The organism is Candidatus Nitrospira nitrificans (assembly GCF_001458775.1).
Classification (GTDB): Bacteria; Nitrospirota; Nitrospiria; order Nitrospirales; family Nitrospiraceae; genus Nitrospira_D; species Nitrospira_D nitrificans.
In genome coordinates this window covers 1-57,671 of sequence record NZ_CZPZ01000014.1, presented here as the reverse complement: position 1 = coordinate 57,671, position 57,671 = coordinate 1, and the positions used below count along the sequence as shown (strand labels likewise).

Sequence of the window (57,671 nt, the reverse complement as noted above, 5' to 3'; positions counted from 1 at the left end):
AAGTGCCCAGCAGCACCAGATCATTCGGTGAGATGTTCCCCCCGCGAACCGCATCATCGAGCGCGATCGGAAGAGAAGCTGAGGACGTATTGCCGTAGCGCTCGATCACCGAGGCTAAGCGGCTCTGCTCGATACCCAAGCGTTCGGCGACCTGAGACAAGATTCGACCGTTGGCTTGATGGAGCACGATCTGTTTGAGATCGCCTGGACTGGCGCCGAATTCTTTCAAAATCTCCAGCACGGCCTGTTCAATCCGTCGAACGGCTATCCGAAAGAGCGACGCTCCGCGCATACGAAGCGAGTGCTCCCCCTTGCGCAGCGTGTCGGAGGACAAGGGCAGCCGGGATCCGCCGCCGGGGAGTCGAATGAGTCCATGATGCGCCCCATCGGCATACAGCCTGATCCCCAGAATCCCCCGCCACTCGGGAGTGCTCTCCTCTTCACCCCGCAGGATGACGGCACCGGCCCCGTCGCCGAACAGCAGCGCCGTCGTCTCATCTTGAGGATCGAGCGAACGAGACTTGACTTCTGAAGCCACGACCAGACAGGTCCTGACCTGTCCGCTCTGAATCATGGCCTGCGCCATCGAGAGCCCATATAAGAATCCCGAGCAGGAGGCAGACACGTCGAACGCCCCCACTTGTTTGCAGCCTAATCCTCGTTGGACCAAGCAAGCCGTTGAAGGAAACGTCATGTCCGGAGAGGTTGTGGAAAGGATGATGGCTTCGATTGAAGAAGGCGAACAATCAGCGGCATCAAGTGCGAGACGGCTCGCTTCAATCGCCATATCGGAGGACGCTTCGCGTTCGCCGGCCCAATGACGTGTCCGGATACCGGTGAGTCGCTGGATGCGTGCCGGAGACAAGTTCAACGTCGGAGCGATCGCGTCATTGGGCACGACCCGGACAGGAAGATAGCTACCGGTTCCGATGACCCTCGATCGAATCATGACTCTAAACCCGATCTATTTGAGCGAAATTATTCAGACTTCCGACGTGGAGCGGGATTATAGGGGGGCATGAGGAAGCAGGTCAACCGAACCGTTCTTGTCATTGCTTTTTCCCCATATCCTTGCTATGTGTTTACGGGTATGTTGCCCCTCGAAATCGCAGCTTCTCCGCTCTCACGACTATCACGACTGAGCCTGGCGGCTTTTCTCGGCGTCGGTTCGCTGTTCATCACCTCCTGCGCCGGCGATATCGGCCCGGGCGACGTTCGAAGCGGGATCAAGAAGGTCTTCAGCAGCACCGACGAGCAAATTTTTCTCGGAGATACCGTTGAGAACCACTACCACCCCAATGTCATCATGAAACGGGGGGAAGCCTATTTCGAGAAAGAGGAGTATGCGGAGGCCTTAGTCGAGTACAAACACTTTCTGGAACTCCATCGCAATCACGTCCTGGCTCCCTATGCAGGATTCAGGATCGGGGAAATTCATTTCAAGATGGCGAAGACCATCGATCGTGACCCTGAGCCGATGCAAAAGGCCATCACCGCGTTCGAGCAGATGAGAAAAGAGTTCCCCGGCAGTCGCTATGACACCCAGGCGCTGCAAAAGCTCGAGGAATGCCATGATTGGATCGCTCAGATGCATCTCTTCGTGGGACAATTCTATTACCGGCGGGGCTCCTACCTCGCCGCCACGCACCGGTTTCAGCAAATCCTCCAGGCTTACCCGAATAAGCCCATCGCCGCTGAAGCCCTGTACTCCCTTGCGAAGTCGTACCATGAAATGGGTGCGGACGATTGGGCAAGGGAGAATCTCGTCGTCTTGGTAGACAAGTATCCGAACAGTACCGCCTCAGGGGCCGGGAAGAGCTTGCTTGAGAAAATCGGGGGGGCCCAACCGAGTACGCTCCTCGCTCAGAAATCGGAATCGGTCCCCCTTTCCGACGCCGGCCCAGGGATGGTCCGCAGCAATCGGCCGGCCGTCAGCCCATCTCCACCTCCGGCAATCGGAATACTCGGCGTTCCTCCGGCGCTCGACTCGCTTGGGGCGGCCGCCGCCACGACACTGGGGCAGGGCTTTACAGCCTGTCGTCTCGGCGCCTGGTGCTGATCGGGTAATAACGAGTGCCGAGAATCAATCTGCCGGCCGATGGACGCCCTTCATAAAAAGGCGTTCAAAAAGATCATCCAACGAGCGACCGAGAACGACGTTGGGGAGCTTTTTCAACCCCCGTTACTGGCCCAGATACCAACCGATCCCGTATCGCTCCAAGAAACTGGTCACCATGGTCAGCGAATTGGCGTAGATCATCACGCCGACAAGGATCAGCAAGACTCCGCTCACGGTCGAAACGCCCCACAGATACGCCCGCACTTCCTTGAAATAGGCCAGAAATCGATCGACGCCCAGTGCCGTGAGGAACAGCGGCAAGCCCAACCCCAACGAGTAAAAGGCCAGCAACACGACTCCGCTAAAAAGAGAGTCGGTCGTACTGGCATATAGAAGAATGGATCCCAGCACTGGACCGACACAGGGGGTCCAACCGGCCGCGAAAGCAACCCCGATCAGGAATGACCCCAGGTATCCGGCGGGTCTATTACGGAATTGATACCGCTGTTCCATCTTGAGGAACTTCAAGTTCAGAATCCCGAGCAGATAGAGCCCAAACACGATAATCAACGCGCCGCCGATACGGCGGATGAGATCTTGATGGGTGATCAGGATCTGGCCGAGAAAACTCGCCGAAGCCCCGAATGCGATAAAGACTGATGAAAACCCCCCGATGAACAACAAGGAGTTCACGACGATGGCCTTCCTAAACTTGACCCGCTCGGACGCATCGGTCAACTGTTCGACGGACAGGCCTGTAATGTAGGAAATATAGCTCGGCACCAACGGCAACACGCATGGGGATACAAACGAAAGGAGTCCCGCCGAGAAAGCGGCAATGAGCGAAATCTGTGGCATGGATTGTGTCATGGTTACGACTTCATCAGTTCATGGATTAAGTCACGGGCCTCCGGAGAGTCCCAATCACGAGCGCCGAAAATCTTTTGTCGCACGATGCCTCGGCGATCGACCATAAAGGTGAGCGGAATCGAACGGGCCCCGTACGTCAGGCCCACGCGGTATTCCGAGTCATGGAGAATGGGAAACGTGAATCCCATTTCTCGCTGGAACGGGCGGGTGACCGCCGCGCCCTGTGAATCCGTCGACACCGCCAAGATCTCGAACTCCCTTCGCGATAACGTTCGATACAGCTGTTCCATCGCCGGCATCTCGACACGGCAGGGCCCGCACCAGGTCGCCCAAAAATTCAGCAGGACGACCTTCCCTCTCAGTTGAGATAGACTCATGACATTGCCCGAAAGATCACGCAATGTGAAATTGGGGGCTTCGTCACCGATTTGGACAACGCCACGCTCGAAGCCTGGCCGTTTCTTCGGTTGGGGAGACTCTGCCTCGGAGGATGGCGCCATGCACAGCGCGCCGATCGCCATGACGGTGAACACCAAAGCCGTTCGATGAAATGTCATGTTAATACGCGAACAAACACACGCTTACTCTTCCGTCACGGTAGCCATAGCCGCTAGGATCACGCGCCCGTCACTCAGCGGTCAGCCGATCGTCTTGTCACGACGGTATGTTACAAGTCCGCAAAAACCCGAGTCAAGCAAGCGGCGCGTGACAAATTTTTCCCCCTACGATCGAAATGATGGACAAAGCCGACCGATCTCTCTAGAATTGCCGAGATTTGCGCGTGGTCTGACGCTCGGTACCACTCGTCACAGTCACAATCAGCAAACACAGCGGCGCTGGCTTTCCATAAACCTGAACCCACGAGGGGCACATGCGAGACAATTTCCTGTTTACTTCAGAATCGGTCACTGAAGGACACCCGGATAAGATCGCCGATCAGATTTCCGACGGCATCTTGGACGCCATCATCGCGCAAGATAAATATTCCCGCGTCGCTTGCGAAACCATCCTGACTACCGGCATCGCCCTCGTAGCCGGCGAGATCTCGACCAAGGCGTACGTTGAAATCCCGGATATTATCCGTGACGTCATCAAGGATGTCGGCTATTGCGATGCGTCGTGGGGGTTCGACTATCATACCTGCTCGGTTCTCACCGCCATTCATCAGCAATCCGGCGATATCGCGATGGGGGTCGACTCCGGAGGGGCCGGCGACCAGGGCTTGATGTTCGGCTACGCCACCAATGAAACGGCTGAGCTTATGCCCATGCCCATCGTCCTGGCTCACCGGCTGACCAAGCGGCTGGCAGAGGTGCGCAAAAAGAACCTTCTCAAGTGGGTGCGGCCCGACGGCAAATCCCAAGTGACGGTCGAGTATAAAAACGGCAAGCCCGTTCGGATCGATACGATCGTCGTCTCCACGCAACACAGCCCCGAGGTCACCAGCAAACAGATCGAGCGCGACATCATGGAAAAAGTCATTAAACCCGTGATGCCGAAAGGTCTCTACGTTCCAACCGGCGTGAAACATCACATCAACCCCACCGGCCGTTTCGTCGTCGGCGGTCCGATGGGCGACACCGGCCTCACAGGCCGGAAAATCATCGTCGATACCTACGGCGGACACGGCAGTCATGGCGGCGGCGCGTTTTCAGGCAAGGATCCCACAAAGGTGGACCGATCCGCCTCATATATGGCCCGCTATATCGCCAAGAATCTCGTCGCCGCCGGCTTGGCCGACAAGTGCGAAGTGCAGCTGGCCTACGCGATCGGCGTTGCCGATCCGGTATCTGTCCTCGTCGACACCAAGGGCACTGAAAAGGTGTCGGTCGATATTCTCGATAAGCTCGTGCGCAAACATTTCCCCATGACTCCCCAAGGCATCATCGATCATCTGAAACTCCGGCGCCCGATTTTCCGAAAAACCGCGGCATACGGCCATTTCGGTCGCACGGAGCCTGAGTTTACGTGGGAGAAAACCGATAAGACAAAGGCCTTGCGCAAGGACGCCGGGCTCTAAGCGTCCGAAGCGTAGCATGTCGGCAAAGGGGGACGGGTTCTCCACCCGTCCCCCTTTGCATGATGACGCATGATAACCATTAACCGTTGACGAATGTCGATGAGCGTTTCCGAGAAGGAGGGTGTCGTGGATTACGATGTCAAAGATATCAAGCTGGCGGATCAGGGGCGGTTAAAAGTTGAATGGGCCGAAGCCACGATGCCCGTATTGCGACTCATTCGCAAACGATTCAAGCGAGAGCAGCCGTTGAAAGGGGTGCGGGTCACGGCCTGTCTGCACGTCACGACGGAAACCGCGAATCTGGCCATCACACTGAAAGCCGGCGGGGCCGATGTCCGTCTCTGCGCCTCAAATCCTCTCAGCACACAGGATGACGTGGCTGCGGCATTGGTGCAACATGAAGGCATTCCAACCTTTGCCATCAAGGGTGAAGACAATGCCACCTACTATCGCCATATCGAATCCGCCATCGCGCACCGCCCCCATGTCACCATGGATGACGGGGCCGACGTGGTGTCGCACCTCCACTCCAAACGGAAGGAACTGCTGAAGAACGTCATCGGCGGCACGGAAGAAACCACCACCGGCGTGATCCGTTTGCGCAGCATGGCTGAAAAGAAGGTCCTCAAGTTTCCCGTCATCTCCGTCAACGACGCCGACACGAAACATATGTTTGATAACCGCTACGGCACCGGGCAATCCACCATGGACGGCATCGTGCGCGCCACCAACCGGCTGGTCTGCGGGTCCGTCGTCGTCGTCGTCGGGTATGGCTGGTGTGGGCGTGGCATCGCGATGCGGGCCAAGGGCATGGGCGCAGACGTGGTCGTGACCGAGATAGACCCGTTGAAAGGTCTTGAAGCGTTGATGGACGGCTTCCGCGTCATGCCGATGGAACAGGCTGCGCCGATCGGAGACTTCTTCGTGACCGTCACCGGGAATATCCATGTGATCCGTGGCGAGCATTTCGCGGCCATGAAAGACGGGGCCATCGTCTGCAACAGCGGGCACTTCAACGTGGAACTCGATATCCCGGCTCTCGAAAAACTGGCCACCAAGCGCCGGGTTGTTCGCGCCGGCGTCGAACAATTTACGCTGAAGAAAACCGGCCATCGGGTCAGTTTGCTCGGTGAAGGCCGGCTCGTGAACCTCGCCACCGCGGAAGGGCACCCCTCCAGCGTGATGGACATGAGTTTTGCCAACCAGGCGCTCGGCGCAGAATATCTCGTGAAGAACTACAAGATGCTGGAGAAGAAGGTCTACCCGGTGCCGGCGGTGATCGACAAGGAAATCGCGAAGCTCAAGTTAGCCGGCATGGGCGTGGCAATCGACACCTTGACGTCGGAGCAGAAGAAGTATCTTGCCTCCTGGGAAATGGGCACCTAGCAGGATGCTGAAAATGTCTCTCGGCGTTGTTCTCGGTCGCTCGTCTCCCTGCAACGTACCGCGAGGGTATGCTTCGGTCGCCGAGCTCCCTGCGGCCTAGCCTGTGGAACGGTGCGCCTCGGCGCACCGGGGTGGGCGGGTGAGAACTGATGCCATTTTGAGCATCCTGATTCAGGCGACACTCGCCAAGGTTAAGAGCGAGTCTCGGCGCGCTCGGGTGAGTGTGAATAGCGCGCGGTGAGAGCACCCGCGCCACACCTGCTCAAAGAGAAGAAACAGAAAGGCCACCTCGAAGAGGTGGCCTTTCTGTTTCTGGTGTCCACCTTTGGCCTCCTACCTACCGAAGCTCTTTGCGGTTTTGTTTTGAGACCGATTGCAATCTCTTGCAGGAGTGGTAGAGTGAGGCCGAGGAGGCCTCTGTGAACTCCCGCGCGTCCCAACCGCTGTCGCTTACAGATTTTGAGATTTCCCCTGAACGGGGTTTCCTCCCCTCCGATCCTTGTGAAATGCTGCCTGACGCTTCCACGCTAAACCATCTCGGCGGCGAGATGCCGAAGCTATTGAGTGCGAGGCGGATTCGGCAGTTTATCGACGAACAACCGTCGTTGCTTCCTTCTATTCCACCCGGTTGGCATGATATCGAATACCGAGCCGCGATGAGGATCCTGTCCTTCGCCGGTCATGCCTATGTGTGGGAAACGCCGGGACAACCGGCCATCATGCTCCCCTCCCAGCTCGCCCGGCCATGGCATGACATGGCCCAAAGGCTCGGCCGTCCGCCGATTCTTTCCTATGCCTCCTACGCGCTGGACAACTGGCGCCGGCTGGATAGGTCGAAGCCGATCCAACTCGACAACATCGTGCTGCTGCAGAATTTTCTCGGTGGACTGGACGAAGAATGGTTCGTCGTTGTCCACATTCAAATCGAGCGGCAGGCGGGGCCTGGCTTGGAGGGCCTGGCGCGGGCGATCAATGCGGCTGCAAGGGGAAAGGATGAAGAAGTGCTGTTGGGCCTACAAGCTCTGGCGTCCGCGCAAACCGCCATGCGAGACACATTGCTCCGCATGAAAGAACGCTGCGATCCCTATGTGTATTACATTCGCGTGAGGCCCTACATTCACGGCTGGAAGAACAACCCGTCGCTGCCCGACGGCCTCATCTACGATAACGTCGAAGCTTACGGTCGACAGCCACAACTGTTTCGTGGTGAGACCGGCGCGCAGAGTTCGATCGTGCCCTGTCTCGATGCCGGACTGGGCATCCATCACGCGCCCGATCTCTTGACGGTCTACCTGCAAGAAATGCGGGAGTACATGCCGCCTCGGCATCGCGCCTTTCTTCATGCGCTAGAGAGCCAGACTGATGGCCAGGGGCGGGCACTCCTTTCCGGCTATGTCCATGATCACAGACAGAACCATCCTGAACTGTGGTCAGCCTACTGTGCTTGCGTCAACCTGTTGGCGCAGTTCAGAGAAATCCACATCGGCTATGCAGACAGCTACATCCATCGCCAGCATCAAACCAGCACGACCAACCCCACGGCCGTAGGCACCGGCGGCACCCCCTTCATGACCTACCTGCAAAAGCATCTTGACGAAACGAAACAGGCCATCGAGACCTAATTTCTATTAACGCTCGCTTCGACCGTATTTTTGCATTATTTGATCAAAAAGGTCCCATCCAAGTTTCTTACCACGCGTGGACTTCCATTTCTTACGCCAAACTACAGCACCTTTCGATACCAAAAGTTTGCCAATAACACGACTATCTTTTCGAACACAAAACTCAATATCGGCGCGACCAATCTCACGTTGGGGAATTGAAGAATTGACTCTATGTGCCATGACACCTCTCCTCAACATGGGAAACAAGGCTTGCTTTGGATACGCCTATACGTAAAGCAATCCCATACATATCTTGCCAGATCATTAGACGGATGCATTTATCTGCAAGGTCTGGCTTGAACACCGAACAGGATTGATCGGGCGCCTGTTACTCCCTGACTGTGAGTTTCGCATCTGTTCCCGCTTGAACCTTTATGTTTGGAACCACAGCGATCGCTTCACGTTTGGAATCTCTATTCTGTCTCTTCGTGTTCCACGTATAAACTGCACACAGATGATATGTGCCAACCAAAACATCATTAATGGTAAAACTTCCATCAGTATCGCTGTCTCCAAATCGTGGGAAACCATCGGGCAGATAGTCTCTTGGAACTAAGCAGCCCTGTTTTTTGACAGCTACTGGGTTGGAGAACCAAGTAGTTAGCTCTTTGGTAGCCGGATATAGCATTACGAATATTTCCGAAAACTCAGCCCCGCTAGAAGGTACTTCTGGATATACCACTCGCCCAACAATGCGGCCTTTGGGGTAATCGCTTAACAGTGGAATTGAGCTTTGCGGAGCTGATGTGGCCGCTGTTTGTTGCACCGAGGCCTGCGAGATTAAGATCTCCCAGTTCTTCATCATTCGTAGGGACTCGTGACTACAACGTTGTGCACGCGCCATAGGTAAAGTCCCATTTTTGACGACCCAGGCATAACGATCGGGATGCTGCCCATAGACCCAACATAAAATGTTGTAAAACCGTTGCTCGTTGAGTGCATTTTCATCAGCGAAATTGTGTGCTGGCGTACCAGCAACAGAGTTTAACCAATATGAAAATGGATCCTTATTCTTGGCAGAACTCAACCAAAAGTAATACGCACCACTGAGGGCTGCATCAGTTCCATCTTCCCCTACCTTGGTCAGTAAGACCGTTGAAAACCGATCGACTGCATCTTCTTCCCTCCCCGTGATAGGGATGTGTAGTTGATCAACTAGTGCATGGCCTAGCTCATGGAAAAATACAAACAGCCAGGAACCCATCACCACACGGCCCCGCTCACCTCCCGGCACATCAGCAAACGCCCGCTCGAAACTATCAAACAACTCATAGCACATGACAATCTTTGGTGGACCAGGAGCATAGTACGCATTAGGCTGCTGACACTCCTCGAGTCTAATGTATAGAGGGGAAGGAAGCTTTATGGACTGACTGAGACCCTCAGCGAATAGCTCAACATACCGCTCCTCCATGAACGCTCTGCGATAGGCAGCGTGACGTTGATTTACAACATCGGGGTATTCAGCAACAAATGAGCGAGAAGTTGGCTGGGATTCCGGACCGGCAATTGAAGCACTCCAAGAGAGTCCTAAAAGTAGACTAACGGTAAGAGCAATCGTAGTGACCTTGCACATATAATAGGACTCCTGATGGATTTGAATTATCGATAATTCATGATTCGAGCGTATCTACACATAGATCTCATTGTAGATGGCCAACGATACTGATTAGTTCACTAAATAGTGCGTAGTATAGTATCCTGCACTATGCATAGACAGGACGATGCCAGGACCTTGGTTCCAGCGGCGCAAGCGCACCTCCGGCGACTCGCCGTGAGAGCGGTGCGCCGCGGGTGTACGCAGACTGAGGCGGCCAAGCTTTACAGCGTTAGCCTGCGTGCGGTGAATAAGTGGGTGGCGATCGACAAGGTTGGAGGGTTGCGCGCCTTGAAACCGAAGCCCCGGGGGCGTCGGCGTGGCCAGGGCGGCCGGTTGTCCGTTACGCAGGCGCAGCACATCCGTCGTCTGATCGTGGGCAAGCTGCCCGATCAGCTGAAGCTGCCGTTCTATCTCTGGACGCGGGCTGCGGTGGCGAGTCTGATTGCGCGGGAATATGGGATCGGGGTCTCGCTGGTCACCGTGGGGCGCTACCTCCGGGCGTGGGGGGTGAGCCCGCAGAAGCCGGTGCGACGCGCCTATGAGAGGAACGAGGTGGCCATCGCGCGGTGGCTGAAACAGGAATACCCGATGATTGCCCGACAGGCCAAGCGGGAGCACGCCGCCATTTATTGGGGCGACGAAATGGGGCTGCGCAGTGACCACGTGACCGGGACAAGCTATGCGCCGGTGGGACACACTCCCGTCATACGAGCCACAGGGCAGCGCTTCGGGTGCAACATGATCTCGGCCATCACGAACAAGGGTGCGCTCGCCTTTATGGTGTTTCAGGGTACATTCAAGGCTCCCGTCTTTGCGGAATTCATGAAGCGGCTGCTCAAGCAGATGGACGGCAGGATCTATCTGATTGTGGACGGGCATCCGGTGCATAGATCCGGAGCCGCCACGCGCTTTGCCGCCAGACACGTCTCGCGACTGCGGCTCATTCGGATGCCGGGCTACTGTCCGGAACTAAATCCCGATGAGTTGCTGAACCAGGACGTCAAGACAAACGGGCTCGGCAAAAGCCGGCCCACCACGCGAACCGACCTCATGGCCACCGTGCGCAGCCATTTGTATCGACGTCAGAAACAACCGCAGATCATCATGAACCTGTTTCGCGAACAACATGTTCGCTATGCCGCGTGATGTACTACGCACTATTTGGTGGTCGGCTCAGTAATAATCCCAAGGATTTCATATTTCCGAGCAGAGAAATAGGGACCGGCTGAATTTCCTGCGGTCGGAAATCAGTGGGGAAATCAGGCCAAACGTGACCGCTGGCGAAAGAGTAAACCGACGCCCGGCAGAGGCCATGCGGGGACCGACAGAAATTCACAACAAGATTTTAGAATGCATTGACTCAAGCGGAGGATTCGAGCAGGGTTCGCATTTCTTGGGCAAGTCCTAATGCATCGGCCTGGTCGATGAGGCGCCCCCGATCTATCTCGTTGGGTTTTCGCACCGCCACAATGCTTCGGGCGTCCTGTAGATCGACTGGCCCTCCGGCGTAGAGCTTCAAGAGCACGAGCGCTTGCCAGTTTACGACCGGCACCAAACGACCAAATACGTTTAGGGTTTCAACTCCATTAAACGTAATGGCTGCCAATTTTGACGGCAGAACGATCAGCTGAACCGGCACTTCTTGCCCTTCATATTTCAGACTGAGCCTGAAGACTCCTCGTAGTGGATCATCTATGCCGCCCGGTTCGTACATGGCTCCAAGGTGAGTAGCCAGCGCCTGAGGATCCGATGTCCCGAGTGCTACGGCAAGATCAATGTCTTGTGTGGCTCGCGCAACACCCCATGCCGACACCGCAAATCCACCGATCAACGCGTACGAATGAAGCAGGCGCTCCTTCTGCGCTTGGTGTAGATGTCCAACAATCTGGCTTAGGGCTTCGGAGAACACCGGTTCAATTCGTAGCAGATATCGGAGAGGTTCAATGCAATCGTCAGCCGTTCTTCTGGAGTCTGACGTCTAGCCCGTTCAATCTTCTCGTCACCGAGCTGCTGACTCAGCTTGCTCGGTCGCCGTCGTGAGTCCTGCGAGATGGTCGGTTGCCGAGGTTTCATGAATCCAAGTATACATGGCTACGCTGGAACCGAAAAGGGCGAAGAAGGAAGCCGCTACAATCTGCAGCAGAGAAAGTTCGATGACTAAGAACGCGGCACTACCGCAATAATCCGCAGTGGCCCACCGGTCCCTCCGGTAATTTTCATGGGAAGCGCGATAATGTCAAAGCCGCGATCCGGTAGGTCATTCAGATTGGCAAGATTCTCGAACACCGGCACGTTCTCGGAAAGCAGTGCGACATGCGTCTCGAACTTCGTCGATTGGCCGTAGTCGATCGACGCCGTATCGATCCCCACAGCCTTCACGTGCCGTTCTCGCACCAGCCAGGCGGCTGCCTCCGGATGCAGCCCAGGGAAATGCAGCGCCCGCACCCCTTCTTGCTCTCTCAATTCTGTTCCCAGATAGTCCTTCCGATTCGGCCAGAACCGGGCATAGCCTGTATTCAATAGGACGATGGCCTGGTTTGGAATTCGCCCATGCCCTGCTTCCCATCGTTCGAAATCCGCGATCATCACGCGGTAATCTCGATCGCGACCACATTGCCCTGTGATATCGATTCGGACGCCGGCTCCGACCAGACGGTCGATTGGAATCTGGTCCAGCGTCTGCTTCCCTCTTGAAAAGTGAACCGGCGCGTCGATATGCGTGCCGCCATGTTCCGGCAGCTCCATGCGATTGGACGCATAGTAATGCCCACCCGCGGTATCCTCTGCATGCTGAACGACGAGCTTGAAACGCTGTTCCGTCGGCCAGACGATCGTATCTGATCCGAATGAATGGGTCAGATCGACAATCCGCGAGTGCTCCCAGACAATATGATTGCCTTGATGGTCCGCAACACATCCTGCATTTACGACCAAGCCCAGCACGGCCATCAACGTACTCGCTGTAAGAAGAATGGGGCTCTTTCCCATGAGATTTCTCCAACCATCTCTTCTTTTTCCTCTTCCAAGTCTCGGGTGGAACGGATACGCACACCTCCCCCCTGAGCAGGGCGTTCCTGCTGGTCTCACTGCGCCCGTCGAGCGAGCACCGCCCTTAATTGTAGATTATTATTGCTCCCGTGTGCGCGCTCGGGGAGCAAGAGACTAGCAGGGATGCCCTGCTTACTTCCCGAAGGCTTTTTTCAGCAGCGGTTCGATCTCGCCCTTGGCGGCCATCGGGTCGAGGACGTCGGTATCTCCATAGAACGTGCCGTCGATAAACACCTTGGGGAGCGTCGGCCAATTGGTGATCTTCGTCAGCGCTTCTCGTTTTGCCGGTTGCGACAGGACGTCGATCAGCTCGTACGGGTACCCATACTTATCGAAAAATTGCATGGTTTCCCTCGTGAACCCGCACATCGGCATCGTCTTGGTTCCCTTGCCGTAGATCAAAATCTTATGAGCCTTCACTTCGTTTTGAATTTCTTCTTCGATTTGGTCGGCCATGGTTTCCTCCTAAGCCTCATCTCTGGTGCGCGCGGTTAATTCGAGCGCATGGATTCGTCCGTCTTTCATCGGCGCGTCTAACGCTTGATAGATCATTCGATGCCGGTCTAAGAGGTTTTTCCCATGAAACCCCTCTGAGACGATCACGACCTTGAGGTGATTCATTGTTCCCGTACGGTCGGTCACCGTCACCACGGCATCCGGCAGGGACTTGCGAATATAATCGGTCAGCACATCTGGCGTAATCACCGGCCTCCACTCCTCTCGCTTTTCAATACCCTAGCTGAAATTGGTTCTGAAACGCAATGTGCATCCTCGGTGGTGGTTTCCCACATGCTGGTGGTGCATTTAAGCCGGCGCCCACCGGCAACGATCTACTCTGATCGAGCAAGCCGTTGAATTGTTTCATGCTCACCTTCGTCATGTTCCGGCATCAGCCTTGCGCATGCACATCGTATGAACGCCAACATATCACCCCGCTATTTACCGAGGAGGTCGTCATGAGCGAATTCAAGTCCGGGTTTTTTGTGGGAGGGGAGAGCTGCAACGGGCGCGTCCTCGTTGTGGATGATGAGCCCGATATCCGCAAGGTCGTCCGCATGACGTTGCACAAAGCCGGCTACGATGTTTTGGAAGCGGAGAACGGCGAGAAGGCCATCGAAACCATCAACTACGGTGAAAATCGACTGCTCCTTGACGTCATTATCTGCGACATTCGAATGCCGAAAGTAAACGGGATCGAAGCGATCGCCTACTTCCGTCAAAATTATCCTCGCGTGCCCTTGATTGTGCTGACCGGATTCCCCGACACTGACATGGCCACGGCCTTACTACGACAAGGCGTGGTGGATTATCTTGTGAAACCGGTAGAGGGCGAGAAACTGAAAGCGTCCGTCGCGCGTGCCATGGAGCAGCGTGAATTGGCCCATCTCTGAGGGAACGGGCCACAGCCTGAGGATTCAGCATGACAATCATCTCGCCGACCATGTCCCATCCGCAAGCCGAGAATCAGGGAAGCGATCCAGCTTCCCCCTCGCCTCTGATGAGAGTGGCCATCATCGGGGCGGGGCGTGGGGGCATGGCCCTGCTCGATGTGCTCCACCAGATCCGCACGATTCAGATCGTCGGCATCACCGATCGGAATCCCTCGGCTCCCGGGCTCACGCGCGCGCAAGAGCTCCACGTGCCGGTCTATGACGGGGTCACCGATTTGGTCAAGCGCCAAGAACTCAACCTCGTGATGGACGTGACCGGTGATCCGGCGATGGAGTCGGCGCTTCGGGAAGAGGTCCCGGCGGGGACCGATGTGGTCAATGGCCAGACCGCGCGGCTTCTCTGGCTGTTGGTGCAACATGAATCGACCTTACAGACCGAGTTGCTCCATGCGGAGAAACTCGCCGGGATCGGCTCGTTCGCCGCCGGCATCGCGCATGACATGAATAATCCGCTCCAGCTGATTCTGGGTCTGGCGGAAAATCTCACGGACGAAACGGACCTGGAAGCCGTGCACCTGCAGGCCCGCGATATCATTGAAGCCGTGAAGCGCACGACGGCCATTTGCCGAGACCTGACGTCCTATTCCCGCCGCGCATCCTTGCGGCAAGACTGCCTGATCGGCGTCAACAGTAAGTTGGATGAGGCGCTCAAGATCGCCCGCTATGCGGTGGCGCTCCAAGACATCGAAATTCGCAAGCTGTATCAGCCGGACGTCGTCATCAAGGGAAATCCCGATGAACTCCTCCATGTGTTCGTCAATCTCATTACCAACGCCGTGCAGGCCATGGAACACCACGGAACCTTGACGCTCGAAACCACAGCGCTGGCCGCCGCGACGCGGGTTCGTGTCTCCGATACCGGCAGCGGGATCGCCCCGGAGCTCCTGAATCGAATCTTCGAACCCTTCTTCACGACAAAACCGCCAGGGAAGGGAACCGGATTGGGTTTGTACAATATCAAGAATGTGATCCATCACATGAACGGCACCATCGGGGTTGAAAGCCAGGTCGGACGAGGTTCCACCTTTACCCTCACATTTCCCGGTGAGTCCGCCGGCGGTGAGAGGAGCGCTCAATCGTGACGGAGACGCCGACATCCTTGCCGTCCGGCACCAGGTGGGGGCTCAAGGCGAAAGTCATTCTCTCCATGCTGCTCGTCGGTGTCATCCCGCTGATCGTCGGCTTGGGGATGGCATTCTGGCAGGGGTCTCAAGAAATCCGGGAAGTCAGCGGGGAAAGTTTTAAAGCGCTCGCGACTGAAGCCGCCCGCAAACTCGATCTCCTCCTGGCCGAAGAAATCGCGCACAGCGCGCGCATCGCGAATGACCCGACGATCATTCGCGCGTTGGAGCAACGGCGTGACGCGCGGGGAGACTCCAAGAGTTCGACCGCGACACTCACGGATTTCGAACAGCGGTGGAAAGCAAAGGACGCGGCCGCCGTCAAATCCATCATGAACAACCCTCTCAGCACGTTGCTCCATGAATACTTTACCGGCGTCCATAGCGCGCCGGGCCAATCGCTTCCACACGTGGTTCGGTCCTCGACAAAGATGCTCTTCCTGACCGATGCGCAGGGCACACTCGCCGGGACCATGACCGACCATCCGGCGTTCCGCCACCAGAAAACTCACTGGTGGCAAGGGGCCTTCAACAAAGCGGTGGGGAAACTCTATATCGAAGATATCCGTTTCGACGACCAGGTGAACGCCTATGTGTTCACCATTTCGCTCCCCGTCATGGATAGCCTTCGGTATGAAGTCGTCGGAGTGCTGCACCGCGTGATCGACGCCAAAGAATTCTTCTCTCCCTCGACTCAGGTCACCCGATTTGGAAAGACCGGCCACGTCATGCTGATTGATACCAACGGCATCGTCGTCAGCTGCCCGATCCTTCCCACCGGCGTCCCGTTGTCCGATCCGAACTTAATCCCGCTCGTCACGCCGCAACACCCCGGTTGGGTGCAAGCCGCGAGCGACGGTCACGGAGGGCAGGACACCTCCGTGATCGGCTTTGCCCCTCTTCCGGGAACAAGCCGGGCGACCAACGGCTCTATCGGCTCTGTCGACAATGGGTCGTGGCACACGTTCGTCTGGCAATCGTCCGATGAGCTCTTCGCGCCGATTCAGCATCTGTTCACCTGGGTCACGGTATTCGGTGCCGTCGCCGTTGTGCTGCTGGCCTCGCTGGGCTACGTCGCCGCCGGCCGCATCGTGACCCCCGTGCGGCAACTGCAACAGGCCGCGCAGTCGATCGGACGCGGTGAATTACGGACACCGATTCGGATCCACACGGGCGACGAATTGGAGGATTTAGCCGATGAATTCAATCGGATGAACAATCAACTCAAAGCCGCATTCGCCGGACTGACCGACCAGGTCAAGTTGAAAACCCAGGAAGTCCAGGTCCTCCAGCAGTCGACGGATCAGATCTTGGACGCCGTTCCCACCCCGATTCTCCTCATCGATGCCCACGAAGTCGTGCGCTACATCAATCAGGCGGCCCGCGAATCTTTCAACGTCCAGGAACCGATGTCGGGAGCTTCCCTGTTCACGATTCTTCCCCTTGACCCGGCCGTTCAGAAACGGCTTCAAGCGGAGTTCCAAACGAACGGCGTGATCCCGTTCGCCGCGACCGATACCGATCGCGAGACAGTACCGAGAGACCCGCTGATGCCTAGCGCGGATCACGAATCGGCCGGCCAACGCGCTGAACTCCACATCGGGTCCCGCATCTATCAGTACCAATGGTTCCGATTGCCCGCGAGGCCAGGGGAAGAAGACAGCATCGGACTGGTGCTTCGGGACACCACGGATGAGAGCCGCCTACAAGACCAGCTGGTTCAGGCCGAGAAGACAGGAAGTCTCGGCGTCCTCACCGCCGGAATCGGCCACGAACTCAACAATCCCTTGTTCGGAATCATCGGGTTGGGGGAAGCGATTCAGGACGAGCAGGACTTGGAACAAATCAAGACCTGCGCCCGGGACATCGTGGCCCATGGCCGTCGCATGGCGACGATCGTTCGTGATTTTACCGGCGTCACGAACCGCGAGGCCTTCGACAAGCACGTGCCGGTGTATGTGGAGCAGATCTTGGACCAAGTGCTGGCCACGGCACAGACCACCGTCGACATGAAAGATGTCGCGGTCCACAAAACCTATGCGGGCCATACACCCGTGTTGGTTTTTCCGGACCAACTTCGGCAAGCGTTGGTGAGTCTGGTGACCAATGCTGCCCAAGCCATGAAGGGCGCCGGCACACTCAGGTTGACGACTGCCGCGTCGGACCACACGGTGACGGTGACGATCGCGGATTCCGGACCCGGCATCTCCAAACAGCACCTGTCAAAGATCTTCGATCCGTTTTTTACGACCAAGGGACAGGGAGAAGGTTCCGGCCTCGGGCTCACGGTGGCCAGGCGGATCATCCGAAAGTTCGGGGGCGATCTCCGCATCGAAAGCGTCGAAGGCCAAGGGACCACCTGCATTGTCACGCTCCCGATCAGCTCTCCCCTGTCTTCCGAAGGAGGCCCATGGACATCGTCCGAGCCACGTTCCGAGCCGCAACCATCGCATTCCTCGTAGGGGGATCCTGGGGCGCGGCTTCTCTTCACGCAGCCAAGGAGACCCCGCCCATCGGCAGCATCTCTCCGGAAAAAGTCACCGATTACGTGCATGCCGTCCTGGAGGCCGACCGGACGATCTACACGACGCACATCGTCAACCGCATGCAGGAGAAAGGCATCGTCGCCGCAACCGAACATTGGGAACAGGACAGCACGCTCCCGCTGCCGGCTCAGTTCCTTCAACATTCAGGCCGGTTGGTCGCCGAAAGCGGACGGGGCATCCGCTATAGGCTCATCGGGTTCTCTCCGATCTATCAACGCAACGCGCCTGCGACCGAATTCGAGCGAAAAGCGCTGGAGGTGCTCAGACGACAGCCTGACCGACCGATTACCGGGGTTGTGTCAAGCGGCAAGAAGCAGTACTTCCAGGCGATCTATCCGGACCGCGCGGTCTCTTCCGCCTGCGTCACGTGCCACAACAGTCACCCGTTAAGCCCGAAGCAAGATTTCAAGCTCAACGATGTGATGGGTGGGATCGCTATTACGATTCCGCTGGAGTAACCAGAGCGGTCATTGGTCATACGTGATTGGCAGGAGGGCGGATAGTCCTTGCATCAGCCCGCGATCATTGATGAAGGACTACCGACTACTGACCATTGACTTGTGGGTCGCGCGATAGAAAGAAATCAGTGAGCAGCCGGAGACTTTTCGGGCAGACCTGCGGGGAGGCCCGGCGGCTTGAGGTGATACTCCTCTCGATAGATCTGTACCGCCGTCATCAGGAGGCTGATAAGGATCGGGCCGACGAAAAGCCCAAGCAACCCATAGAGCGCCAACCCGCCCAACACGCTCAGCACGAGGAGCAACACGGGAATCTGCACATCTTGGCCGATCAACCAGGGGCGAAGGAACTGGTCGACCATCGACACCACGCCGACTCCCCACACCAGCATGATCAGGGCATTCCCGGTCTCACCTATCCAGAATAGGTAGAGCGTCACGGGGCCCCATATCAGTCCCGTTCCGCCGAACGGGATCGGCGCCAACACAGTCGTCAGCGCGGTCAGTCCCATCGGAAACGGCACATCGAGCGCCCAGTAGGCCATCCCCGCCAGAAGCCCCTGAACGATCGCCGTGACGAGCATCCCTTTCACCACCGCCCGAATCGTTTGATCCAACCGCGCCAGGATTTTGGACTTGTGCGACTCTTCCATCGGGATCAAATCGTATAACACGGCGAGCCACTGCTGACCGTCTTTGAAGAGAAAATACAACACGAGCAGCATAATGAAGAAATTCGTCACCAGGGCGAAGGTGTTTTTCAGCAAGCCCCCCATTCCTCCGACCAAGAACTGACCCAACTCCTTGACCCCGCCGACGAGCGACTGCTCCAATGAAAAGGTGGGACTGCCGGTCCCGGAGACCGCCGCCTTCAACCAACCTCCGACCAAAGGGATGCCGGCCACTTGATCCGGCAATCGCTGAAGCCCGCCGGCTGAGATCCATGCTCGGATCTCCTGCTCCGCCGCCCCGGCTTCCCGTATCAACATCACCCCCATTCCAACCAACGGCACAACGACGATCCCCAACGCGCCGACGGTCAGCATCGCGGCGGAGAACGCGTCCTTCCCGCCGAACCATTTGGCCAGCCGGAGATGCATCGGGAAGGCCCAATGCGCCAACAGACCGGCCCATAGAGCCGAGAACACAAACGGTTTGAACATCAGCCCGATTTGGTAGAGGAGCAAGATCAGGAGGAAAAAGAACACGATGGAAAAGATCTGTTGTCGAGTCATGGCGAACGTCGCAGTCTCTCTGAAGCAGTATCGAGTAAATAACAGATCTGTCGGCGTCTGTCACGAGAGGAAAGAACGGGATGGAAGGAGCGAGACCACCGGACGTGAGGACGATACAACGAGCGAGAGGCGGGAGCGCGCTTACAAGTCGGCTTCCCTTCCGATCAGCGCAATCGCTTTCCCACGATGCGCATTCATGTCGCGAACATTATTAGGCGGTCGAGAGGCTTCTTCGGGCCAGCCTGTGACCCCCATATCGCTGACCCCCTGAAATTTCGACCCTTCTTCCATCAGCATCGTGGGACAATGGACTTCGCCGATCAGAATCGCGGTTTTGAGAAGCTGGATCTTGCCGGTTGCCGTGACCGTGGCTTTGATTCGCCCACTGCTGATCAGTGAATCGGCGTGGATGGTTCCCTTCACGACTCCATCTTCCCCGACGATGACTTGCCCCTTCGTGTGAACATCGCCATCGAGCCGCCCATCGATCCGCACGGTGCCGTCGACCTTGATTTCCCCTTTGAGCTCAACGCCTTTTGCCAACAGCGTAATATTGCCGTCGTCCACATACCCTGTCTTTTTCATGGGGATTCCTCCATACAGGCCAATCCTCCCCAAGGGTACCTGAGGACCAGGGATACGCCTAACAGTTTGTGGAATCCGACACTCGGGTAGGCTCTTCATCTATTGCGATAAACCGAACGTCTGCTTCATCCGTTCCCAGATCCCGCCTCCATGCACTTCGCAATAGACCGTCGGCTCCGTTCCGGCGATGAAGAACTCAACCCGCTTCTCCGGACATTGCGACGTGGCGAGTTGTCCGCTTTTGGGATCAATCTTCCGCTGAACCACACCAGCAGGCGCCGCAAAGTCCGGAGAATCACGCGGAATAAGCCGGAGCGCCAGCTCGCTCCAAATCGGAAGGGCGGCCTGGGCGCCGGTCAACGTGAGGGGGCGTTCATCGTCAAAACCGACCCACACACCGATCGCCATCTCCGGTGTATAGCCGATGAACCAGGCATCCCGATACCCATCGGTGGTCCCGGTTTTGCCTGCCACCGGGCCATGCACTCCCAACGCTCTCGCTTTGGCTCCGGTACCTCGGTCCACCACCCCTTTCAACAACGACGTCATGAGAAATGCTCCTTGCGGGGTTGCCGCCTGGCGTCGATCGAGCGGGGGACTCCAAATGGTCTCTCCCCCCTCACGAACCATGTTGGACAGCGCGACCGGATGGATGACCACGCCTCCATTGCCGAGCCCGGCATAGGCGGATGTGATCTGCAGCAACGAGACTGACGAACTCCCCAACGCCAGGGACAAATCGTCCGCCAACGGTGTGGTAATTCCAAAGGCGTGTAGCACACTCGTGAGCGCCGTCATGCCGGTTCGATGCGCGGTCCGAACGGCGGGAATGTTCAACGACTGCTCGAGCGCCGTTCGGACCGTCACCGGCCCTCGATACTGCCGATCGTAATTCTGAGGCGACCAGGACCCGGTGCCGGATTCCAACGTCACCGGTTCATCCACCAACAATGTCGCCGGAGTCAGTCCGGTCGCACCTTGATCGCGTGCAGCCTCAAATCCGGCTAAATACACAAACGGCTTGAAGAGAGACCCAGCTGATCGGTGCGCCTGCACCGCGCGATTGAATTGGCTCAGCTGATAGTTACGCCCGCCGACCATCGCCAGCACGTGACCGGTCTTGACATCCAGCACGACCGCCGCCCCCTGAAGCGGAGGCTCGACTCCGGCCAGGGCCGGATAGCTTTTTTCAAGTTTTGCCAATCCTTCATGCAACACCCGCGCAACGATTCGTTGAGCCCTTGGATCAAGGGTCGAATGGATTCTCGCCCCATCCGGTATGTCCATGCCGATCCCCTGCTCGATTTCTCTGAGCAGGTGATCGACGAAGTACGGCGCATCGGTGAGGACATCCTGATTCAGCATGACCTTTACAGGCTGATTCATGGCCTGCGCCACGGCCTCCTCCGGCAAGATCCCCTCTTCCTTCAGTCGGCGAAGCACCACATTGCGACGCGTCGTGGCGGATTCGACGCTTTTGACGGGAGAATAGGCATTGGGTCCCTTGATCAATCCGATGATCAGCGCGATTTCATCGATCGACAGGTCGTCAAGATCCTTGCTGAAATAACGATGGGCGGCTTCTCGCACGCCGTAGATCGAAACCGGTCCGGCTTGGCCGAGATAGATCTCGTTCACATAGCTCTCTAAAATCTCCTCTTTCCGGTACTTGAACTCGAGCGCCATCGCGGCCATCACTTCCCGGAGTTTCCGCCCAATGGTTCGCTTGGGAGAATAGTAGAGGTTCTTGGCCAATTGCTGAGTAAGCGTGCTGCCTCCTTGCACGAGGACGCCGCGAGTCAGGTTGATCCAAAACGCGCGGCCGATCGCGATGGGATCAACCCCGAAATGAGAAAAAAACCGACGATCCTCGATGACCAGCAGCGCCTTGATCAGGGTGGGAGGGACACGACCCAGCGGAATCCATTCCCGAACCTGCCGGGAGCCGGAACGCATCCCGCTGATCAAAACCGGCTCGAGCGAGACCAATGAAAGCGGGCGCCCATCGGCCACGGACAACACCTCGGTAACGATCCCGTCGGTCAATCTCAAGCGGACCGATCGCGCGGGAAGTCGGTGCTCTTCCTGAGCATGGAGAAAAATCTCAATGGAATCCTTGGTGGTGAAATACTCACCGGCGACCCGCGGCGCCGCGGTGGCCGGCTTGTACTCCAACCGTTGCAGGTGGTCAAGCAATCCTGAATCGACAGCATGGATCCCCGGCGTCAGAAAAAACGGGGCACCATAGATCAACAGCGGCGGATGCTCATCGCTTTTGGGGAGAGCCAAACTGGTTGAAAGAAACACGACATACCCGCCCACGAGTGTGACCGCCACTCCACAGACGATCAGGAACGGTAGGAAGAGCCGCCTCGCCAACGAGGCGGATCGAGATAGCGTGTGAGTCGACATGGTCTCAGCTTACCCTGTATCGTCAGACAAGAACACTGGGACACAGATTACCAAAATTCGGGACGTCTACGAGGAGGAACTTGTGCCGGATCGTATTTGGAGGAACGTGATGGGCGGCGAGAAGCGAGGGCACAGACTGATCAACGAGGAAGAGCCGGTCCAGACCGTTCTGGCCGGCTGGTTAGGGCTTGGGGTCAGGCGGAGAGTCGAGCACATGTTTCAGCCCCTTGAATTCGGTGGCTTCTGCTTGCCGATCTCGCTCGGCTTCTTTGCGCCGGCGTTCCCGCTCGCTGCCGCTTCCTCCTAACACAGGGAGAGGGTCGAAGTGCCGCCAGACCGGCATGGTCGCCAGACAGCTCGCCAACAGAGTCCCGCTACGAAGCGTCCATACGATGAACCCGGACGACAAGGTGGTCCCCGTCAACGCGGCGATCCGCACTATAATCGCATGTTGTTCTTGGGACAGGTCCATCGCCTGCTCCAGCGAGGCCGTCATGTCATCGAGCTTGGAGAACAGGAGATCGCTCACCGACTGAGATGGCTCGACTGGTTCAAATTCCGGCGTCGGAGTCGCTTCCACGGGAGTACCGGTCAAGAGCAGCCTACCGGTTTCGTCGATCCAGTAGAAGGGGACCGAATCCTTCGCCAAATCGATCGTTTTCCTCGGTTCCTCGGACCTGATCGGATTCAGACGTTCCGTTTCCGACGGCATCGCACCAGTCGGAGTGAATTCTGGTGGACTCGCGCTAGGGCTTGACCCCACTGGGAATGTGGTTGGGACCTCGGTTGTCTGTACAGGTGACTCCGCTGGGCTCGGCGATATAGGTCCCGGACCAGTTGAGCCTGTCGGAGTCGTGGGCAGAAGGACCGGCGGCGGAAGCGGTGCGGGCGGAGCTCCTTCTGCCACATTCATCACCGTCACCTGAATAGTCTGTATGGTGCTGGCCCCTTGGCTGTCAGTTACTTGAATCTGGACGACATAGATGTTGTCGCCATTGACATCAGTAGCCACTTCAAAATCAGGCGGTGAGGTGAAACTCAGCGCACCCGTCACGGCATTGATCGTAAAACGCGCCTGATCCGCACCTCCGCTGAGGCCGTAGGTCAACGTCTGCGCCGGCAGATCCACATCCGCGCCGGTCACAATCGTGACGGCACTGACATTCTCCGCCACATTGACCGCCGCAGTTGATGCACCACCGCCACTCGTAACGGTGGGAGTATCATTCACGGGGGTGATCGTCAGGGTCATGGTCGTGGCGCCCAGTGTTCCCCCTACCCCATCACTTACAGTAAACGTGAAACTGTCGCTGGTGGTTTCAGATCCGTCGTGCACATAGACCAGACGATTCGCGGCAATATCGGCTTGGGTGAAGGTGAGGGCAGAAACACCAGGAGCGGTTGTGAGCTCCAGCCGTCCATACGCCGGACCCGTTCCGATGGAATAGGTCAACTGCGCGGCGGTCTGCTCAATGTCCGTCACTACTAAATCGCTGCTGTCAATCGTATCGGTCCCGCCTTCAGTCACTGTGCTGCTGGTGTTGACACTCAAGATTGGCGCATCATCGACCGGTGTCACGGTCACGCTGATCACTTGGGTGATGCTGGTGCCCGCATCATCAGTAATCGTCACGGTGAAGTTGTCCGTCCCGTGAAAGTCCGCGGTCGGGGTGTAGCTCCACAGGCCCGTCGCCGGATCGATGCTCGCCGTCCCGTTCGTCGCGCTCGTGGTCACGGTAAACACCGTGCCGTCGCTCAAGCCCTCAACATCGGTCGCCGTCAGGGTCCCCGTCAGAGTCGTGTCTTCGTCGCCCATCCCGCTCGTGCCCCCCGTCACCACGGTCGGATCGTTCACCGCCGTGACGGTGATCGCGACGGTATCCACGTCGCTGCCGCTGTTGGCATCGGTGCTCGTGACGGTCAGCGTGTCACTGCCGTTAAAGTTGGGCGTACCTTGATAGACCAAGGTGGCCAAGGTCGTGTTGATGTCCGCTTGGTTACCGCTCAACGTCAGGCTGTTCGTGCCGTTGTTCCCCGCGCTGATCGTCGCCCCGCCCGAGAGAGTCACAGCCAGCGTGCCGTTGCCTACCGCTAGTTGCACAGTGCTCAGATTGCCATCGACGTCATTGACGCTCACGCCGCTGATCGCGAGGGCGGTATCTTCATTGACCGTCTGCGCCCCGGGGACGGTGTTGATCGGCGCATCATTCACCGCCGTGACGTCGAAGGTGAGGGTATTGGGGACCGCATCGTAGGCGTTGCTGGCATCGCGTACCGAGAAGGTCAGGTTCGCATAGCCGGTGCCGGTCGCATCCGCCACTGGCGTGAAGACCAAGTTCCCCGCCGTGATATCCGCCACAGAGACGACCTGGCCCGCCGTCACGACCACACCCGAGAGAGTCAAGCTCCCGGCGCCCGGCAGCGTATCGATCCGCACGGCGCTCAAACTGTCCCCCGCATCCACGTCGCTAAAGCCAAAGTTCGCGGTGGTCAGGGTATGGGAGCTATCTTCGATAATGGTAATCGCAGCGTCCGCGCCGGTCGGGGCTTCATTCACGTTCGTGAGATTGATCGTAAAGGTCTCATCATAGGTCAGCCCGCCGCTGTCGGTGACGCGAACCGTGATGCCATGGCTCGTCGCCGTTTCGTAGTTCAGCAGGCTGCCATCGGCCACGGTAATCTGGCCCGTGCTGCTATTGATCGCAAAGCGCCCGCCGGCATTGTCCGTGAACGAGTAGGTCTTGGTGTCGCCGGTGTCCACATCGGTGCCGCTCACCGTCCCGACCACGGTGCCGTTCGCTGAGTTTTCGGCTACGGTATTGGCCGACAGGCTCAGATCGGTCGGGGCATCATTGACCGCCGTGACCGTCACGGTGGTGTCGTAGTTGGCACTGGTGCCGCCATCTCCATCGGTGAGGACATACCGGACAGTCCGGGCGCCCGTCGTTGGCGCTGCCGTGTCGGTATTCTCGTATGTGATGTTTTTGACCAACGCCGTCACCGCCGTCGGCGTGGCGCTGCTGTTGAGCGTGATGATGAGATTGCTCCCCCCAGTGCCACCGGTGAACGTCCCGATGGCCACACCGCCATAGGTCACAGTGCTGCCGCTCACCCCAATCTGGCCCGCCCCGGTGCCTTGGTTGCGGATGCTCAGCACATCTTCTGCACTGTCGCCCCCGGCCGGAATAGAGACCGTCAACGTGCCGGTGTCCAGATTGGTCGAATCCACATCGGCGACCAGCGCATTGCCGCCTTGTTCGATGACCACCGCGCCCGCGCCTTCGCTATAGCTCAAACCATCGCCGCTCAAGTTGGTGATTGTCGGCGCATCGTTGACCGCCGTCAGGGTGATCTGGATAAACTGGCTGATCGTATTGGCCCCGCCGTTGGCCGTCCCGCCCGAGTCATAAACATTAAACTGAAACGCCGTGACCCCGCTGGCGTTCGCCGCCGGCTTGAACTGCATGCCTTGAATATCCGCCAACGTATAGGACCCAACGGTCACCCGCGTGGTGCCATCTGCCAAGAAAACATCGCCGACACCGGCCGAGGGAACTACTGTGACGGCATACGTCAATATCTGCGCGCTCTCATCGGCACCTCCACCCGGACTGTAGGCCACCCCTCCCAAGCCTAAAGATGCCAGACCGGCGTCCTCCGACACCGTGAGATTACTGACAGTGCCGGCTGTGCGAGTCGGCGCATCGTTGACCGCCGTGACGTTGAACGTGAGCGTATTGGGAGCCGCATCGTAGGCGTTGTTGGCATCGCGCACCGAGAAGGTCAGATTCGCATAGCCGGCGCCGGTCGCGTTGGCGGAGGGCGTGAACACCAGGTTGCCCGCCGTGAGGTCCACCACGCTCACCACCTGCCCCGCCGTCACCGCCACCCCCGACAGGGTCAAGGAGCCGGCGGTTGGAATCGTATCCATGCGTACGGCACTCAAACTGTCGCCTGCATCCACATCGCTGAAGCCGAAGTTCCCGGTGGTCAGGGTATAGGAGCTATCTTCGGCGATGGTAATCGCGGCGTCGGTGCCCGTCGGCGCTTCATTCATGTCGGCCAAATTAATCGTGAACGTCTCGTCGTAGGTCAGCCCACCGCTGTCGGTCACCCGCACGGTCACGCTATGGCTGGCCGCATTCTCGTAATTGAGCAAGCTACCGTTGGCCACCGTGATCTGGCCGGTGGAACTGTTGATCGCAAACCGCCCGCCGGCTGTGTCGGTCAACGAATAGGTCTTCGTATCACCCGTGTCGACATCCGTCCCACTGACCGTCCCCACCACCGTCCCGTTGGCTGCGTTCTCGGCCACGGTGTTCGCGGAGAGACTCAGATCCGTCGGGGCATCATTCGCCGAATCTACCTGAATATAGGCGGTAGCAATATTGGAGAAATTAGCTCCGTCACTGACGCGATAGGTAAAGGAATCGGTTCCGGAGAAGTCCGCGGCCGGCGTATATGAGAAGCTGCCGTCAGAATTCAGCGTGAACGAGCCGGCATGCGAGGGTCCGGTGACAATGACAGCCGATAACGCGTCGCCGTCCACATCGTGGTCGTTCCCCAAAACTCCTGGCCCTGCGATCGAAAGGGTATTGTCCTCGCTGACACGATACGTCGACCACTGAGGGGTTTGGCCGGTGGTTCCGCCGCCCAGCGTGCCGTCTGAGTTCCCCGCCAGATTATCGGCATTGGTCCCGGAATTCTCATTGAACTTCCAATAGCCTAGTAATCCGGTTTCTGTACCGGAGAGATTGCCGTTACGGTCACCGGCAATCTCTCCGGCGGTTCGCGCCACATTCCACACCTGCGCTTCGCTGATCTGGCCGGAAAAATACTGGTCTGCCGGATTGTTCTCGCGACCACCAATCCGAAGCGTATCTTTGGTCGGATGAGCATCGCCGATCGTGCCTGATCCGGCGAAGATCTCCACCGCAACCCCGTCCACATAACTCGTGATAGTTCCATGATCATAGGTCACCGCGATATGGGTCCAGGTATGCACCGGGATCACCACACCCGTGTCATGCCAGGCCCAGCCTGGGTTTGTATTCGCAAATGCCCATTTCAGACTCCCATCCACATCCAAACCAATCTCGTACTCCCCTTCCTTATTCATGATTATTTGCGTGGCTTGTGACGAAGGTTCCCGGTTGATCCAGGCCTCCATCGTAACGGTATCCGTGACCTCGTAGGTCGCTCCGCTGCCCATATCCACAAAATCATCCACACCGTCAAATCGGAGACCTGCACGGTCGTCGGCAGCGACAGGCGCTTCATTGACATTGGTGACAGCGATCGTAAAGGTCTCGTCGTAGGTCAGGCCACCGGCGTCGGTCACACGCACCGTGACGCCATGGCTCGTCGCCGCTTCGTAGTTGAGCAGACTGCCATCGGCCACGGTAATCTGGCCCGTTGAACTGTTGATCGCGAACCGCCCGCCGGCATTGTCCGTGAAAGAGTAGGTCTTGGTATCGCCGGTATCGGCATCCGTCCCGCTCACCGTGCCGACGACGGTGCCATTGGCTGAGTTTTCGGCTACGGTATTGGCCGACAGGCTCAGATCGGTCGGCGCATCGTTGACGGCCGTGACCGTCACCGTCGTGTCGTAGTTGGTACTGGTGCCGCCATCCCCATCGGTAAGCACATAGCGTATGGTTCGCGCGCCCGTCGTCGGCGATGCCGTATCCGTATTTTCGTATGTGATGTTTTTCACCAGCGCCGTCACCGCGGTCGGCGTGGCGCTGCTGTTGAGCGTGATGATGAGATTGCTCCCCCCAGTGCCACCGGTGAACGTCCCGATGGCCACACCGCCATAGGTCACAGTGCTGCCGCTCACCCCGATCTGCCCCGCCCCGGTCCCTTGGTTGCGGATGCTCAGCACGTCTTCGGCACTGTCCCCCCCGGACGGGATGGAGACGGTCAACGTGCCGGTGTCGAGGTTCGTCGAATCCACATCGGCCACCAGCGCATTGCCACCTTGCTCGATGACCACCGCCCCCGCGCCTTCGCTATACGCCAGACTGTCGCCGCTCAAGCTCGTGATGGTCGGCGCATCGTTGACCGCCGTGATCGTGGTCACCGCGCGGTCGCTCGCGATGCTGAATGCCGTCGTTCCGCCGGTCACCGAGACATCCACCTTCGTCCCGGCTGTTCCAGCCGTTTGGTCCCAGCCTCGGTAATCGACCTGCAGCGTCCCGCCGTTGTCGGTATCGGGAGTCATGCGAAGATAGTCCGTGGCCCTGAGCAACAAGGCACTGCCTGTCGATACGCTTCCGACACTCGACCACGTCACGCCGTCGAGACTGTACTCGAGCGTTCCACCGGCACCTCCGAGGCCGAACAGGGCGATCCCCTCCACGGCACCGCTATCGACATCCGTCATACTGGACAGCAACAAGTCGCTCACTCTTCCCGAAACAGTGGGAGCGCCTTCGGTCGTCGTGGTCGTGGGACCAAAAGGAGTGAGTACCGGCGCGTCGTTGACCGCCGTGACCGTAATCGAGGCGGTATCTGCGGCGGAGCTGAACGCGCCGGTAGCAGAGACGGACGTAGAGGTCACCTGCACATTATCCGCATAGAACCGAGCGTTCCCACCGACGCCGGTGACAATAAACTGAATGCGCGTGTTCGGAGAGGCGTAGGCCGAAATATCGAAACTGGCGGACCCGCTTCCGGTCTGGAGCGATCCGGAGAATGTGCCGTTGGTCAGCGTCGTGTAATTGGCCCCTCCATTACTTGAGATTCGCACTTCGACCCGGTCTGCTCCGCTCAGGGTGTTATTATAAGAAAATGACAGGGTCGAGCCGGTCGTGCCGCTGAGATTGACCTCTCGCGCAATGTTGTCGCCCACGCGATCGGCATCAAAACGCAACTGATTGGAGCTAATTTGAATGCTGCCGGACGCCACTCCCGCCCCGCCCGCATCGGTTTCGATCCAGGCGCCTGTCCAGTTCTGCGTTCCGTTATTGTTGCCGAACGAGGCACTGTTGAATTGGTCCGTCACGGTCGTCGTCGTTCCTGTGGCGACCTTGCTCCCGGCCGTGCCGGACGTTCGATCCCAGGCGCGGAAACTGATGCTCCCGCTGTCAGCCCGTTCGCCGTTGGGGACGAACCGTATCGAATCGGTCGCGCGCAGCAAGAGAGCCGACGATTCGGACACGGTCCCGATGTTCGTCCAGCCGGAACCGGTGTTGTACTGCCAGGTTCCGCTGCCGCTAGTGAGGGACGTAATGGCGATTCCTTCCGAAGCCCCGGCGTCGGCATCTGTAATGCGATCGCCTCCCGCACTGGCGATAATCGAAGCGACTGTTTGCCCGTTATTATTGGTGGCATCCTCCGTGATGCTCGTCAAGGTCATGACGCCACTATTGTCTAACACCGGAGCGTCGTTAACCGCCGTGACGGTTAGACTTGCCGTGTCACTCGCGCTGCTGTAAGCGGTCGCACCGCCGCCCACGCCGGTCGACTCGACTTGGATATTGTCAACATGCACCCGACCCATCGAGTCTCTTCCGGTGACGATAAATCGAATTTGCGTGTTTGCATTGGCGTAGGCGCTGATGTCGACTTTGTAACTCTGCGCCGCGCTGTCGGTCGCATTGATGCGAAGGGTATCGAGGGTGGTCCATGTCTTTCCATTATAGACCTCAACCGAAACCACTCCATTGGTTCCGCCACCATGTTGACGGATATAGTCGAATGACAGAGTCGCCGACGATGCCGTGCTCAGATCGATCGACCGGCCGGCGCCCCGCGATAGGAAGTCCGTTTCTATCTGCAACGAGTTCCCCGATAGACCGGCATAACTGTTCACCATGACCATCCCAGCGCCGGTCCCGTCGCTTTCACCGATCTCCTGCCAAGGGCCACTCCAATTGACCGTTCCGTTATTGTTGGAATAAGAGACCGTGTTGAACTGATCAATCGCCGTGGAGGTCGTAGATAGATTGGCGGTGCCGCCGTTCGTTCCGCTCGTTCGATCCCAAGCCCGAAGGGTAATGGCATCGCTCATGGTGCCGGTGTAATTCGCATTGGCTTGGAAATAGAGACGGGTGTTGCCGTCGGCGGCCAGGAGGCGAGCGCCGGCATCACTGACAGATCCAAGGGCATTCCAGGTCGACCCATTGTTCGTGCTGTACCACCATGTCCCGTTGCTGGTATTGGCGCCCGTAATTGCAATACCGAGCTGCGCACCGCTGTCCGCATCGGTGACATTGTCCACTTGACCCGATGGACTCGCGAAATCGACGAGAGAAGACACTTGCGTTCCCACCGCTCCCGACGGCGCGCCGGCGTCTTCGCCGATGGAACTCAACGTGGGACTTTTTGAGGCATCCAACACCGGCGCAGCCAACAGCCCAACCCAGTTCGCCTGCGTCTGTACATCGATCGCAATTCGTGCCTCGATCGCGCCGGTCCGAACCTCAAAATCCCAGTCACCGCCGAGAGACATGTGCCCTGTGAAATCGTTGCTGGCTTGCACATCGGCGCCGGTGAGCGCCGCGAGTCGGTTGACGGCGGCCTGTCCTACTTCTCCCTCCGCGAAGTCGCAGCCATAAATGAGGATGTCGGCCTGCTCTGAAAGCGCTTGTTGGATCGTCGCGAGTTCGTCGGCGTATTCCCCGGACATCGACTCCGTGGTCAATGTGCCCGTGCCGAGCTGCAACGTGCCGGCGGCACCATGTGAGATCACATGAATGGCATCGATGCCGGTCCTTCCGGACAAGGCCGCCGTCATCTGTTCGACCCCGTCTTGCCCGCCGTCGAGCATGATCACTTCCATATCGGGATTCATCCCGCTCAGGAGTTCTCGATAGTTGGGCACGGTCGGATCGACGAAGACCACCTCTATCGTGGTCTCGCCTGGGTTGTAGGAGGCGATGGCTTGAAGCACCTCTTGCGACTCATCCTCTGCCGCGGTTGGCTCGCGGCCGCCTTCCGCGGACACCGCCGACTCGGCCTGCTCCTGCGCGACTTGTTCTTGATTGACCTCGGCCGCTGTGGCCGAGGCCGCTGCATCGAACATGAGACGAGATTCGAGCGAAAGGAACGACAGTTTCGGGCGAGGCGCCTCTGACCCGTTGGAAGCCGTCTTGGGCTTCTTCTTTTGCTGTGACATGGCGTGTTTGTTTCGCCCGAACATACGTAGGCCGTCTCTACTCAAGTACCGCTTCGGGTCTTCATCGGCTCATTTCGTTCAGTGCTGAATATCCTCTTGAACCATGCAGATTTTGTCCGGCACAGTGGATTAGGTAGGGGAACAATGTGCTCTGACCGCCGCTAACTAGCTGAAAGAAGCTGGGCCTCCTTTCACCCCCTGGCTATAAAAGCTAACTCCAGGGGCAGCAGACAGGAGGTGGTCATCACACCGCCTCCAATTTCGAACCGGTCCCGGCACGCCGACCATCCGGGAGAGTCGGCCTATTGATTCAATGAAGGCTACTTCATGACAGAGCGAGTGGAGTGGAACGCGCTCATTTCACGCTGCCGCTTGCGCTTGGCTTCTTCACGCCGGCGTTCATGCTCACTTCGGCTGATCGTACCGACCTGCTGCGGGCCAGCGTGCCGCCGGGTGACAGGGTCGCCTTGAATCCAGCCAGTAAGGCCCCATTGCGGATGGCCCAGGAGATAAACCCGACGGACAATGTCGTGCCCGTTAACGCCACAATCCGAGTGATCAACCCATGCCGCTCTTCGGACACCCCAACGGTGTGATCCAACGAGACGGCCAGCTCGTCGAGCTTGGCCAGTAAGAGCTCGCTCACGGACGGCTGTCCTTCTGGCGGTTCAGGCACGAGTACCGGAGCCGGCTCAACCGGCAGCACCGTAAAGAGGGGCTGGTCCTTGGCCGGATTCATCGGCTTTCTTAGGTCGTCGGAGAGGCGGGAATCACTGCGGTCGGCCTGTGAATCGGTCGCGAGCAGGACCGGGCTCGGCGGACGAAAGTCCGCTGTCCTCACGCGTGAGCCGGGCAATATCGGAGACGGAGAAAATGCGTCTGTCGATGGTTCGGCTGGACTCGGACTCAATGGACTTGAAGCAACCAGCCCTGGACCAGTCTGACTCGGCGGTGTTGTCGGCAGCAGCACTGGTGGGATAAGCGAAGTCGTTGGGGTCCTCTCTGCCACGTCCGTCACCGTCACCTGAATGGTCTGTGTCGTGCTGGCCCCTTGGCTATCGATCACTTGTACCTGCACAACATACACATTATCGCCGTTCGCATCGGTGGCCACCTCGAAATTGGGAGACGCGGTAAAACTCAGCGCACCGGTGACGGCATCGATCGTGAACAACGCCTGATCCGGCCCACCACTGATGTCGTACGTGAGGGCCTGCGCCGGCAGATCCACGTCAGCGCCGGTCACAATCGTGACGGCACTGACATTCTCCGCCACATTGACTGCCGCAGTTGATGCACCACCGCCACTCGTAATGGTGGGAGTATCATTCACGGGGGTGATCGTCAGAGTCATAGTCGTCGCGCCCAGTGTTCCCCCTGCCCCATCACTTACAGTAAACGTGAAACTGTCGCTGGTGGTTTCAGATCCGTCGTGCACATAGACCAGACGATTCGCGGCAATATCGGCTTGGGTGAACGTACTCGTCGAAACTCCAGGAGCGGTTGTGAGCTCCAGCCGTCCATACGCCGGACCCGTTCCGATGGAATAGGTCAACTGCGCCGCCGCATGCTCGACGTCCGTCACGGTTAACTCGCCACTGCCGATCGTATCGGTCCCGCCTTCTGCAACCGTGCTTCCGGAGTTCACCGCCACCATGGGCGCATCGTTGACCGGCGTGACATCGATGGTCAGGGTATTGGGCGTGGCATCGTAGGCATTGTTGCTGTCCCGCACAGAGAAGGTGAAGGTGGCATAGCCCGTCCCATTAGCATCGGCCGATGGTGTAAAGGCCAAGTTGCCCGCTGTAAGATCGGCCACCGTGATGATCTGTCCTGCCGTCACGGAAGTCCCCGAGAGCGTGAGCATGCCGGCCCCCGGCAGCGTGTCGATCCGCACCGCGCTCAGACTGTCCCCGGCGTCCACGTCGCTGAACCCAAAGTTGCCGCTGGTGAACGTATGCGCTGCATCCTCCGTGACGGTCACGGTCGCATCGGCCCCCGTCGGCGCTTCGTTCACGTTTATCAGGTTAATCGTGAAGGCTTCGTCATAGGTCAAGCCCCCGCTATCCGTCACCCGCACCGTCACGCTATGACTCATGGCTGTTTCGTAGTTCAACAAACTGCCATCGGCCACCGTGATCTCACCCGTCGCACTGTTGATCGCAAAGCGGCCGCCGGCCGTATCCGTCAAGCTATACGTCTTAGCGTCCCCGCTGTCCGGGTCCGTCCCGCTGACGATTCCCACCACGGTACCATTACTGGCATTCTCCGCCACCGTGTCGCCCGACAATGAAAGATCTGTCGGCGCATCGTTGACGGCCGTGACCGTCACCGTCGTGTCATAGGTCGGACTGGCGCCGCCATCGCCATCGGTCAGCGCAAACCGCACGGTGCGCGCCCCCGTGGTCGGCGCAGCCGTGTCGGTGTTCTGATAGGTGATGTTCCTCACCAGCGCCGTGACCGCCGTCGGCGTGGCGCTGGCGTTGAACGTGATGACGAGATTGCTGCCGCCGCTGCCCCCCGTAACTGTCCCGATGGTCACGCCCCCGTAGGTCACGGTGCTGCCGCTCACCCCGATCTGCCCCACCCCGGTCCCTTGATGCCGAATGCTCAGCACGTCCTCGGCCGGGTCGCCCCCGGCCGGAATCGAGACGCTGAGGGTCCCGGTGTCGAAGTTCGTGCTATCCACATCCGCCACCACCGCGTTGCCGCTCTCAATGACCACCGCCCCCGCCCCTTCGCTGTATGCCCGGGTGTCACCACTCAAGTTCGTGATGGTCGGAGGCGTTTCACCGGCAAGCAGGCCGACCCAATCAACCTGAGTATGGTAGTCGATGGCCACCTCTGTTTCGACGGTCCCTGTTTGAATCTCCAGGTCCCAATCGCCGCCCAATCCGGCATACCCCGTGTCGTCAGTGCTGGCCGCGACATCGGCCCCCGTTAACAACGCAAGCTGGTTGACGGCAGCCTGCCCCACGTCCCCTTCCGCAAAGTCGCAGCCGTAGACGAGGATGTCGGCCTGCCCTGACAGCGCCTGTCGGATGGTGGCGAGTTCGTCGACGTACTGTCCCGACATACTGTCGATGTTGAGCGTGCCGGTGCCGAGCTGCAGCGCGCCGACGTCACCATGTGATATCACGTGAATGGCGTCGATACCGGTGCGTCCGGCCAGCGCGCTTGCCATCTGCTCGACCCCGTCTTGCCCACCGTCGAACATGATCACTTCAATGTTGGGGTTCATCCCGTTCAGGAGTTCTCGGTAATTGGGCACGGTCGGATCGACGAAGACCACTTCTGTCGTGGACTCGCCGGAGTTATAGGTCATAATGGCTTGAAGCAGTGCTTGTGACTCACTCACTCCCATGTTTGGCTCGCCACTGCCTTCCGCGGACACAGCCGACTCGGCTTGCTCCTGCGCGACTTGTTCTTGATTCACCTCGGCCGCCGTGGTTGCCGCGGCTGCATCGAACATGAGTCGCGGTTCGAGTGAAAGCAGGGATTGTTTTGTTCTCGGAGTCTCGGGCGTCTCTCGAGCCGGCTGGGGCTTGATATCCGCTGAGGTCGGTTTTGGCTTCTTACGAAAAAGCATGACGGCGTACCTGGGAATTGAGATGGCCTGTCAGGTCTTCATCGGCTCAAGACGGTCGATGCTGGAGACCCTCTTGAAACCGAGCAAATTTCTGTCCGGTGCGAGAAGGTATCGACGAAACGAATGTGCCTTAACCTCCACTAACTAGCTGACTGGCGCGATCACGTCTGTATTCTAGAACCCGCTTTCCCTGATCAAGACCGAGACCGTCTGATCCCAAACCCTCCGCGCCACGCTGGATGGCTGGCCCTGGATCTGGACATGGCCGACAGTGGCTTGCTCGACAGGCGAGGCTGCCTGATCGACCTGCAACCGCACACGATAGACCGAGATCTCGGGACGCAGCCGGTCCTTGTCATCCTTGCGCACCGGCACATCGCCGCCATAGATCGACGCCAGGTACGGCAGGGTAAACTCACGTTCATCCACTTCGGCAATCTCTGTGACACGCGCCTCGATGGATGGCCTGGTCAAATCCAAGGGGATGAATCGTGCCGGTTGCCCGACTTCGACATAGGCCAATTCATCAACCGGCACGAGGCCTTCAATCTCGACATGGGTGCCGTCGATCAGATAGGCCACAGGCAGTTTCCGGTCGATCCACCGGCCTACAGTCAGTGAATCGGCCCGATCTCGGACGATCCCCGTGATCGGAGCCTTCAAGATCAAGTTGTCACGTTTCGCTTCCAACCCTGTCAGTTCTGCAAGCACGGCTCGCAGTGACTCCCCAATGACCTGTCGTTGATCACGATCTTGACCGTAGCCCGCCATGCGTCCGAGCCGATACTCCCATTTCTCGACTTTGGTTTCGGCCAGGTGGACTTCCTTCTCCAATGATGGATTCTCCAGGATCACGAGAGCGTCTCCTGCTTTGACCACCTGCCCGTCGTGCACCAATACTTGTCGGAGACGCCCCGGCGTCGGCGCAAAGATGGTGGCATAGGACGAGGCGTGAAGGACGGCCGGAATAGAAATGCTCGTCCGCAGTGGCACGAGTGTGAGCACGAGCACCACACTCGCGCAAGCGACTGTTCCCCAGGTGCGGGCCGATGCGGCATAGAGGGTACGGTTTTTCCACCACTCCGTCATTTCGCGCGCGATCGGCATGGCGATGAACCACACAATCTCGACGAGAAAGAGAATGATGCCGAGCGCTTTAAAAAAGTAGTGGTACACCATGACGGCAATGCCGGTAAACAGAATGAGACGGTACAGCCAGATCGCCCACGCGTAGGCCACCATGGTCTGCCGCATGCGAGCCGATACCGACTCCGGCGGTGCGCTCTGGTGGTCAAAGAGCAGGGTACGCAGCTTCCATTGTCCAAACACAAAGGCTCTGTCTTGCAGGTTGGGAATCCCTAACCCATCCGCCAGGACATAGTAGCCGTCGAAACGCATAAGCGGGTTGAGATTGACCGCGAGGCTCATCACCAGGCTGGTCGTGGCGACGATGAACGCGATGCTTCGTGCGGTGCCTTCAGGCAGAAATCCCCAGGCGAAGAATGCGACGGCAGCCAGCCCCAACTCGGCAATGACACCCCCTGCCGCAATCAACAGGCGTTTCCGTTTTGAAGTGAGGCGATAGGAGTCCGACACGTCGGAGTAGAGGACCGGCATCATGACCATGAAGGCTACGCCCATGGTGGGAACGCGGCACCCAAATCGCGTGGCCGTATAGGCATGGCCCAGCTCGTGAACCACCTTGATCACGCCAAGCGAGAGACCATAGAGAATCGCGCCGTGCCAGTTGAAGAAATAGAGAAACGTCGAGACAAACGCATCCCATTGGCGGCCGACGAGGATCAGCCCAATCAGCCCGATAGCGCCGAACGTCCAGCCGGCCGTCGCCGTGTACAGCGGTGCCACGATCGGCAAGGTAGCGCTGAGGAAATTGTGCGGATGGACCAGGGGGATCTTGATGAACAGATAGTGGTGAACCAACCACATCAGCCAATTATGCTGGCCGGCTTGGGCCTGGGTTTGGTAGTCGGTATGCTTGCCGCTGGCGGATTGTTCGGTCAAATTGTTCGTATACAGGAACTTCACTAAGTCTTCCACGTCCTCGGCGGTCGTCCGACAGGTCGTCTCACGTGCCATCGCGGCATGGAGCTTCTCGATCGTGCCGGCATTCCATCGCTGAATCATCTGATAAACCGGCCACTCGATCTGGAAATACCGGTTGCGAATGGGATCCACGATCGTCCAAGTCGGCACGCCGTCGGGGGTCGGGGTTCCGCGATTGAATTGGAGGTTCGAGCGAAGCGGGGGAAGCTTGTGTTCCTGCGATTTGGCGTCAGGTGATCCCGGGTTCATCATGGCCTACCAGCCTATCCATTGTCGAAGCGCCATCAGCGGCCTGCGCAGGAGCAAGTAGGCGAGCGGTCCTTGTTCGCCATATACCTTGGCTGTGCCTTGCCAGCCGATACGGATGCGCGGATCCGGCTGTGCGAGTTGCGCAGTGACGCGGTAGGCGAGGATGTCGCCCGGCAACACTTCCGCATGGTAGCCGGCATGGACGATCGTTGCCGGAAACGATTCCAACGCGAGCGCGTTGAGAAATATCAAGGCATCGGCTCCGTCCTTGAGCACGATGGCATCGGCCACCGGCAGATCAATCCGCAATTCGATCTGCTTCGGATCGGCGATTTCCATGATCCGCTCACCGACGGTGACAGGCCGGCCGGTCCAATCGGATTTCTCGGAATAGAGAAGCAGGCCCGCCTTCGGCGCGCTCACTTCAACTTGATCGAGCATTTCTTTCGCATACGTCAGCTCCGTTTGCCGGAGATCCATCTCCGCTTCTCTCAGCGGCACCTCGGCCTTGCGCTGCGGATCGCCGAACCCCCCTTGGATGGCTTGGCTCCGTTCTGCTCGAGCGACGGTCAATTGTTTCTCTGCGACCAGAAATTGATTTCGCAGGTTGGTGTCTTCGTATCGAAACAACGTGGTCCCTGCTTGCACCATTTGGTTCGGATGCACAGGCACGTCGGCAATGACGCCGTCGATCGGCGCGCTTACGACCACCGGGTCTTTCGCCATGACTTTCACCGGCGCCACGGCGGAAATCCGGATCGGGAGACAGAGGGCCGCAATCAGCGCCACGGGAAGCAGCCACCAGGTGGGACGCTTGATCTTCTTCGACCAACTTCGTTCCTTCCTCGACAGGGCCTTCCAGGCATACGCATAGCTCCCAGCCAACCGATGGACGATCGCCACATCGTTCTCTTGCCATGAAAAGTCCCGCTCAAACCACCATGCTCCCAGGAGCGTTTCGTCCGGATGTTGTAAGGGACACCAAAAGACCTGCCCCTTCACAAATTCCCGCCAGCCACCGCGAAGCGATTCAGGCAGCAGCTCTTCCGTGACGACCATCGGCTGCTCGCTCGGAGCGCCGGCACGACGAAGCGCCTGCACCGCCTGTTCGAGCCACACGATCATTGGGGCATCGCGATCCACGACGGCGACGCTCGACGCATTCAACACACGATACGCCTCGTCCCCCCGACTCAGGTTACTGAGGAGAAAGGCCTGCTCATACGGAATCAACCGTCTGGTTTCGTTGACGGAGAGAAACTGCAGCTCTTGGATCGTTTTGGCCGCGCGGATCTGCCCCTCCAGGTGCGTGAGGGCCGCCAGGTGAATCAGCGTTGGAAGCTGTTGTGTGGTGGGTTCTACTGTCGTGGCCATCGTTTACGGTTGCTCTACGAATTGCGCCGTGCCGCTCATCCCGGCCAAGACCTCCGGCAGTAATTTCTCGAAGGCCCCTATCACCTTGATTGTCTGACTGGCGGCATCCACCGACGCCCCGATTTCTTTGATCCTGGCCGGATACTTCCGGCGAGTCTCATCTACGACAAAGGTAAACGGCGATTTCCGCTTGAGCCAGGACAGTGATGAGGACGGCAGCACCAGCTCGATCTCCAGGCTGCTGTCATCCAACAAACTGATCAACTTGTCGTTGGGAAACACATTCTCATGTTCATTGACCATCACACTGACGACACGGCCGCCGAATGGAGCCGCAATCTGGCACCCTTTCACATTGACCGCCGCGACACGAATCGAAGCCGATGCCTTTTTGGCTTCCGCCTCCGACGTTTCCAGGTCGAGGTTACTGACGGCATTGAGTTTCCCGAGTTCGACGTTGTTCTTGTACACTTTGTCTTTGACCTCGTGTTCGGCGATGGCGACCGCCAGCTCAGCCTGGTACTTGTCACAGTCGATTTGGACGAGCATGTGCCCTTTTTCGAACCGTTGCCCTTCCTTGTATGGAAGCATGCTGACGCGTCCCTGGACTTGAGCATAGAGCACCGCCTGTGCCGCCGCCTTGACGATTCCGCGCGCGACACCATGATCCACCCGTGTGATGTGAGCCGTTTGGTCCCCTTTCGACCATCCGGTCGAAGGGACACCCACGACGGCGGCAAGGAACACCGGCACCATCACGCTATTGCGCCACTGGTATCGCATGACCGGCCGAGCTCCTTTCCTCCTCCGACATCGTAAACCCACTGGGTTCCCAATATTGTCTGATCGAATCGGCGAGTTGAGCCAGGCTTTGTTCGCCTGGCGCCGCTGGAACGGCCTCCTCTCCGAGCGACGCCATCAAAGTGGCGTACGCTGTTTCCAATCCCGATCGCGCGGCGTCCAATCGCACATCGGCGGCCACATCATTGACTTGCTCTCGGATCAACGTGAGATCGTTTGTCCTTTGCGTGATCCACATATTCTTTGTGTGCTCGACGATCGCCGCCTGTGTTCGCTGATAATTCCGCGCATCCTGATATTCCTCTTTGGCGTGGACGAACTGCGCCGCGCCGACGTGCACCTCCGTCAGAATGGACAAGCTCAACGCCATACTTTGGGCATCCAACATGTGTCCGTGGGCTTCGATCGCCTTGAGCTTAGCCGGCGTTCGAAACACAGACAGTAAATTCCAGCTGACCTGCGCCGCATAGGTCAACCAATTTTGATAGAAAAGGAAACTGTTGCTGTTGTAATACCCACCGAATGAAACTTTGAGACTGGGGAACAGCTCCAAGAAGACGGCCTTGACCTCCTTGGCATTGATACGCTTCTTGTAATCAATGGCGCGCAGCTCAGGCCTGAGCATGAGCGCCTGTTCTTCCATCTTTTCGCTGTCCAAGTTGATCACCGGCACCACGGTTTCCCGCGGAGGTATGACCAGGTCAAACGGCGTTCCCGGCGGCAACCCCATCATAGAGGCCAATTGTGTTTTGGCCGTACTGAATTCACGAAACAGTCGTCGCACCTCCCGCTGAGTATTCAGCAGATCCCGTTGATAGTTGAGCGGAGTCAGCGGAGCCTGCAGCTTTTGATCGACGATGCGTTGGGCGCTCGTCAACGCCTTGGTGACCGATTCATTCAAGAACTGGATCCGCGGCAGCACCCGTTCCGCGCTCACGGCTCGCCAGTAGGCGCTGCGAACTTCCTGTACGAGGCGGACGGCGATCCGCCGTTTTTCCTCCTCGGCGATCATCACGTTGTCGGCGGCCTGTTGCGCACGTACGAACGACAACCCAAAATCCAGCACGTCCCAACTCAAAGCAAGATTCCCGGAGACGATGTTCTTCTCGGCGGAGGTGAACGGTTCAACCGCTTGGCGGCCGGTGACGATCGATTGTCCGACACCACCGGCGAAGTTATTACGCCCATCAAACCCGGCATTGGCCGAGAGCTGGGGGAGCAAGGAATAGTGCGCAATATTGAGCTGTTGATGCGCCAGCTGCACTTGGATGGTTTTGACTTTCGCGTCCAAGTTGTACTTCAACGCGCGCGCGACGGCCTCATAGAGGCTGATCGGCCCCACGACCGGCTCTTCAACCGATGAAATCGCCTGGAAATCTTTCACCATTCGAGCCTTCACGTCTTCCTTGTTCAACGCATGGGGTTTGATGAGGCACCCGCTCAGTGAGAACAGAGCCACCAACGCCATGGCGGCCCATCTCACGGTACGACCCGCCCCAATCCGCACATGTGGAAACATAGTGATCTCTGCCACCGAGGACCTCGATCTCTAGTGACTATGGTTATCCAATGGTGATATCGGCTGAGTAGCGGGGGAACTTGATTAAACCGAAGAGAATGGAGCTGAACTGCGTTTATCTATTGAGGAACCAGCTACAAGTGGCTCAGACGGCCAGCTAGGCAAGGCCTTTCACCTGGCTTGGTGAGCATCATGGCTTAAATCATTGATAAGTAAGCGATTGGCGACTACTCGTCTCACAATATCCACCTTCCGAGTTACCCCATCCGAGTCTATTCATTCTCCGGAATTCCGATACCTTTCCCTCATGGCGCACGTTCCATCACTTTTAACCAGGAGAACATCATGACGAAGTGTACCCGTTGCCAAGGTCTGATGGTCGAGGATCATTACTTGGATTTCGAAGGTACCTACGGTCATATGTGGGCCAAGGCACACCGCTGCATGAACTGTGGGAGCGTCCACGATTCTGTCATTGAACAGCACCGGCTGGCCAAACCACAACCGGCGCTCGTGCTCGCGAACGGTAAACTCCATGACGAGGCCGATGATTGCGACGAGGACGCCCAACCCGTCGTCTTACGCGCAGCGTGATGCCGTCTATCAGATTAGAAGTGCATAGGACACGGGCAATATGCCGGTCCGATCCTGAGAGGATGTGAGACGTGGCTTCTATCTTGATCGTTGAAGATGACGCGCCGGTTCGAGCCTTATTGCGAGATATTCTTGAAGAAGACGGCCATCACATTCGTGAGGCCGAGAATGGCCAAATCGGCCTGGCGCTGTATCGCGAATCGCCCGTGGATCTCGTGATCACCGATGTTTTGATGCCGCAACGGGACGGAATGGAAGTGACGCTCGCGCTGACGCAGGAATTTCTAGATGCTCGAGTCATCGCCATGACCGGCGCCACCGGCGATCAGAACTTTCTCAACGTCGCGAAACTCTTCGGCGCCCGGCGCGTGATTCAAAAGCCTTTCACGGTGGAAAGCATCCGACGAGTCGTGCGTTTCACGCTTGACCATTAATCCCTCCAACTATCCCTCCAACTCAACGGGTCGGGCAACAAAACCACTCCATCACCAAGAACCCAGGGAGCCCCTACCCTACCCATCCCGTATGCCCTCTCGGGCCTCGTGAGAAGCAAGCCCCTGTGACGGCCACAGCGATCCCACGAGCATGCCGATGGCAGCCATCACAAACCCAACGAGCTGTGGGGGCCAGACGTCGGTCGGCTCGCTGACCAGCTCTGACGCCAGCCAGCTCGTAAGCCCGGCGACAATGGCCCACAGCGCACCCTGTGTCGTCGCTCCTTTCCAATACAGTCCGGCGAACAATGGAATAAACGCGGCAACCAGGGTGACCTTGTACGTGCTCACCACCATTTTATAGATTGTGGCATCGGACCACAGGGCAATGATCAACACCACCGATGCAAAGCCGATTAAGACGACCCGCATGAGACGGAGAAATTCCGCATCATTCAGGTTGGGCAAGAGCGGCTTGACAACGTTCTCACTCAAGGCCACCGACGGCGCGAGAAGCGTCGCGCTTGAGCAGCTCATAACGGCGGAGAGCACAGCGCCAAAGAAAATGATCTGCGCAGCGATCGGTGTGTGTTCCAAGATCAATGTCGGCAAAATCAACTGTGAATCTTGCTCCAGCAGGAGGCCGAACTTTGCGGGATCGATCAACGTCGCCGCATAGGCAAGAAACATCGGAACAAAACAGAAGCTGAAATAGAGCACCGCGCCCAGCAGCGCACCGCGAACGGCTGTTCGTTCATCCTTCGCCGATGTGATCCGTTGAAACACATCTTGTTGCGGGATAGATCCGAGCATCATCGTCATCCACGCTCCGACAAAGGGAACCCACGCGGTGAATGTCGCGGGGGGAAACAAATCCAATTTACCGGCGGCCGCCGCCTGCTCGATGACCGTCCCCACTCCACCCGCGAGATCACTCACAAGTGATGCGACATACAGCAACCCTCCCATGATGACTGAAATCTGGACGAAATCTAAAATCGCGACGGAAAACATGCCGCCGAATGTCGTATAGGTCAGGACAATAGCCGCTCCGATCACGATACCCACCGACTGGCTGACGGCGCCCTCTGTCACCACATTGAGCACCAAGCCCAGTACTTTGAATTGGGCCGCCACCCAACCCAGGTAGGAGGCCACGATGCAGAACGTGCACAGGACTTCGATGGTGCGGTTATAGCGAAATCGATAATAGTCACCGACCGTCAACATGTTCAGTCGATATAACCGTGGGGCAAAAAATAGTCCGGCGAGCATCAGACACATGCTGGACCCGAATGGATCGGCAACCACTCCATGGAGACCTTCTTTGACGAACGTCGCCGAGATGCCTAATACGGCTTCGGCGCCGAACCACGTCGCAAACACCGTCGCCGTGACGATGGGCAGCGGCAAGCTTCTTCCCGCGACCGCAAAATCTTTCGAGTTCCGCACCCGGGTCGCGGCGAATAGACCGATGCCGACAGACAGGAGAAGATAGAGGATAACGAACGAGAAGACCACGCGCGCAGAATACGGCTATCTCGGCTTGCAATCAATCGATATTCAGGAAAGCCTCGGGCAGGCAGATTGGCCGTTGGGGCATTTTGATTGGTTCAGCAACGAAAGTAATTCTTCCCTGAAAGACCCGGAGCTCGCATTCAGTGGGCTGTTGACTTCGATCACGTTTATCGACCCATCGTGCAAATGCGGGGATTGCTCGGTCACCCAATGGCTGACCACTCTGACCCTGGATCCATCACGAAGCACATGGACAAGCTGCCCTTCCCATCGTCCCTTCGTACGGAGCTCATCCTCGATCACCTTGAGCGGAACAGGGAACGCCGTTTTAAGGAGTTAATGGGACGTCGCCCCCAGAACATCGTGCGGTCCCCATCCATACAGCTTCTTCGCTCCATCACTCCAGTATCGGGATCGTCCCATCCAGATTGCGAACCATGAGCGCGGCGGTGGAGATGGTGTGAGCTTTCGTCGATCGATCCAAGGCTCCAGGTAGCTCTTCTTCATATCCTCTCGTCAATAGACCATGCGTCAATTCCGCTACGAGCACAGAACCTGGCAACGTTAAATGAAGCTTATCCCCCAAATACACCACTCCGTCTATCCCCCATCAATTTCCCAAGCTTGTAAATATACCGACTAATATCGACGGAGAATGAAGCCGGCTGAGAATAGATGATGACTCGACGATCCTTCAATTTCTCAAACAACGCATCGAGATGAACCCGAAATTCTTCATCGCCGATTTTTTCATACGTTTCCAACCATCTACTCGACACAATGATTCCATCCGCCTTATTGTTCGGGACATAGTCATCCACAAACCAGTCGTAGAAGTCCGTGCACCGACGACCCTTTGTCACGCGCAGGGCACTACGACTCCCTCCGGTGAGTTGGATAATCTTATCCTCGCCAAGAACCCGCACAAGACCTGGATACAAATGAGCCGCAAGACTGTCTCCATACAAGATAAATCGTTTGGAGGATCCGGCTGGATCCTCGCTCGGCTGAGCAGACGAACCCTGCGCCAAGTCACAGTGATTCTCCAAGAGGGTTGTATAGGGTTGGTCTACCTCAAAAAAACACGTATGGATTCGCCACTGCGCTTCCATCTCTCTCGCCAGTTTGTTTTGCACCTCCACACGGTAACCGGCTGCAGGCCGACCGTGGACACAGCGATCACGACCGCGGAAGCTAGCGACAATCTCCACAGCAATCTTTTCGGCACGATGTTCCCTCGACGAAACGGCGTTTCAATATATCTCCAGGTCACATAGGCGAGACTGAACGTAAGAACAATGATGCCGGCTATCACCATTTCATCAAGCTCAGTCAGGCTTCGATGGCGAGCAAAAGACAACAATGGCTGATGCCATAAATAGGCGCTGTAGCTGACAAGCCCCATCCCGACGAACACTCGACTCGCCAATAACCGACCAACGATCGTTTCAGGCGAGCCAAATACGATCAGTAAACCAGCGCCCACGGTCGGTACCAACGCAGAGAAACCCGGGAAAGGCGTTTCTTTACTAAGGGTCAGTGCCGCTCCCGCGATCAATCCGAACCCAACAAGGCTCAATATCTGTTGGAGAGCCGATGGAAACGGGTCACGTTCCTTCCCATCCAGGTAGAACGCGATCAGCGAACCCATGGCCAATGTCCTTCCCCCGATTTTACAGACACCTCTGTAAAATCGGGGGAAGGACACTCATCTAAAAATGATTTTGAGCGAACTAGTAAATGTCCGAGGTGGGAGCTTAAAGAATATCCTGCTAAAAGATGGACGCCACTGAAGAGTCACCCACAAAATGGGAGTGGACATGCCCAACCACCCGAAGGAGTCGGGTGGTTAGTAGAGGCCTGGCAGCTTTACGTACGGGAGATGTTCTGATTGCAGGGATGCTCAGAGCCTGTGCGAGCGGCGGACAGGTTCAGCCTCAGGGAGATCAGGCAGTGCCTGATCTCCTGCCTGGCCAACTATCACATGCCTACGACTTAAACGCCCAGTATCGAGAGGCTCCAAATACCAATCGACACCCCACGAGAAACAGTTCGCCATGAGACTCAACTGGTACAAGTTTCGTCCACTGGACTTCATACAAACTCAGGGAATATTCCCACCGCGTTTCAGCAACATGGAGTTCCAGCAGTTGCTGTTTTCGAGGCCGCCCCCCCATCAACACAAGGATCCCATGCTCACTCCTGTTGATGCAGTAGACCTCGCCCTGCTCGATGGTCACTCGCTCTCCATTGAGCGATTCGCACAAGCTATAGGCGCAGACTTTTTGTTCGTTCACTCGCGCCTCTTGGCGTCGCGAAAGAAATGATTCCTCCGCGTCTCTGTGGGTCCTGGATACTGCGCCGGCGTTCAGATTGCCCAGGCGGGAAATAGGCGACTCACGGGTGACTTCCTTGATTCCACTATTCATGATGCCTCCAAAGATCAATCGAGCAATGTTGCTGAAGAGAGCAAATGCCATACCTGAACACATTCACACATGCACACGTGGATTTCCCATGAATCCCCTCGAATGCCTTGCGAGAACGCGTATCGAAACAAAACAGTGAAGGGATATGGAATCATCATTCTGAAGTATTGCGGTGATAGCTAATTGATTCTAAACATAGTTCCATGAGTGAATGAAAAAACATACATAACAAGAAGGCCTGTCCTTCACCAGAAGGTAGGCCTCAGGAGGTTGATCCCGTGATGTAGTCAGATGGAATGAGTCGGTCAGGTCATTCAGTCACGCCTGAATTGTCACCATGCTTTGGTGAGGCAACACAAGAGGCCGAGCAAGCAACCCTACAAAATTCATCCCATCAGCTCAGCTTCTCCACTCGAAGGCCGAGCAAGCGGATGAGTTTTCGGTGGGGGTTTTCGCGCCGATCGAGAAACGGTAGCAGCAGCTTCAGACCTTCCCGCTGCAACAGTGCCACATTGCCGGTCGGCACAGCCAAAGTGCGCGCCCGAGATGTGGTTTTAAAATCAGCAAACCTGACAGTGAGCACGACGGTCCGAAACGCGTGAAACCCTTCGTGATGCAGACGATCGACCACCCCCTGAACAAGCGCATCGAGCAGAGTGAATAGTCTCTGACTGTCGAGCGTATCGAACTCAAAGGTTTCCTGCTCTCCGATGGATCGGGGCGCCGAATATTCCTCAACCGGTGAATCGTCCCGTCCTCGACTCTTTTCGTACAGATCCAGCCCTCGTTTCCCCAACAGGGCTTCGAGTTGATGGATGGTCAACGCTCTCAGATCCGTGGCGGTTTTGATATGTTTTGCGTTCAGCAGGCCTTCTGTTTTTGGTCCGATACCAGGAATGACCCGGATCGAGAGTGGCGCCAGAAACGCCTCAGCCTCCTCCGCTCGTACGACCGTAAGTCCGTGAGGTTTCCGCCATCCTGACGCGATCTTCGCGATCAGCTTATTGGGTCCGATACCGACGGAGGCCGTCAGCCGCTCTTCCGTGTGGATCGCGTCCTGCAACTCCCGACAGACTGCTTCCGCCGCCTCATAGGATCCCATAACGCTCACATCCCCATACGATTCATCGATACTGGCCTGTTCTACCTTCGGCAGGAAACGCCGTACGATCCGCATCACTTCCTCGGAAACCCGGGCATACTTGTCCATATCGACCGAGACAAACGTCACCGGTGGCTTCCCTGCCCGGCGAGCGGCTTCAGACAAGCGCCACGCAGTGGAGATCGGCGTCGCGGAGTGAATCCCATACGCGCGCGCCAGATAGTTCGACGTAGCGGCGACCCCACGCCCGTTCCCACCCTGCGGATCCGCGCCCACGACGAGCGGTATCCCTCGAAAAGCCGGCGTATCTCGCTCCTCAATCGCGGCGAAAAACGCGTCCATATCTAAGTGAGCGATAATCCTCATCACTATTCGACCTTTATGCCGCAATAGATTCCACGACATGGCGGACAACGCTCACAGATTAGAAGATACCGTATGAAGAGTGCTGTCATTTTCACCATAGCTTTTCGCGCCGGAGGTGACGTACAATTGAACCCTAGTTGTAACCTAAAACGGTTTTGTTTCATGATCGTTGCTCACACCCTATCGCCACCACCATCAGCAGGAGGAGGTCATTCGTGAGTATTCGTTGGTTCAACATTATCGGATTTGTGATGTTGCTCTTTGCTCTCTTCCTCAACGAGATCGTATACATGAACGTGTGGTACGGCTCGAACTTCGGCCTGATTGTTCCGGCTATCCTGTATCTCGGTGTCGGAGTGTGGCTCTCTCTGTGGGGAGGGACACGTTGCCAAGAAGCATGATGTCGTTTACCCCTATGACTTTTCAAGGTCTAGAAGGTCATCTCGATCGTGCGGCAGCGTTCCGACTCAATTTAAAGGGTCAATTCATTGACGCGTTCATCGAACGCGGGGCAAAGACCATCACTAGAAAGGAGACAATCCATGGGTATGAGTTTTATTAATTGGATTGGGTTTGCGATGTTGGTGCTTGCGCTCCTTCTGAATGAGGCATTTCTTGGAATAACCGCCTGGTACGAGCTCAATGTGGGAGCGATTATTGGGGCTGTCATATATCTGGTTGTGGGAGTGTCGTTATCGCTCTGGCCAAGCCCACACGACCAGACAGCCTGATCGATAGCCTTCCGTCTTGTCAAAAAATAGGATGCAGGGGGTTGGGTGTGTCCTCTGCGCTTTCCAACCGTATGCCTCACTGCATTGTCTCCAACCGTTAAGGAAGAGCGGGATCACTCAATGCTCTTCCACTTAATCGATTGAGTAATAATGCCGACATCCTTCATCAGCACAGTCTTCATCCGAACAGTAAAACGGGCGACTGCGGCGGAGTCAAACGCCGCAGTCGTGCTTCTGGATTTTCCCGCAGAATTGTAGAAGCAATCCCGGCAGGTTCGCAACGTACGCTTTCGTGGGAAGCCTTCAATGCATATCAAGGGTTGATCTCCTCCGTATGAATCCACTACGATTCTGCTATCGAAAGTGTCGAGGCCTGTGCCACGGCGACCGTGATCGTTTCATCCGGTTCTTCAAGTGCGACGTCACCTCCGAAACAAACAGGAAAACGTAGGCCGTTGGCGGATAACGGGGCTCACACGATGCACAATGGAAAGATCGCGAAGGAGGAATTCATCTACCCGATGTAACTGTTTTCACCAAACCCCCACCCCAACCAGAGGAGGAGACCATGGCAGACAAACAGTACAAACAGCTCGGATGTCTGGATGTGCAACCGTCGGGCGGCTGCGGATTCCAGGTGCGGGCGGAGACGGAGACAGAACTGATGCAGCTCGTGGCGACTCACGCCAAGCAATGTCATAAGTTGGATACGATCCCACCGGAGATGGTGTCTAAAGTACAAGCCGCGATCAAGACCGTGACGGTTACCGTCTAGCGAACGCGAGGCACAGCCGACAGGCCTCCCTGTAGCACCCTCAGGGCCAGGGAGGCCTCCACATCTCGCATCCAAGTGTCGGCCAAGGAGGGCTTATGGGCTTGAAAATCGTCCTACCCATGACAATACTTCTCCTGTTGAGCACCAGCGGTTGCAGCTACCTGTTTTACCCACATGCGAAGGACTTTACGGAAAAAGCAAAGGGAGCAACGGGAGTCGAAACGTTGATCAATTTGACGAATATGGCGGAAGCCACGGCGAAAACCGCCAAGGGAGGGAAGGGGGTCGATCAACCATTCGACGACCTGCACAATCAGTTCCATGCCATCGACAACAGCATCTGCTGTGTCGAGAAGTCGGTGAGAGAACAGCCGGCCTATGCGCTGGCCGTCACACATAACAAAGAACTCGGGACGATTTTCAAGCGGCTATGGAAATTCAAGGATAATCAGCCGCAACGGGATCAGCACCTGGACCTCTTTGCGTCTGAACTCCAAGAGATGCGTCAGACCCTACAAACCCTGAGGTAATTTCATGGCATCACCAGCGCCGGAGCAAATCATCGAGAACCAGCGCCAGGATTGGAACCGCGTCGCCGGGGGGTGGGAGAAGTGGGATCGCTTCTTCGATGAACAAATGGCGTTCCTCAATCACCGGCTCGTCGCCGACGCCAGACTGCGAGCGGGACTTTGCGTGTTGGATCTTGGATCAGGCACGGGCTATCCAGCGCTCCTCGCAGCCAGCACCGTTGGAGCCAACGGCAGCGTCGTGGGAATCGATCTGGCAGAGCACATGCTCGAAGCCGCAGCCCGTAAAGCCGCCTCGCTCGGCATTTCCAATGTCACGTTCCGCGCCGGTGACGTCACGACCTTGCCGTTTGAAACGGCTTCGTTCGACGCGGTGACGAGCCGCTTCTGCCTGATGTTCCTGCCGGAAATTCCCAAGGCCGTCGCCGAGATCGCCCACATCTTGAAGTCCGATGGATGGGTGGCTGTCGCCGTATGGTCCGCGCCGGAAAAGAACCCTTATCTCAAGATCCCCATGGACATCATCAAGCAATTCATCGAGCTTCCCACGCCGGATCCGGAGACTCCGGGAATTTTCCGTCTGGCGAAGCCCGGCGATCTCGGACACATGCTGCAACATGCGGGCTTCGTCGATATCTCCGAGCAGGAATTTCTCGGGGACGTCAGGTTTGCGGCGGCGGAACAATACTTTTCTAGCCTCATGGACATCGCCGCGCCGATTCAAAATCTATGGGCCAAGTTGAGCCGGAAACAACAAACGGAGGCCGAACAACGTATCATCGAAACGGCCGAACGATATCGAAAGGGATCGGTCATCGCGTTGCCGATCGCCGTGCGGATGGTCGCCGGACGTAAGTCCGGATGATGAATGTCGGCGAAACGCGACGGCTTCAAAGACTTTATTTTGGATCAGTTAGCCGATCTCCGCGGGGTCACTTGCCGGGCCATGTTCGGCGGCTACGGCCTCTATCATCGAGCCAATTTTTTCGGCATCATTCATAACGGCCGTCTTTACTTCAAGATAAATGCGGCCACCGTTCCCGATTACACCGAACATGGCATGAAGCCTTTTCGACCGAATGCCAAGCAGACGCTCAAGTCCTTCTACGAGGTACCGGTCGATATCATGGAAGATGCGGAAGCATTAACCAACTGGGCCACTCAAGCAGTCGAGCGATGAACACGTTATGCCCGACGTTCTCTGGACCATCGGCCATTCGACAAGACCAATCCATGAATTCCTGTCGCTTCTGAAAGCGCATGGCGTCCAGCAGCTTATCGACGTCCGTACCATCCCCCGCTCTCGCCACAATCCTCACTACAACAAAGAAGCTTTTTTAAGGAACCTGCGAAGCGAAGGTTTCTTGTATCAGCACATGCCCCAGCTCGGTGGTTTACGAAAAGCCAAGAAGGATTCCATCAACATGGGCTGGCGAAACGCGAGTTTTCGCGGCTACGCGGATTACATGCAGACAGAGGAGTTCCGGAGAGCCTTGGACGAGCTGATGGCCGAGAGCCGATTGCAGCGCACGGCGATCATGTGCGCGGAAGCGGTCCCTTGGCGGTGCCATCGATCCTTGATCGCTGACGCGTTAGTGACAAAGAACCGGGAAGTTCGACATATCATGTCGGAAACGAAAGCCAATGCCCATGTCATGACATCGTTCGCGGTGTTGGAGCAGGGTAGACTGACCTATCCCACTCCGACAGACCAACAGAACACGTCAGGCCTCTTTTAACCCCCATCATCACTTCTCCTCGCCTTTCCAGCCTCGCCTACCTACGCGATGCCGGTTGCTCGCTTCGCCGGAGCCGTCTGTGAGCGATATTGCCCATTCAAAATCGATAGGCGGATACATTGACAATTAATAAGTTAATGCGTTGACAATTAATTGACAATATCTATCTCGCCGACGTTCTGCTTCCGGAGGAGAGCTACGAACACATCTCCGGCTCAGCCGGCAAGCCTTAAGTCTTCATCTTCAAAGCTTGCTTGCCGACCACAAAATCGTGAAATGGGGAACGACTCGAGGAGCCAGCTACATGTTGGCAAGTCGAGCAGATCAGCCGATCGCGCTGACTCGTTCGTTGGAGATACGTGGGTGCGATGAAGATCAAGCCTGGTCAGAAGTAGAGATCCGCTTTCAGCTCAAGCGAGCGCTCCGTCCGAACGTACTGGCAATCATGCGCTATGCCTTTACGGAAATGCTCAATAATGCCATCGAACATTCGCAATCCGACCGGTGCGTTATTCAGATTGTGGTAGGACCTACCCTGACTTCCTTTGAAATTCGCGACGACGGGATCGGTTTATTTCATTCGATTGCCTCAAAGCTCCATCTCCCCGACGAGGAAACAGCGCTCATTGAGCTTCTCAAGGGCAAGACGACTACCATGCCGCAGGCCCACACGGGTGAAGGATTTTTTTTACGTCACGAGTCGGTGATACGTTCTCGTTGAAGTCCCACCGGATCAAAATCGAGTGGAATAGGGCCAAGGACGATGTGTTCGTTTCGCAGCCACGTTTCATACGTGGGACCTTGGTGCAGTTTTCGCTTCGGCGAAATGCCCGCCGAACCCTCGAAGAAGTTTTCGGCGAATTCGCTCCTCAGGAGTACGATTTTCAGTTCCAGAAGACGAAGGTATTGATCAAGCTCTTGCAGCCTGATTATGTCTCACGCTCGGAGGCACGGCGTCTTTTGGCAAACCTGGAAAAGTTTCGCGAAATCGTTTTCGATTTTCGCGACGTACGATCCGTTGGACAAGGCTTCGCCGATGAAGTGTTCCGTGTCTTCGCCGACCGCAACCCTAGCATTCTGCTCCGACCCGAGAATGTCAATCCCGCCGTCATGGCCATGATTCGGCATGTTAGTCGAGCAACCCCTTCTCACGAACCAGCCGGAATAATCACCAGTTGTGAATGAAGGGTCAAGGATGCAGGGGATAAAATCAAAGAGACCGTCGACTACTTGGGATGGGGAATGATGGACAGCAGCAGGTACGTGTCGCCGTCAATCTGAAAGTCAAACCGGTAATCACATCCACTCGGGCTTGCCAGATGTTATTCGTTTCATCGCACTTCATGGCTCGCAGAAAAGGGTGGCGAAGGTTGGAAAGCAAGAAGGCCAACTGTTTCTCGAATCTGGCTTACCGTTCTTTCGAGAGTTTTTGATACTGCCTCTGAAAACGGAGTGTAAAAGAAGCGGTCATGCCGTGGGGCGGCGGAGGGCACGTGCGGTTGCCTGAGCGGTGGGAAAGGCCCCCTTGACGCGGCCCCGTTTAACTTCATTGAGGCCAACTTTAGTTCCTGATCGATTAAATGCTTTGGATTTAAAGTAATCGTTCGCCCTTCGACCTTGGCCTTAGCTATGCCTCTGATTTCGTCAAGAATATAGTTCGTGTCCATTCAACTCAATCTCATCCTTCTTTGGATCACCGGTATCAGTGAATGGGTGAACAACCTAGCTCCGCTAAGTTGATTCGGTCGAGAGACTCTCATATCTTAGCCTTTTGTCTTGCAGGATGGTCAAAAGCGTCGCTCGACAAGGCCGCAGTGAGCGAGAGCCCGAGGCGTACGCGGTAGGAAACGCTGAGGGTTTGAGCGAAGCGAGAACGCAGTCGGCGGCGCTTTTCACCATCCTGCTATGCGCTCTTGAACTTCGTGAGCTTGGCGAACAGGATGGCGGAAAAGGGAAAAGCCAGGCCGAGCGCAAGTTGCACCATGAAGAGATCGCCCAACTGGCTGTAGTCGGCAGCGGTCTGAATGCCGCCGGTCGCGTGGTCTCGAACTTCCCGCGTGACGACGAAGATTTCGTTGAGATACTTCGTCCCGAGCTGGCTGAATGACAACGCAAGGTTGGTGAACGAGGCCATCACGGCAAAGAAGGTGGCTTTCAGATTGGCGGGAGCTGAATTCGCGATCCAGGCCAGCATGGGAATCATGGAGATCTGAACAAGCGGCGATTCCAACGCCGTGTCGACCAAGGCAATGAAACGGGCATCGACGATTCCCCCGCTGAGGCGCGCCGTCCATTCGTGCAATCCATAATAGAGCCCCACAATCGGAAGCGCGAGGATCGTCCCGACGATCGTCAAGAACCCGACCACGTACATGATGGATCGTTCGGCCATAAATCGCCGAAACACAAACATTCCCACCAAGGCCACGATGCCGCCGATCAAGGAAAGCACCGACAGGAACTGCTGATCGAACTTCAAGTGATCGATCATCCACCACGTCGCGCCTGGGCCGGTCCCTGGAATGGCGCGTAACGAGAAGACCACGGCGGCGGTGCCGACCAACGTGAGCCGTTTATCCGGTTCCAGTTCCCGCATCAGTCTCGACATCAAAAACAGGACGATGGTCATCGAACCCGCAAACACGATCTCTTCCCGATACGGAAATCCGCCGAGCCCCACGGTCAAGGTAAAGAGAACAAAGCCCATGCTGCCGATGAGGATCCACCAATTGGGTTTCGTCAGTTCGCTTTCCGCATCGCGCACATTCACCATCCGGCGGGCCTGCTCGAGCGAGAACCCCTGCTGAACGAATCGTTGGGTCTGCCGGTATTTCAACCACCAAGCCAATCCCACGCCTGCCACAGATACGAATGGGATCGCCATGGCCATGAGATAGATCCGCTGGTAAAGCCGAATGAGATCGGCCTGCGGCAGTCCTTCGGTCCCGGTGAAGACATACACATTGATCAGCGCCACGAGAATCCCGCCGCCGACAATCGCGACACGACCCAGTGTCTGCATCGTCGTGTGCATCAGCTTGCGTGTCTGATCATCGAAGAGTCGGCCCTGATCGTCGACACGGGGAACGGCCTCGACCGTCATGGCGTCCGCGACGGCGTCTTGAACGACATAGCCGATAGGGGCCAGCAGCGCGCTGAGGACATACCAGATTTCCGCCGGCAAAACGGCCGTCATCGCTTCGCGCTCGCCGATCAACAGGGCCATGATGCCGAGGCTGATAGCCAGGAGCCCTGCCCCCAACCCGACGAGCCAGCTCTTCCATCGCCAGAGAAGATCGACCGTATGCCCGATCGGCATCTTCAGGGCCCACGGAATCCCGGCCCAGAATCCCAGCGCGGCGAGAAATGCGGCGGAGAGGCCGAGGTAGTCCTTGACGAAAAAGGTTCCGACGATGCCGGTGAGGCCGGAGATCCCGTAGGCGACATAGACCATGAGCGGCGGCAGATAGGACAACCGCATCTCGCGGCCAAGCGAGAGAATATTGCGATCGATCCATTGGACGACGGGTGTGAACATCGCTAGCGCAATGACCTGCCCTTTTCTCGACGTTCAACCAAGGCCAGCAGATGTCTTCGCATGTCCGTCGAGGAAAGATGCACCCGATCGCCATGCCCGGCCAATACCCATTCAAAGCTGTAGTCGAGGAGTTTGCGAATGGATTCAACTAACGTCCACTTTCTCCAGATGAGGCGAGTGGGAGCGTCCAACGATTTGGCGCGCGGATTCCACCAGAGATGATCTCCGGTGAAGAGGAATCGCTCCCGATAGAGCAACGCCATGCTGCCGGCGGTATGGCCCGGCACAGGAATGATGTGGAAGTCCGGTCCTATCGAAACCGTCTCTTCCCCGTCAATGATACGTTCCGTGCTCGGCGCGGCATCCGCGTCTGCCCGATGGATGATCCGCTCGGCGCCGAAATGCCCGGCATATTTGTCCGCATCCGCCACGTCATCCTTGTGGGTGAGAAAGATATGGGCGATGCCGCCACGACGCTCGAAGCATTCAACGAGGTGCTTGATATACCGCGGTGAGTCGATCAGCCAGTTGCCGTCCGGATGTTCGATGAAGAAACTGTTCGCTCCGAACGATGTCTCCGAATTGAAGCCGCAATAGCTCACTCCGTTTTCAATCTGCATCGGAAAACTTTCCATCGCGCTCCGCAGGCGGGATGTATCGCGATGTTCCGCGCCGATCGACCCGACCGGACAAGCCAGCAACGCCTGGTAGGCTTGATGAATCTGCGGATCACTATCCGGCTGACGATGCACCGCGGAATAGTCCCCGATCTCTTCAAAACTCAGGGGCGCCAATTGCCGGCAGGTATCGCAGTTGATGCAGGTCGCATCCACGTAAAAATTGCCAGGCACGTTGGAGTCCAATCGTTTGTTACGGTCGGCCATGTCTACGCCACAACTTACTTGAGGGCGGCAATCGCTTTCAGCCTTTTTGAAAGTTCAAGCCCGAACGACTGAACAGCGAGCTTCTTAGCCTCAGTCGTCCCCTTTTTGTTCTGCAAGACCATAGTCGGTCCCATTTTCGACGCCACACCTTCAGACTCAACGCTCAGATAGAGGTACTGGTTCTTGACGTCCCACATAGCTCCATCCAGTACGAACAACGAGTCTGCATGAGTCCCGGGAACCAACCACATGCCGACAATGGTAAGATATAGGAATGCAGAATAATTATTATAACGATCGACATCGGCAATACCATTGACGATCAGCACAGCATCAGCCCCGTGTTCTGCAGCAGCGAGCCTTATCCCTTCCATGTCATTTCTTGACACCCTCGCCTGTGGAATAACGAATACATCGGATATCACACCATCGGATTTCAGTTGGAGTTATATTGAAGTCCGTTGAATTTTGAATGAGGGGCTCCTGCCGTGGAATACTCTACGGGCACACAGGAAAGGAGCCACCGATGAGGCGGGAGACCAGACAACGGAAACAGGTGTTGGCAGGATTGCGAGCGATGACGGGTGAGGACCGAATGCTGGGGACCCTGGTCCGTGTCATTCACTCCGGGAAACAAGCGTTGGATGCGGTGATGCTGGAGATGGGACGGATGGTGGGTGAGAGTATCATGCTGATGGAGCGCGAGGAGATCGCGGGACCGGACTACCATCCGACGGACCCTGCTCTTCAAAAGTGGGCGCATGAGGACGGCTCGATCTTCCTGGGAGACCAGAAGGTCAAGGTGACGCGCCCCCGCTTGCGGCACGTGACGCAGGGAGAGCTGACCCTGCAGTCCTATGCCCGGATGCGTGCGCCGGGGGCATTTTCGGAGGAACTGTTGGCGAAGATTCTCCGAGGCGTGTCGGCGCAGCGCTACGCGGACACCGTGATCGAGGCCGCAGGGGCGTTCGGCGTGTCCGCCTCCTCGGTCTCTCGCAAGCTCGTGGAGCTGACCGCGACGAAACTGAAGGCGTTCCAACAACGATCTCTGGCCGACGTCACGCCATTTGCCCTCTTCCTCGACACCATCCACCGAGGGGGCGAGGCGTTTCTCGTCGCCCTGGGGGTGGACCAGGGTGGGGAGAAGAAGGCCTTGGGGTTCTGGCAGGGCTCTTCAGAAAATCACGAGATCTGTGAGGCGCTGTTTGTGGACCTGGAGCGTCGCGGGCTGGTCCTCTCCCGCCGAATTCTGTTTGTCACCGATGGCGGCAGTGGGCTGATCAAGGCGCTTCGAGCCCGGTTCGGTAAGAAGCTGGTGCATCAACGCTGTGCTATTCACAAGAGCCGGAATCTACAGCGGCACCTGGCAAAGCCGTATCGGGCAGAGGCGCATCGGCGGCTGATGACGGCGTTGGAGCAGACCAGCTATGCCGACGCGAGGCGGATGCTGCAGGAGTTGGAGGCCTGGCTCCGAACCAAAAACGAATCAGCGGCCACATCGCTCCGGGAAGCCTTTGAGGAATTATTGACCCTGCATCGGCTGAAGGTGCCGCCCCTGCTGCGCAAGACGCTCATATCCACCAATCCAATCGAGAGCATGTTCTCGCTGGTCCGGCACAGTGAGCGGAACCTCAAGCGAATCCGCGGGAGTGTGATGCTTCAGCGGTGGCTGGGGACCGTGCTGCTCTGCTGTGAGCAGCGGTTCCGGAAGGTCAAGGGCTATGCCGAGATTACGCAGATCAGGGCCACAATTGAGACCGAGCAGACAGAGGCGGCCTCTGTGCCGAGCAAGAAGGCAGCCTGACAAGAGCCATAACCATGGAGCGACTCAGAACATTTTCAACGGACATCTTGATAATTCC

Annotated in this window: 47 protein-coding genes (1 of these 47 running past the window's edge); 21 read left to right on the top strand and 26 right to left on the bottom strand. The window is 57.2% G+C overall.

The genetic code is table 11. The features are described from left to right. Positions 1-949: the 5' portion of a 3-oxoacyl-ACP synthase III family protein gene (locus tag COMA2_RS10960; RefSeq protein WP_090897760.1), read on the bottom strand. It extends 44 nt beyond the left edge of the window; 949 of the gene's 993 nt are visible here — the first part of the coding sequence; its start codon is at positions 947-949; its stop codon lies beyond the left edge, outside the window. A gap of 141 nt (positions 950-1,090) precedes the next feature. Here COMA2_RS10960 and COMA2_RS10955 point away from each other — a divergent pair, with 141 nt between their 5' ends. Then, positions 1,091-2,059 (top strand): outer membrane protein assembly factor BamD, encoded by a 969-nt coding sequence (locus COMA2_RS10955; RefSeq protein ID WP_175304541.1) that lies wholly within the window; start codon positions 1,091-1,093, stop codon positions 2,057-2,059. Positions 2,060-2,182: 123 nt separating this feature from the next. Here COMA2_RS10955 and COMA2_RS10950 read toward each other — a convergent pair whose 3' ends face one another. After that, positions 2,183-2,929 (bottom strand): cytochrome c biogenesis CcdA family protein, encoded by a 747-nt coding sequence (locus COMA2_RS10950; protein ID WP_090897755.1) that lies wholly within the window; start codon positions 2,927-2,929, stop codon positions 2,183-2,185. Positions 2,930-2,931: 2 nt separating this feature from the next. Continuing rightward, entirely contained in the window at positions 2,932-3,486 is a 555-nt protein-coding gene (locus COMA2_RS10945) for a peroxiredoxin family protein (RefSeq protein ID WP_245630965.1), read from the bottom strand. Between the two features lie 314 nt (positions 3,487-3,800). Between COMA2_RS10945 and metK the strand changes: the two genes are divergently transcribed. The 3 genes from metK (at position 3,801) to COMA2_RS10930 (ending at position 7,957) form a co-directional block, all read left to right on the top strand. Then, positions 3,801-4,949: a methionine adenosyltransferase gene (metK, locus tag COMA2_RS10940; RefSeq protein WP_090897752.1), complete on the top strand. Its 1,149-nt coding sequence runs from the start codon at positions 3,801-3,803 to the stop codon at positions 4,947-4,949. Positions 4,950-5,075: 126 nt separating this feature from the next. Then, positions 5,076-6,335 (top strand): adenosylhomocysteinase, encoded by a 1,260-nt coding sequence (gene ahcY, locus COMA2_RS10935; protein WP_090897816.1) that lies wholly within the window; start codon positions 5,076-5,078, stop codon positions 6,333-6,335. Positions 6,336-6,754: 419 nt separating this feature from the next. Further along, a complete protein-coding gene (locus tag COMA2_RS10930) occupies positions 6,755-7,957 on the top strand; it encodes a PrnB family protein (protein ID WP_090897749.1) in 1,203 nt (400 codons plus the stop codon). 6 nt (positions 7,958-7,963) lie between these two features. Here the strand turns inward: COMA2_RS10930 and COMA2_RS19790 are convergent, their stop codons facing one another. Both COMA2_RS19790 and COMA2_RS10925 read right to left on the bottom strand, forming a co-directional pair. Beyond that, positions 7,964-8,179: a hypothetical protein gene (locus tag COMA2_RS19790; RefSeq protein WP_139077282.1), complete on the bottom strand. Its 216-nt coding sequence runs from the start codon at positions 8,177-8,179 to the stop codon at positions 7,964-7,966. Positions 8,180-8,327: 148 nt separating this feature from the next. Beyond that, positions 8,328-9,575 (bottom strand): DUF4344 domain-containing metallopeptidase, encoded by a 1,248-nt coding sequence (locus COMA2_RS10925; RefSeq protein WP_090897746.1) that lies wholly within the window; start codon positions 9,573-9,575, stop codon positions 8,328-8,330. A gap of 132 nt (positions 9,576-9,707) precedes the next feature. Here COMA2_RS10925 and COMA2_RS10920 point away from each other — a divergent pair, with 132 nt between their 5' ends. Beyond that, positions 9,708-10,745: an IS630 family transposase gene (locus tag COMA2_RS10920; RefSeq protein WP_090897743.1), complete on the top strand. Its 1,038-nt coding sequence runs from the start codon at positions 9,708-9,710 to the stop codon at positions 10,743-10,745. Between the two features lie 214 nt (positions 10,746-10,959). Here COMA2_RS10920 and COMA2_RS10915 read toward each other — a convergent pair whose 3' ends face one another. The 4 genes from COMA2_RS10915 to COMA2_RS10900 all read right to left on the bottom strand — a co-directional run bounded on the left by COMA2_RS10915 (position 10,960) and on the right by COMA2_RS10900 (position 13,352). Continuing rightward, positions 10,960-11,508, bottom strand: a complete 549-nt coding sequence (locus COMA2_RS10915; RefSeq protein WP_090897740.1) for a hypothetical protein — start codon at positions 11,506-11,508, stop codon at positions 10,960-10,962. Between the two features lie 248 nt (positions 11,509-11,756). Beyond that, the gene (locus COMA2_RS10910) at positions 11,757-12,587 is read right to left on the bottom strand and encodes a cyclase family protein (protein WP_217490711.1); all 831 of its coding nucleotides are present in this window, start codon (positions 12,585-12,587) and stop codon (positions 11,757-11,759) included. A gap of 192 nt (positions 12,588-12,779) precedes the next feature. Then, positions 12,780-13,103 (bottom strand): glutaredoxin family protein, encoded by a 324-nt coding sequence (locus tag COMA2_RS10905; RefSeq protein WP_090897737.1) that lies wholly within the window; start codon positions 13,101-13,103, stop codon positions 12,780-12,782. Positions 13,104-13,112: 9 nt separating this feature from the next. Further along, positions 13,113-13,352: a BolA/IbaG family iron-sulfur metabolism protein gene (locus tag COMA2_RS10900; protein ID WP_090897734.1), complete on the bottom strand. Its 240-nt coding sequence runs from the start codon at positions 13,350-13,352 to the stop codon at positions 13,113-13,115. 251 nt (positions 13,353-13,603) lie between these two features. Here COMA2_RS10900 and COMA2_RS10895 point away from each other — a divergent pair, with 251 nt between their 5' ends. From COMA2_RS10895 to COMA2_RS10880, 4 genes are read left to right on the top strand one after another with little or no spacing between them, the layout of a single operon-like run. After that, on the top strand, positions 13,604-14,038 hold the full coding sequence (locus COMA2_RS10895; RefSeq protein ID WP_090897810.1) for a response regulator: 435 nt from the start codon (positions 13,604-13,606) through the stop codon (positions 14,036-14,038). Between the two features lie 29 nt (positions 14,039-14,067). After that, the gene (locus tag COMA2_RS10890) at positions 14,068-15,180 is read left to right on the top strand and encodes an ATP-binding protein (RefSeq protein WP_090897730.1); all 1,113 of its coding nucleotides are present in this window, start codon (positions 14,068-14,070) and stop codon (positions 15,178-15,180) included. Continuing rightward, the gene (locus tag COMA2_RS10885; RefSeq protein WP_090897727.1) at positions 15,177-17,681 is read left to right on the top strand and encodes a PAS domain-containing sensor histidine kinase; all 2,505 of its coding nucleotides are present in this window, start codon (positions 15,177-15,179) and stop codon (positions 17,679-17,681) included. Before COMA2_RS10890 ends, COMA2_RS10885 begins: the two co-directional genes overlap by 4 nt. Further along, positions 17,630-18,223: a Tll0287-like domain-containing protein gene (locus COMA2_RS10880; protein WP_090897724.1), complete on the top strand. Its 594-nt coding sequence runs from the start codon at positions 17,630-17,632 to the stop codon at positions 18,221-18,223. The genes COMA2_RS10885 and COMA2_RS10880 overlap by 52 nt, the downstream gene beginning before the upstream one ends. 125 nt (positions 18,224-18,348) lie before the next feature. Here COMA2_RS10880 and COMA2_RS10875 read toward each other — a convergent pair whose 3' ends face one another. The 9 genes from COMA2_RS10875 to COMA2_RS10835 form a co-directional block, all read right to left on the bottom strand. After that, positions 18,349-19,458, bottom strand: coding sequence for an AI-2E family transporter (locus COMA2_RS10875; RefSeq protein WP_090897722.1), 1,110 nt, complete (start codon positions 19,456-19,458; stop codon positions 18,349-18,351). Positions 19,459-19,599: 141 nt separating this feature from the next. After that, positions 19,600-20,043, bottom strand: a complete 444-nt coding sequence (locus COMA2_RS10870) for a bactofilin family protein (protein ID WP_175304540.1) — start codon at positions 20,041-20,043, stop codon at positions 19,600-19,602. A 99-nt stretch (positions 20,044-20,142) separates the two neighbouring features. Continuing rightward, complete coding sequence (locus COMA2_RS10865) at positions 20,143-22,455, bottom strand: PBP1A family penicillin-binding protein (protein WP_090897716.1); 2,313 nt, start codon at positions 22,453-22,455, stop codon at positions 20,143-20,145. A 181-nt stretch (positions 22,456-22,636) separates the two neighbouring features. Continuing rightward, entirely contained in the window at positions 22,637-31,576 is an 8,940-nt protein-coding gene (locus COMA2_RS10860; RefSeq protein ID WP_175304539.1) for a tandem-95 repeat protein, read from the bottom strand. Positions 31,577-31,931: 355 nt separating this feature from the next. After that, positions 31,932-35,165, bottom strand: coding sequence for a DUF4347 domain-containing protein (locus tag COMA2_RS10855; RefSeq protein WP_090897710.1), 3,234 nt, complete (start codon positions 35,163-35,165; stop codon positions 31,932-31,934). 174 nt (positions 35,166-35,339) lie between these two features. Then, positions 35,340-37,481: a site-2 protease family protein gene (locus tag COMA2_RS10850; RefSeq protein ID WP_090897708.1), complete on the bottom strand. Its 2,142-nt coding sequence runs from the start codon at positions 37,479-37,481 to the stop codon at positions 35,340-35,342. Between the two features lie 3 nt (positions 37,482-37,484). After that, positions 37,485-38,852, bottom strand: coding sequence for an efflux RND transporter periplasmic adaptor subunit (locus COMA2_RS10845; RefSeq protein WP_090897706.1), 1,368 nt, complete (start codon positions 38,850-38,852; stop codon positions 37,485-37,487). Positions 38,853-38,855: 3 nt separating this feature from the next. Beyond that, complete coding sequence (locus COMA2_RS10840; RefSeq protein WP_090897703.1) at positions 38,856-39,635, bottom strand: efflux RND transporter periplasmic adaptor subunit; 780 nt, start codon at positions 39,633-39,635, stop codon at positions 38,856-38,858. Beyond that, the gene (locus tag COMA2_RS10835; protein ID WP_139077280.1) at positions 39,613-41,187 is read right to left on the bottom strand and encodes a TolC family protein; all 1,575 of its coding nucleotides are present in this window, start codon (positions 41,185-41,187) and stop codon (positions 39,613-39,615) included. The genes COMA2_RS10840 and COMA2_RS10835 overlap by 23 nt, the downstream gene beginning before the upstream one ends. Before the next feature lie 330 nt (positions 41,188-41,517). Between COMA2_RS10835 and COMA2_RS10830 the strand changes: the two genes are divergently transcribed. Both COMA2_RS10830 and COMA2_RS10825 read left to right on the top strand, forming a co-directional pair. Further along, positions 41,518-41,766, top strand: a complete 249-nt coding sequence (locus COMA2_RS10830; protein ID WP_090897697.1) for a hypothetical protein — start codon at positions 41,518-41,520, stop codon at positions 41,764-41,766. Between the two features lie 71 nt (positions 41,767-41,837). Further along, positions 41,838-42,200 carry a response regulator gene (locus COMA2_RS10825; protein WP_090897694.1) on the top strand — a complete coding sequence of 121 codons (363 nt, stop codon included), beginning with the start codon at positions 41,838-41,840 and terminating at the stop codon, positions 42,198-42,200. Positions 42,201-42,278: 78 nt separating this feature from the next. Here COMA2_RS10825 and COMA2_RS10820 read toward each other — a convergent pair whose 3' ends face one another. From COMA2_RS10820 to dinB, 5 genes are all read right to left on the bottom strand, one after another. Next, a complete protein-coding gene (locus COMA2_RS10820; protein WP_090897691.1) occupies positions 42,279-43,721 on the bottom strand; it encodes a high affinity choline transporter 1 in 1,443 nt (480 codons plus the stop codon). 572 nt (positions 43,722-44,293) lie between these two features. Continuing rightward, positions 44,294-44,749, bottom strand: a complete 456-nt coding sequence (locus COMA2_RS10810) for an SGNH hydrolase domain-containing protein (protein ID WP_090897684.1) — start codon at positions 44,747-44,749, stop codon at positions 44,294-44,296. A 38-nt stretch (positions 44,750-44,787) separates the two neighbouring features. Further along, a complete protein-coding gene (locus COMA2_RS10805) occupies positions 44,788-45,369 on the bottom strand; it encodes an acyltransferase family protein (RefSeq protein WP_090897681.1) in 582 nt (193 codons plus the stop codon). A 337-nt stretch (positions 45,370-45,706) separates the two neighbouring features. Further along, positions 45,707-46,147 (bottom strand): hypothetical protein, encoded by a 441-nt coding sequence (locus COMA2_RS10800; protein WP_139077278.1) that lies wholly within the window; start codon positions 46,145-46,147, stop codon positions 45,707-45,709. A 394-nt stretch (positions 46,148-46,541) separates the two neighbouring features. Then, positions 46,542-47,615, bottom strand: coding sequence for a DNA polymerase IV (dinB, locus tag COMA2_RS10795; RefSeq protein WP_175304538.1), 1,074 nt, complete (start codon positions 47,613-47,615; stop codon positions 46,542-46,544). 215 nt (positions 47,616-47,830) lie between these two features. Between dinB and COMA2_RS10790 the strand changes: the two genes are divergently transcribed. From COMA2_RS10790 to COMA2_RS21320, 9 genes are all read left to right on the top strand, one after another. Then, positions 47,831-48,016 (top strand): hypothetical protein, encoded by a 186-nt coding sequence (locus COMA2_RS10790; protein ID WP_090897673.1) that lies wholly within the window; start codon positions 47,831-47,833, stop codon positions 48,014-48,016. 141 nt (positions 48,017-48,157) lie between these two features. Then, positions 48,158-48,346, top strand: coding sequence for a hypothetical protein (locus tag COMA2_RS10785; RefSeq protein WP_090897670.1), 189 nt, complete (start codon positions 48,158-48,160; stop codon positions 48,344-48,346). A gap of 568 nt (positions 48,347-48,914) precedes the next feature. Next, the gene (locus COMA2_RS10780) at positions 48,915-49,121 is read left to right on the top strand and encodes a DUF1059 domain-containing protein (RefSeq protein WP_090897667.1); all 207 of its coding nucleotides are present in this window, start codon (positions 48,915-48,917) and stop codon (positions 49,119-49,121) included. A gap of 95 nt (positions 49,122-49,216) precedes the next feature. Further along, on the top strand, positions 49,217-49,651 hold the full coding sequence (locus COMA2_RS10775; RefSeq protein ID WP_090897664.1) for a hypothetical protein: 435 nt from the start codon (positions 49,217-49,219) through the stop codon (positions 49,649-49,651). A 4-nt stretch (positions 49,652-49,655) separates the two neighbouring features. Then, positions 49,656-50,513, top strand: a complete 858-nt coding sequence (locus COMA2_RS10770) for a class I SAM-dependent methyltransferase (protein ID WP_090897661.1) — start codon at positions 49,656-49,658, stop codon at positions 50,511-50,513. 3 nt (positions 50,514-50,516) lie between these two features. Then, complete coding sequence (locus COMA2_RS10765) at positions 50,517-50,828, top strand: TfoX/Sxy family protein (RefSeq protein ID WP_090897658.1); 312 nt, start codon at positions 50,517-50,519, stop codon at positions 50,826-50,828. A gap of 7 nt (positions 50,829-50,835) precedes the next feature. Next, entirely contained in the window at positions 50,836-51,387 is a 552-nt protein-coding gene (locus tag COMA2_RS10760; protein WP_090897655.1) for a DUF488 domain-containing protein, read from the top strand. A 304-nt stretch (positions 51,388-51,691) separates the two neighbouring features. Beyond that, positions 51,692-52,108, top strand: coding sequence for a sensor histidine kinase (locus COMA2_RS10755; RefSeq protein ID WP_090897652.1), 417 nt, complete (start codon positions 51,692-51,694; stop codon positions 52,106-52,108). A gap of 44 nt (positions 52,109-52,152) precedes the next feature. Further along, on the top strand, positions 52,153-52,572 hold the full coding sequence (locus tag COMA2_RS21320) for an STAS-like domain-containing protein (protein ID WP_407919012.1): 420 nt from the start codon (positions 52,153-52,155) through the stop codon (positions 52,570-52,572). 718 nt (positions 52,573-53,290) lie between these two features. On the opposite strand, the gene COMA2_RS10740 is transcribed toward COMA2_RS21320, so the two are convergent. Genes COMA2_RS10740 through COMA2_RS10730 form a run of 3 tightly spaced genes read right to left on the bottom strand, consistent with a single transcriptional unit; the run spans position 53,291 to position 56,183 of the window. Continuing rightward, positions 53,291-54,925 carry an MFS transporter gene (locus COMA2_RS10740; RefSeq protein WP_090897642.1) on the bottom strand — a complete coding sequence of 545 codons (1,635 nt, stop codon included), beginning with the start codon at positions 54,923-54,925 and terminating at the stop codon, positions 53,291-53,293. Between the two features lie 2 nt (positions 54,926-54,927). Beyond that, positions 54,928-55,809 carry an MBL fold metallo-hydrolase gene (locus COMA2_RS10735; RefSeq protein ID WP_090897639.1) on the bottom strand — a complete coding sequence of 294 codons (882 nt, stop codon included), beginning with the start codon at positions 55,807-55,809 and terminating at the stop codon, positions 54,928-54,930. Between the two features lie 14 nt (positions 55,810-55,823). Next, positions 55,824-56,183 carry a hypothetical protein gene (locus COMA2_RS10730; RefSeq protein WP_090897636.1) on the bottom strand — a complete coding sequence of 120 codons (360 nt, stop codon included), beginning with the start codon at positions 56,181-56,183 and terminating at the stop codon, positions 55,824-55,826. A gap of 152 nt (positions 56,184-56,335) precedes the next feature. Here COMA2_RS10730 and COMA2_RS10725 point away from each other — a divergent pair, with 152 nt between their 5' ends. After that, positions 56,336-57,613, top strand: coding sequence for an IS256 family transposase (locus tag COMA2_RS10725; protein WP_175304358.1), 1,278 nt, complete (start codon positions 56,336-56,338; stop codon positions 57,611-57,613). The last annotated feature ends 58 nt before the right edge of the window (positions 57,614-57,671 follow it).

What these genes read in the sequence shown, in the direction of transcription:
- COMA2_RS10955 (WP_175304541.1), top strand. Translation starts at nt 1,091, where the DNA reads ATGTTGCCCCTCGAAATCGCAGCTTCTCCGCTCTCACGACTATCACGA.
- COMA2_RS10950 (WP_090897755.1), bottom strand. Translation starts at nt 2,929, where the DNA reads ATGACACAATCCATGCCACAGATTTCGCTCATTGCCGCTTTCTCGGCG.
- COMA2_RS10945 (WP_245630965.1), bottom strand. Translation starts at nt 3,486, where the DNA reads ATGACATTTCATCGAACGGCTTTGGTGTTCACCGTCATGGCGATCGGC.
- metK (WP_090897752.1), top strand. Translation starts at nt 3,801, where the DNA reads ATGCGAGACAATTTCCTGTTTACTTCAGAATCGGTCACTGAAGGACAC.
- COMA2_RS19790 (WP_139077282.1), bottom strand. Translation starts at nt 8,179, where the DNA reads ATGGCACATAGAGTCAATTCTTCAATTCCCCAACGTGAGATTGGTCGC.
- COMA2_RS10925 (WP_090897746.1), bottom strand. Translation starts at nt 9,575, where the DNA reads ATGTGCAAGGTCACTACGATTGCTCTTACCGTTAGTCTACTTTTAGGA.
- COMA2_RS10920 (WP_090897743.1), top strand. Translation starts at nt 9,708, where the DNA reads ATGCATAGACAGGACGATGCCAGGACCTTGGTTCCAGCGGCGCAAGCG.
- COMA2_RS10910 (WP_217490711.1), bottom strand. Translation starts at nt 12,587, where the DNA reads ATGGGAAAGAGCCCCATTCTTCTTACAGCGAGTACGTTGATGGCCGTG.
- COMA2_RS10905 (WP_090897737.1), bottom strand. Translation starts at nt 13,103, where the DNA reads ATGGCCGACCAAATCGAAGAAGAAATTCAAAACGAAGTGAAGGCTCAT.
- COMA2_RS10895 (WP_090897810.1), top strand. Translation starts at nt 13,604, where the DNA reads ATGAGCGAATTCAAGTCCGGGTTTTTTGTGGGAGGGGAGAGCTGCAAC.
- COMA2_RS10890 (WP_090897730.1), top strand. Translation starts at nt 14,068, where the DNA reads ATGACAATCATCTCGCCGACCATGTCCCATCCGCAAGCCGAGAATCAG.
- COMA2_RS10880 (WP_090897724.1), top strand. Translation starts at nt 17,630, where the DNA reads ATGGACATCGTCCGAGCCACGTTCCGAGCCGCAACCATCGCATTCCTC.
- COMA2_RS10875 (WP_090897722.1), bottom strand. Translation starts at nt 19,458, where the DNA reads ATGACTCGACAACAGATCTTTTCCATCGTGTTCTTTTTCCTCCTGATC.
- COMA2_RS10870 (WP_175304540.1), bottom strand. Translation starts at nt 20,043, where the DNA reads ATGAAAAAGACAGGGTATGTGGACGACGGCAATATTACGCTGTTGGCA.
- COMA2_RS10865 (WP_090897716.1), bottom strand. Translation starts at nt 22,455, where the DNA reads ATGTCGACTCACACGCTATCTCGATCCGCCTCGTTGGCGAGGCGGCTC.
- COMA2_RS10860 (WP_175304539.1), bottom strand. Translation starts at nt 31,576, where the DNA reads ATGTCACAGCAAAAGAAGAAGCCCAAGACGGCTTCCAACGGGTCAGAG.
- COMA2_RS10855 (WP_090897710.1), bottom strand. Translation starts at nt 35,165, where the DNA reads ATGCTTTTTCGTAAGAAGCCAAAACCGACCTCAGCGGATATCAAGCCC.
- COMA2_RS10850 (WP_090897708.1), bottom strand. Translation starts at nt 37,481, where the DNA reads ATGATGAACCCGGGATCACCTGACGCCAAATCGCAGGAACACAAGCTT.
- COMA2_RS10845 (WP_090897706.1), bottom strand. Translation starts at nt 38,852, where the DNA reads ATGGCCACGACAGTAGAACCCACCACACAACAGCTTCCAACGCTGATT.
- COMA2_RS10840 (WP_090897703.1), bottom strand. Translation starts at nt 39,635, where the DNA reads ATGCGATACCAGTGGCGCAATAGCGTGATGGTGCCGGTGTTCCTTGCC.
- COMA2_RS10830 (WP_090897697.1), top strand. Translation starts at nt 41,518, where the DNA reads ATGACGAAGTGTACCCGTTGCCAAGGTCTGATGGTCGAGGATCATTAC.
- COMA2_RS10805 (WP_090897681.1), bottom strand. Translation starts at nt 45,369, where the DNA reads ATGGGTTCGCTGATCGCGTTCTACCTGGATGGGAAGGAACGTGACCCG.
- COMA2_RS10800 (WP_139077278.1), bottom strand. Translation starts at nt 46,147, where the DNA reads ATGAATAGTGGAATCAAGGAAGTCACCCGTGAGTCGCCTATTTCCCGC.
- dinB (WP_175304538.1), bottom strand. Translation starts at nt 47,615, where the DNA reads ATGAGGATTATCGCTCACTTAGATATGGACGCGTTTTTCGCCGCGATT.
- COMA2_RS10785 (WP_090897670.1), top strand. Translation starts at nt 48,158, where the DNA reads ATGGGTATGAGTTTTATTAATTGGATTGGGTTTGCGATGTTGGTGCTT.
- COMA2_RS10780 (WP_090897667.1), top strand. Translation starts at nt 48,915, where the DNA reads ATGGCAGACAAACAGTACAAACAGCTCGGATGTCTGGATGTGCAACCG.
- COMA2_RS10775 (WP_090897664.1), top strand. Translation starts at nt 49,217, where the DNA reads ATGGGCTTGAAAATCGTCCTACCCATGACAATACTTCTCCTGTTGAGC.
- COMA2_RS10770 (WP_090897661.1), top strand. Translation starts at nt 49,656, where the DNA reads ATGGCATCACCAGCGCCGGAGCAAATCATCGAGAACCAGCGCCAGGAT.
- COMA2_RS10765 (WP_090897658.1), top strand. Translation starts at nt 50,517, where the DNA reads ATGTCGGCGAAACGCGACGGCTTCAAAGACTTTATTTTGGATCAGTTA.
- COMA2_RS10760 (WP_090897655.1), top strand. Translation starts at nt 50,836, where the DNA reads ATGCCCGACGTTCTCTGGACCATCGGCCATTCGACAAGACCAATCCAT.
- COMA2_RS10755 (WP_090897652.1), top strand. Translation starts at nt 51,692, where the DNA reads ATGTTGGCAAGTCGAGCAGATCAGCCGATCGCGCTGACTCGTTCGTTG.
- COMA2_RS10740 (WP_090897642.1), bottom strand. Translation starts at nt 54,925, where the DNA reads ATGTTCACACCCGTCGTCCAATGGATCGATCGCAATATTCTCTCGCTT.
- COMA2_RS10735 (WP_090897639.1), bottom strand. Translation starts at nt 55,809, where the DNA reads ATGGCCGACCGTAACAAACGATTGGACTCCAACGTGCCTGGCAATTTT.
- COMA2_RS10730 (WP_090897636.1), bottom strand. Translation starts at nt 56,183, where the DNA reads ATGGAAGGGATAAGGCTCGCTGCTGCAGAACACGGGGCTGATGCTGTG.
- COMA2_RS10725 (WP_175304358.1), top strand. Translation starts at nt 56,336, where the DNA reads ATGAGGCGGGAGACCAGACAACGGAAACAGGTGTTGGCAGGATTGCGA.